The organism is Wolbachia endosymbiont (group A) of Gastracanthus pulcherrimus, from assembly GCF_964028265.1.
GTDB lineage: Bacteria > Pseudomonadota > Alphaproteobacteria > Rickettsiales > Anaplasmataceae > Wolbachia > Wolbachia pipientis.
Genome location: NZ_OZ034763.1, coordinates 57672 through 115342 on the forward strand (window position 1 = coordinate 57672; position 57671 = coordinate 115342).

The 57671-nt window shown below is 35.7% G+C and carries 61 protein-coding genes (2 of these 61 cut by a window edge); 36 read left to right on the forward strand and 25 right to left on the reverse strand.

Annotated features, from left to right (window positions below; translation table 11 throughout):
* From ABWU47_RS00265 to ABWU47_RS00285, 5 genes are all read left to right on the forward strand, one after another.
* On the forward strand, nt 1-754 hold the 3' portion of the coding sequence (locus ABWU47_RS00265; RefSeq protein ID WP_353285658.1) for a helix-turn-helix domain-containing protein. The gene continues 185 nt to the left of window position 1, outside the view; the window shows 754 of its 939 coding nt (coding positions 186-939); its start codon lies beyond the left edge, outside the window; it ends in the stop codon at nt 752-754.
* Between the two features lie 170 nt (nt 755-924).
* Nucleotides 925-1590, forward strand: a complete 666-nt coding sequence (locus tag ABWU47_RS00270) for a RadC family protein (protein WP_353285659.1) — start codon at nt 925-927, stop codon at nt 1588-1590.
* A gap of 169 nt (nt 1591-1759) precedes the next feature.
* Nucleotides 1760-2938 (forward strand): hypothetical protein, encoded by a 1179-nt coding sequence (locus tag ABWU47_RS00275; protein WP_353285660.1) that lies wholly within the window; start codon nt 1760-1762, stop codon nt 2936-2938.
* Between the two features lie 86 nt (nt 2939-3024).
* Complete coding sequence (locus ABWU47_RS00280) at nt 3025-3933, forward strand: helix-turn-helix domain-containing protein (RefSeq protein ID WP_353285661.1); 909 nt, start codon at nt 3025-3027, stop codon at nt 3931-3933.
* An 89-nt stretch (nt 3934-4022) separates the two neighbouring features.
* Nucleotides 4023-4958 (forward strand): helix-turn-helix transcriptional regulator, encoded by a 936-nt coding sequence (locus ABWU47_RS00285; RefSeq protein WP_353285662.1) that lies wholly within the window; start codon nt 4023-4025, stop codon nt 4956-4958.
* A gap of 95 nt (nt 4959-5053) precedes the next feature.
* Here the strand turns inward: ABWU47_RS00285 and ABWU47_RS00290 are convergent, their stop codons facing one another.
* The 21 genes from ABWU47_RS00290 to ABWU47_RS00390 form a co-directional block, all read right to left on the reverse strand.
* On the reverse strand, nt 5054-5968 hold the full coding sequence (locus ABWU47_RS00290) for a patatin-like phospholipase family protein (RefSeq protein ID WP_019236454.1): 915 nt from the start codon (nt 5966-5968) through the stop codon (nt 5054-5056).
* 8 nt (nt 5969-5976) lie between these two features.
* Complete coding sequence (locus ABWU47_RS00295) at nt 5977-6198, reverse strand: hypothetical protein (RefSeq protein ID WP_015589022.1); 222 nt, start codon at nt 6196-6198, stop codon at nt 5977-5979.
* 67 nt (nt 6199-6265) lie between these two features.
* Nucleotides 6266-6799: an ankyrin repeat domain-containing protein gene (locus ABWU47_RS00300; protein ID WP_353285663.1), complete on the reverse strand. Its 534-nt coding sequence runs from the start codon at nt 6797-6799 to the stop codon at nt 6266-6268.
* Nucleotides 6800-6851: 52 nt separating this feature from the next.
* A complete protein-coding gene (locus tag ABWU47_RS00305; protein ID WP_341823039.1) occupies nt 6852-7796 on the reverse strand; it encodes a phage tail protein in 945 nt (314 codons plus the stop codon).
* On the reverse strand, nt 7797-8006 hold the full coding sequence (locus tag ABWU47_RS00310) for a tail protein X (protein ID WP_010081876.1): 210 nt from the start codon (nt 8004-8006) through the stop codon (nt 7797-7799).
* A complete protein-coding gene (locus tag ABWU47_RS00315; RefSeq protein ID WP_275021086.1) occupies nt 8003-8350 on the reverse strand; it encodes a phage tail protein in 348 nt (115 codons plus the stop codon). Before ABWU47_RS00315 ends, ABWU47_RS00310 begins: the two co-directional genes overlap by 4 nt.
* A complete protein-coding gene (locus tag ABWU47_RS00320; RefSeq protein WP_353285664.1) occupies nt 8350-10623 on the reverse strand; it encodes a phage tail tape measure protein in 2274 nt (757 codons plus the stop codon). The genes ABWU47_RS00315 and ABWU47_RS00320 overlap by 1 nt, the downstream gene beginning before the upstream one ends.
* Nucleotides 10624-10732: 109 nt before the next feature.
* Complete coding sequence (locus ABWU47_RS00325) at nt 10733-10990, reverse strand: phage tail assembly protein (protein ID WP_353285665.1); 258 nt, start codon at nt 10988-10990, stop codon at nt 10733-10735.
* Nucleotides 10991-11077: 87 nt separating this feature from the next.
* Nucleotides 11078-11584 (reverse strand): phage major tail tube protein, encoded by a 507-nt coding sequence (locus ABWU47_RS00330; protein WP_353285666.1) that lies wholly within the window; start codon nt 11582-11584, stop codon nt 11078-11080.
* Nucleotides 11585-11604: 20 nt separating this feature from the next.
* Nucleotides 11605-12789, reverse strand: coding sequence for a phage tail sheath subtilisin-like domain-containing protein (locus ABWU47_RS00335; protein WP_353285667.1), 1185 nt, complete (start codon nt 12787-12789; stop codon nt 11605-11607).
* Between the two features lie 264 nt (nt 12790-13053).
* The gene (locus ABWU47_RS00340; RefSeq protein ID WP_353285668.1) at nt 13054-14463 is read right to left on the reverse strand and encodes a hypothetical protein; all 1410 of its coding nucleotides are present in this window, start codon (nt 14461-14463) and stop codon (nt 13054-13056) included.
* On the reverse strand, nt 14460-14645 hold the full coding sequence (locus ABWU47_RS00345) for a hypothetical protein (protein ID WP_353285669.1): 186 nt from the start codon (nt 14643-14645) through the stop codon (nt 14460-14462). The genes ABWU47_RS00340 and ABWU47_RS00345 overlap by 4 nt, the downstream gene beginning before the upstream one ends.
* A gap of 4 nt (nt 14646-14649) precedes the next feature.
* Complete coding sequence (locus tag ABWU47_RS00350; RefSeq protein ID WP_353285670.1) at nt 14650-15834, reverse strand: hypothetical protein; 1185 nt, start codon at nt 15832-15834, stop codon at nt 14650-14652.
* Between the two features lie 14 nt (nt 15835-15848).
* Complete coding sequence (locus tag ABWU47_RS00355) at nt 15849-17780, reverse strand: DUF4815 domain-containing protein (protein ID WP_353285671.1); 1932 nt, start codon at nt 17778-17780, stop codon at nt 15849-15851.
* A 6-nt stretch (nt 17781-17786) separates the two neighbouring features.
* A complete protein-coding gene (locus ABWU47_RS00360; RefSeq protein WP_353285672.1) occupies nt 17787-18473 on the reverse strand; it encodes a hypothetical protein in 687 nt (228 codons plus the stop codon).
* 90 nt (nt 18474-18563) lie between these two features.
* Entirely contained in the window at nt 18564-20612 is a 2049-nt protein-coding gene (locus ABWU47_RS00365; RefSeq protein ID WP_353285673.1) for an AAA family ATPase, read from the reverse strand.
* A gap of 24 nt (nt 20613-20636) precedes the next feature.
* The gene (locus ABWU47_RS00370) at nt 20637-21875 is read right to left on the reverse strand and encodes an AAA family ATPase (RefSeq protein WP_353285674.1); all 1239 of its coding nucleotides are present in this window, start codon (nt 21873-21875) and stop codon (nt 20637-20639) included.
* Nucleotides 21872-22372, reverse strand: coding sequence for a hypothetical protein (locus tag ABWU47_RS00375; RefSeq protein WP_265023922.1), 501 nt, complete (start codon nt 22370-22372; stop codon nt 21872-21874). Before ABWU47_RS00375 ends, ABWU47_RS00370 begins: the two co-directional genes overlap by 4 nt.
* Before the next feature lie 37 nt (nt 22373-22409).
* Nucleotides 22410-23204: an AAA family ATPase gene (locus ABWU47_RS00380; RefSeq protein WP_353285675.1), complete on the reverse strand. Its 795-nt coding sequence runs from the start codon at nt 23202-23204 to the stop codon at nt 22410-22412.
* Between the two features lie 11 nt (nt 23205-23215).
* Nucleotides 23216-24037 (reverse strand): ATP-binding protein, encoded by an 822-nt coding sequence (locus tag ABWU47_RS00385; RefSeq protein ID WP_264735620.1) that lies wholly within the window; start codon nt 24035-24037, stop codon nt 23216-23218.
* 93 nt (nt 24038-24130) lie between these two features.
* Nucleotides 24131-24625, reverse strand: a complete 495-nt coding sequence (locus tag ABWU47_RS00390) for a sigma-70 family RNA polymerase sigma factor (protein WP_019236463.1) — start codon at nt 24623-24625, stop codon at nt 24131-24133.
* Nucleotides 24626-25246: 621 nt separating this feature from the next.
* Here ABWU47_RS00390 and ABWU47_RS00395 point away from each other — a divergent pair.
* From ABWU47_RS00395 to ABWU47_RS00520, 26 genes are all read left to right on the forward strand, one after another.
* A complete protein-coding gene (locus ABWU47_RS00395) occupies nt 25247-25666 on the forward strand; it encodes a Holliday junction resolvase (RefSeq protein ID WP_353285676.1) in 420 nt (139 codons plus the stop codon).
* A 113-nt stretch (nt 25667-25779) separates the two neighbouring features.
* The gene (locus ABWU47_RS00400) at nt 25780-27000 is read left to right on the forward strand and encodes a DNA modification methylase (protein ID WP_353285677.1); all 1221 of its coding nucleotides are present in this window, start codon (nt 25780-25782) and stop codon (nt 26998-27000) included.
* Between the two features lie 131 nt (nt 27001-27131).
* Nucleotides 27132-29066 carry a hypothetical protein gene (locus tag ABWU47_RS00405; protein ID WP_353285678.1) on the forward strand — a complete coding sequence of 645 codons (1935 nt, stop codon included), beginning with the start codon at nt 27132-27134 and terminating at the stop codon, nt 29064-29066.
* Between the two features lie 175 nt (nt 29067-29241).
* Nucleotides 29242-29721, forward strand: a complete 480-nt coding sequence (locus tag ABWU47_RS00410) for a hypothetical protein (RefSeq protein WP_353285679.1) — start codon at nt 29242-29244, stop codon at nt 29719-29721.
* A gap of 2 nt (nt 29722-29723) precedes the next feature.
* Entirely contained in the window at nt 29724-31199 is a 1476-nt protein-coding gene (locus tag ABWU47_RS00415) for an ankyrin repeat domain-containing protein (RefSeq protein ID WP_353285680.1), read from the forward strand.
* Entirely contained in the window at nt 31196-33025 is a 1830-nt protein-coding gene (locus ABWU47_RS00420) for a phage terminase large subunit family protein (RefSeq protein ID WP_353285681.1), read from the forward strand. Before ABWU47_RS00415 ends, ABWU47_RS00420 begins: the two co-directional genes overlap by 4 nt.
* Before the next feature lie 3 nt (nt 33026-33028).
* Nucleotides 33029-33253 carry a gpW family head-tail joining protein gene (locus ABWU47_RS00425; protein ID WP_353285682.1) on the forward strand — a complete coding sequence of 75 codons (225 nt, stop codon included), beginning with the start codon at nt 33029-33031 and terminating at the stop codon, nt 33251-33253.
* Nucleotides 33250-33954 carry a glycoside hydrolase family 25 protein gene (locus ABWU47_RS00430; protein ID WP_353285683.1) on the forward strand — a complete coding sequence of 235 codons (705 nt, stop codon included), beginning with the start codon at nt 33250-33252 and terminating at the stop codon, nt 33952-33954. The genes ABWU47_RS00425 and ABWU47_RS00430 overlap by 4 nt, the downstream gene beginning before the upstream one ends.
* Entirely contained in the window at nt 33951-35357 is a 1407-nt protein-coding gene (locus ABWU47_RS00435) for a phage portal protein (protein ID WP_353285684.1), read from the forward strand. Before ABWU47_RS00430 ends, ABWU47_RS00435 begins: the two co-directional genes overlap by 4 nt.
* Nucleotides 35357-36400, forward strand: coding sequence for a S49 family peptidase (locus ABWU47_RS00440; protein WP_353285771.1), 1044 nt, complete (start codon nt 35357-35359; stop codon nt 36398-36400). The genes ABWU47_RS00435 and ABWU47_RS00440 overlap by 1 nt, the downstream gene beginning before the upstream one ends.
* Nucleotides 36401-36474: 74 nt before the next feature.
* On the forward strand, nt 36475-36843 hold the full coding sequence (locus ABWU47_RS00445) for a head decoration protein (protein ID WP_353285685.1): 369 nt from the start codon (nt 36475-36477) through the stop codon (nt 36841-36843).
* Between the two features lie 25 nt (nt 36844-36868).
* Nucleotides 36869-37873 (forward strand): major capsid protein, encoded by a 1005-nt coding sequence (locus tag ABWU47_RS00450; RefSeq protein ID WP_353285686.1) that lies wholly within the window; start codon nt 36869-36871, stop codon nt 37871-37873.
* Between the two features lie 74 nt (nt 37874-37947).
* A complete protein-coding gene (locus ABWU47_RS00455) occupies nt 37948-38253 on the forward strand; it encodes a hypothetical protein (RefSeq protein WP_353285687.1) in 306 nt (101 codons plus the stop codon).
* Nucleotides 38254-38751, forward strand: a complete 498-nt coding sequence (locus ABWU47_RS00460; RefSeq protein WP_353285688.1) for a phage tail protein — start codon at nt 38254-38256, stop codon at nt 38749-38751.
* A complete protein-coding gene (locus tag ABWU47_RS00465; RefSeq protein WP_077188259.1) occupies nt 38748-39224 on the forward strand; it encodes a hypothetical protein in 477 nt (158 codons plus the stop codon). The genes ABWU47_RS00460 and ABWU47_RS00465 overlap by 4 nt, the downstream gene beginning before the upstream one ends.
* The gene (locus tag ABWU47_RS00470) at nt 39211-39675 is read left to right on the forward strand and encodes a phage baseplate assembly protein V (RefSeq protein ID WP_353285689.1); all 465 of its coding nucleotides are present in this window, start codon (nt 39211-39213) and stop codon (nt 39673-39675) included. Before ABWU47_RS00465 ends, ABWU47_RS00470 begins: the two co-directional genes overlap by 14 nt.
* On the forward strand, nt 39676-39930 hold the full coding sequence (locus tag ABWU47_RS00475) for a PAAR domain-containing protein (protein ID WP_253303343.1): 255 nt from the start codon (nt 39676-39678) through the stop codon (nt 39928-39930).
* 2 nt (nt 39931-39932) lie between these two features.
* A complete protein-coding gene (locus ABWU47_RS00480) occupies nt 39933-40268 on the forward strand; it encodes a GPW/gp25 family protein (protein ID WP_353285690.1) in 336 nt (111 codons plus the stop codon).
* A gap of 2 nt (nt 40269-40270) precedes the next feature.
* The gene (locus tag ABWU47_RS00485) at nt 40271-41065 is read left to right on the forward strand and encodes a baseplate J/gp47 family protein (protein ID WP_353285691.1); all 795 of its coding nucleotides are present in this window, start codon (nt 40271-40273) and stop codon (nt 41063-41065) included.
* Nucleotides 41065-42225, forward strand: a complete 1161-nt coding sequence (locus ABWU47_RS00490; protein WP_353285692.1) for a phage tail protein — start codon at nt 41065-41067, stop codon at nt 42223-42225. The genes ABWU47_RS00485 and ABWU47_RS00490 overlap by 1 nt, the downstream gene beginning before the upstream one ends.
* A gap of 167 nt (nt 42226-42392) precedes the next feature.
* On the forward strand, nt 42393-43118 hold the full coding sequence (locus tag ABWU47_RS00495; RefSeq protein ID WP_353285693.1) for an ankyrin repeat domain-containing protein: 726 nt from the start codon (nt 42393-42395) through the stop codon (nt 43116-43118).
* Nucleotides 43119-43156: 38 nt separating this feature from the next.
* Nucleotides 43157-43672, forward strand: a complete 516-nt coding sequence (locus tag ABWU47_RS00500) for an ankyrin repeat domain-containing protein (protein ID WP_353285694.1) — start codon at nt 43157-43159, stop codon at nt 43670-43672.
* Nucleotides 43673-43787: 115 nt separating this feature from the next.
* Complete coding sequence (locus ABWU47_RS00505; RefSeq protein WP_236514494.1) at nt 43788-44039, forward strand: hypothetical protein; 252 nt, start codon at nt 43788-43790, stop codon at nt 44037-44039.
* On the forward strand, nt 43948-45564 hold the full coding sequence (locus ABWU47_RS00510; protein WP_410530067.1) for a recombinase family protein: 1617 nt from the start codon (nt 43948-43950) through the stop codon (nt 45562-45564). Before ABWU47_RS00505 ends, ABWU47_RS00510 begins: the two co-directional genes overlap by 92 nt.
* Nucleotides 45565-45778: 214 nt before the next feature.
* Nucleotides 45779-47458, forward strand: a complete 1680-nt coding sequence (locus ABWU47_RS00515) for a recombinase family protein (protein ID WP_353285772.1) — start codon at nt 45779-45781, stop codon at nt 47456-47458.
* The gene (locus ABWU47_RS00520) at nt 47433-48263 is read left to right on the forward strand and encodes a hypothetical protein (RefSeq protein WP_353285696.1); all 831 of its coding nucleotides are present in this window, start codon (nt 47433-47435) and stop codon (nt 48261-48263) included. Before ABWU47_RS00515 ends, ABWU47_RS00520 begins: the two co-directional genes overlap by 26 nt.
* Before the next feature lie 58 nt (nt 48264-48321).
* Here the strand turns inward: ABWU47_RS00520 and ABWU47_RS00525 are convergent, their stop codons facing one another.
* A complete protein-coding gene (locus ABWU47_RS00525; protein ID WP_077190114.1) occupies nt 48322-49290 on the reverse strand; it encodes an IS110 family transposase in 969 nt (322 codons plus the stop codon).
* A 466-nt stretch (nt 49291-49756) separates the two neighbouring features.
* On the opposite strand from ABWU47_RS00525, the gene ABWU47_RS00530 reads away from it, so the two are divergent.
* The 4 genes from ABWU47_RS00530 to ABWU47_RS00545 all read left to right on the forward strand — a co-directional run bounded on the left by ABWU47_RS00530 (nt 49757) and on the right by ABWU47_RS00545 (nt 53721).
* On the forward strand, nt 49757-49951 hold the full coding sequence (locus ABWU47_RS00530; RefSeq protein WP_186809136.1) for a hypothetical protein: 195 nt from the start codon (nt 49757-49759) through the stop codon (nt 49949-49951).
* Nucleotides 49952-49992: 41 nt separating this feature from the next.
* Nucleotides 49993-51219: a hypothetical protein gene (locus tag ABWU47_RS00535; protein ID WP_353285697.1), complete on the forward strand. Its 1227-nt coding sequence runs from the start codon at nt 49993-49995 to the stop codon at nt 51217-51219.
* Nucleotides 51182-52102: a hypothetical protein gene (locus ABWU47_RS00540; RefSeq protein WP_353285698.1), complete on the forward strand. Its 921-nt coding sequence runs from the start codon at nt 51182-51184 to the stop codon at nt 52100-52102. Before ABWU47_RS00535 ends, ABWU47_RS00540 begins: the two co-directional genes overlap by 38 nt.
* A 236-nt stretch (nt 52103-52338) precedes the next feature.
* Nucleotides 52339-53721, forward strand: coding sequence for an IS66-like element ISWen3 family transposase (locus ABWU47_RS00545; RefSeq protein WP_353285577.1), 1383 nt, complete (start codon nt 52339-52341; stop codon nt 53719-53721).
* A 386-nt stretch (nt 53722-54107) separates the two neighbouring features.
* On the opposite strand, the gene ABWU47_RS00550 is transcribed toward ABWU47_RS00545, so the two are convergent.
* Complete coding sequence (locus tag ABWU47_RS00550; RefSeq protein WP_077188345.1) at nt 54108-55085, reverse strand: LD-carboxypeptidase; 978 nt, start codon at nt 55083-55085, stop codon at nt 54108-54110.
* The gene (gene lipB, locus ABWU47_RS00555; RefSeq protein ID WP_077188344.1) at nt 55085-55702 is read right to left on the reverse strand and encodes a lipoyl(octanoyl) transferase LipB; all 618 of its coding nucleotides are present in this window, start codon (nt 55700-55702) and stop codon (nt 55085-55087) included. The genes ABWU47_RS00550 and lipB overlap by 1 nt, the downstream gene beginning before the upstream one ends.
* Nucleotides 55703-56196: 494 nt before the next feature.
* Here lipB and ABWU47_RS00560 point away from each other — a divergent pair, with 494 nt between their 5' ends.
* Nucleotides 56197-57390 (forward strand): phage portal protein, encoded by a 1194-nt coding sequence (locus ABWU47_RS00560; RefSeq protein ID WP_077188343.1) that lies wholly within the window; start codon nt 56197-56199, stop codon nt 57388-57390.
* 54 nt (nt 57391-57444) lie between these two features.
* On the opposite strand, the gene ABWU47_RS00565 is transcribed toward ABWU47_RS00560, so the two are convergent.
* Nucleotides 57445-57671, reverse strand: the 3' end of a protein-coding gene (locus tag ABWU47_RS00565; protein ID WP_077188342.1) for an AsmA-like C-terminal region-containing protein. Its footprint extends 2317 nt past the window's final position; the window shows 227 of its 2544 coding nt (coding positions 2318-2544); the start codon falls outside the window, past its right edge; the stop codon is at nt 57445-57447.

The window sequence follows — 57671 nt, forward strand, 5'->3', positions numbered from 1 at the left end:
ATTAGCAGAAGCATTATCAACAACTGCTAGAGATCTAGCTTGCGGACAAGAAGTATCAAATGAGGAAAGGTATGAGGAAGAAGAGATATTAAATCTAGTAAGAAGACATAAAGAGATTAAGGATCAAGAATTACGCGAAACGTTTTATTTATTAACTAAATTCATCCGTATTAGTGAGGAAGAGAGTGGAAAGGCAGTAAAAGTAGAGGTGGCAAAGGGTTTAGTTAAGGAAGGAGTTTCTGCTCATGTTATCTCTCAAACGACCAGTTTATCTATTGATGAATATGATAATGATGAGAAAAAAATTTCTATTCCGTATAAAGTAGGTCAAAGAATAAAAGAATGGAGGTTGAGAAGAGGATACACTCAAGAAGATTTAGCAAGTAAAGTGGGCATAATAAATCAAAGAATATATGAATATGAACAAGGACGAGCTGGTGTTTCACTTGAAATGTTAGATGAAATAGCAAAGGTACTATCAATTAGTATTACAGACCTACTTCCAGAAACAACAGAAAATGAGAATAGTGAAGTGGAACTATCAAGGTTAATAGAAGAATACAAAAAGATTAAAAGCCAAGAATTACGTCATGTACTAATAAAATCTCTGTTTGAAAGCATACAAGTTTGCAAAGAGAAAGTGAAGAGAGTAGAAAAGATGAAAATTGCAAAGAATTTAGTTAAGGAAGGAATTTCTATCAATATTATTTTAAAAACAGTAGGTATCTCTTTAGACGAAATTCAACAAATTTAAAATAAAAAAATCAGTATCTATTAACATTTTTACTTTTTGATGAAAAAATAAGTAAAAAAGATTTAAAAATTGATTTGACTTCACTCAAAAGCTATGGCTTTATGCCAATGCTGATAAAAAACAGCAGTAAATAATTAAAAATATTTTGTTATTAGTGAAGGGTAATTTTTATGAACAATAAGAAAGATCGTAGAGAAGAAATAGAATTCAGAGCATTAGAAAGCAACGGTAAAGCTCTACTTGATCGTGAAGTAATAGAAACGTTTCTAAGTGCAGTGCATGACAGGGAAGAAGCTCGAGTTATTGCTAGAAAGCTAATAGATAGTTTTGGAATAGGAGGAATTTTAGGCCAGGAAATAGATGACTTGAAAACTATAGAAGGGATAACCGACTCTACAGTAGCAGTAATTTTATGCCTAAAGGAAGCTTCAAAGAGGGTACCAAGAGAAGAGTTAAAGAAAGGACCTGTAATGGATAACTTGGAAACCATCGTAAAATATTTAAGGGTGAGTATTGGTTATTCAGAGGAGGAAAAGATGAAAATAATATATTTTGATCAAAAGTGCCGTTTAAAGGGGGAAGAAGTGTTCACTGGTACAGTGGATAAGGTACCTTTTTACATAAGAGAAGTAACAAGAAAGGCATTAATAAGAAAAGCGACGTCAATAATAATATCGCATAACCACCCAGAAGGAAGGTTAAAGCCATCTGATGAGGATGAAGCTGTAACTAAAGACTTGGCTAAAGCTTGTCAGACTATAGGGATTAGGTTGCTGGATCACATTATCATCACAAGTGTTGGGTATTTTAGCTTTAAAGAGCAAGGACTGTTATAAAGCAGATGTTTGAAGATTTTCATGAGTTGTTTAACTACTTGAATGAAAAAGTATTTGCAAGTGCATTAATCATCTCTTATAATTAATGAGAAAGTATACATTAAATTAATAATAAAGTAATAAAGTCGGTTGTAGACTTAGTAAAGTATATTTAATAGCGGAGGCTAATATGGTTAATAAAATAATTGTACCTTTTGATGATCAAGAAGGAGGTGTTTACGAATTAAATGTTGATCTTGATAGATTATCAAAGGGTGAAATATCAAATGCGATTATAGGAATTGGTCGTACTAACACCTTTGTAAGCAAAATTAATAAGGCTAAAAAACCTGGAGAAGTGCCCTCCTCTAATAGAGACGTTCAAATCAACTATGGAAAAGGGCTTGATTATATATATGGTACAAAACCTTTAAACGATCAAGCAGAATATTTAAATCCATTTACTTCAGCTTTGAAAAAAATAAAGCCAAGTGCAAGCGAAAGTGAAAAGTTAAGCTGGTTTAAGAGTTCTGTAGTAGAGGCAAAAAGCGTAAATGAATTGCATAAAGCCATAGACCAAGTATTAGCATCTGGAGGAAGGCTAAATGCATGTAATGATGGGGAATGGAGCTTTGCTGAGTATGTAATATTGGGTACACATTTTCATAAATTTGATAAGGCTGATCGTAAAAAGATAATGCGTAAATTAATGCTAAGCGGTGCAGAGTTTCATGATACTTTATTGGAGAATAAATTGATAGGTGAAATCTATAATGAGCTACAACCAGAAGTTCAGCCACAGATAGATAAGCAACTAGAAGAACTAGAGAAAGCTGGCGAAAGTGCTGTTCAGGAAGGAGAATTAATAGATATCGAGATAGATAATAAAATGCTTTTTATGGAATTCTCTGAAGATAGCAAGGTAGAGGTAGCAAAAATACTGAGAGAGTTAGGGAGTAATATTTTAAAAATGGGTAATAATGCAGTTGAGATCAGAAGGGAGGAAGGAGGTGTAAGAAATTACGTTGATGTGTCAGATGGTAGCTCTGTTGTGTTAGAAATTCCTACAAGCGCTGGTAAACTAAATATTATATTGTACCATGATGTAAAAAAATATGATCAAGTACAAGTCAGAGTAGAAAACAAGGAAATGTGGGCTGAGCTACAACAAAGAGGGGAAGAAATTGGAAAAAATTGTCTTTTTGCTGGAGTAAAACTTAAAGAAGCAGTAGAAAAGGGAAGTTTTATGAGATGTGGCATATGGAATAGCAAGCAGCTTATGAAGGAGGTTGATAGCCCAAGTGAAAAATTGTCTTCATGGGTAGATAAAGTACGTGAAAATAGTAAAGAAACTTTTAGGGGGCTTTAATTCATTTATTTTAAGGTTCCAGAGTCTACCATTATATCTGGAGCCTTTGAGCTATAGTAGAAAATATTATATGTATGGTTCTTTGTATGGAAAAAAGTCTAGACTGTGAGGTAGGGCAAAAAGTAAAAAATTGGAGGTTAGAGCGAGGTTATACTCAGAAGGATTTAGCTAAGAAAATTGGTGTAAAGTACTGGGTAATACTGCAATATGAGAAAGGGAACCGTAAAATTCCAATTAAGAAGTTATATGCCATAGCAGAAGCATTATCAGTGAATGTTAAAGGTCTAGTTTGTGGAGAGACACTACCAAATGAAAAAAGATATTTTGAAGATGAAGAAATATTAAATTTAGTAAAGGGGTATAAGGATGAAGAATTAAGCGAGGTATTTTATTTATTAACCAAATTTATTCGTTTGAATGAGGAAAGAAGCAGAAAAGCGGTAAAAATAGAAGTAGCAAGGGGTTTGATGAAAGTAGGAGCTTCTGCTCATGTTATCTCTCGAACAACTAACCTATCTATTGGTGAGTATGAGGAGAACAAAATTCCTGTTCCATACAAAGTAGGGCAAAGGATAAAAGAGTGGAGATTGATACGAGGATATACACAAAAAGATTTGGCGAATAAAGTTGGCATAACAAATCAAGGAATATACGAGTATGAACAAGGGAGAGCTGCTGTCTCACTTGAAATGTTAGATGAAATAGCAAAGGTATTATCAATCAGTATCATAGATCTACTTCCCGAATCAGATGAGGATAGTGAAGCGGAAGAAAAGCTATCAAACTTGATAGAAGAATACAAAAAGATTGAGAGTCGAGAATTACGCGATATGCTAATCAAGTCTTTATTTAAAGGTATACATGTTTGTAGAGAAAAGGTCAGAGAGGAAAAGAAGATTGAAGTTGCAAGGAATTTAGTGAAAGAAGGAATTTCTGTTGATATTATCTTGCAAACGACAGGCTTATCAAATTATATGATTGAGAAATTTTTGTGATTTCATAAAAACTTAGCCAATAGTGGATTTTTTTGTGATAGAATATATGTTTGCTTCTGTAGGAAAAACAGCTTTTAGAGGATTTATCTATGATAATTCAGAGCATATTGAGCTACGAGCTAGGGAAAAAAATAGAAGGTTGTAGGATAGTACAAGGGTATACTCAGGCAAAATTAGCAAGCAAAATTGGTTTAACACATAAGGAAATACATAACTTTGAACTAGGGTGCAAGGCTATTACAATCAAAGAATCGTATATAATAGCAGGAGCATTGTCAGTCAATGTTATAGATCTACTTCCAGGACCAACAGTACTAAGAGAAAACAGTTGGTATGAAGATGAGGATAAAGAAATAGTCTATCTAACAAAAATACATAGAGAAATTAAGGATCAGGAATTACGCAAGAAGCTGTATCCATTAGTAAGGTTTGTATATATTAGCGAGAAAATTAGCCAAGAAGAAGCGAAAATAGAAGTAGCAAAGAATCTAGTGAAAGAAGGAGTTTCAGTTGATATTATTTCCCAAGTGACTCGCTTATCTACTTATGAATATGATGATATAGAGAAAGAAATTTGTACTGATTCTATACTCTACAAAGTGGGGAAAAGGATAAAAGAGCAGAGATTAATACGGGAATACACTCAGGAGGACTTGGCAAATAAAATCGGTTCAACACCTAAAGAAATACACGACTATGAACGAGGATATACAGACATTCCAATTGAAATATTATATAAGATAGCAAAGACATTATCAGTTAACATTAAAGCTCTTGGACTAACAGAATATGAAAATGAGCCAGTTTTGAGATTTGTAGGTAAATGCGAAAAAATTGAGGATCAAGAATTACTGGATACGGTAGCTAGATCTTTATCTGAAGGAATGCAAACTGGTAAAGAAAAGGTTAAAAAAGCAGAGAAAATCAAAATTGCAAAAGATCTAGTTAAGGAAGGTGTTGCTATTGATATTATTGTGCGAGCAAGTGGCCTAACTGCTGATGAGTTGGGTGAGTGTGAAAATTAAATGTGTTTAAGATATAAGTAAAATTAGTTAATGATTTAACCAGCAGAATTTGCTAACCAACTTTTTTGGCTCAGTTGAATTTTGCTTGGTATAAATTAAGATATGAAATCGCAAAGTTTATCTATTAATTTCTGGTTGTCCTCTATCATTGCATTTGCCTCTTGCTGAAGAGATTTGATATTTTTGAGTGTAATATTGTCCATCTCAGTCGATGCTACTTTCAATTGCGATTGTATTCTTATATATTTATCGTCTATTACTTGTTCTAGTTGATAATCAACGCAATCCAATCCAGAAGCAAACATCACATTCAGTAGTGGCTTGATCCACCCTATTTTGCCAAATTTCCTTGAGTTAGCATACTTTATACTTCTATCTGTTCCACCAGTGCCTATTGATAGCAGTATAATCTCATCATTTGGAAATAACCTCTTACCACTTGCATATGCACAAGCCGCTGGATTATTTGCAAACACTCCACCATCTATCAATACTCTCTCTGTTTGGCTAATTTTCAGACGTTTTGGTGTGAAGTACGTTGGAGCAGCTGTTGTAGCTCTGAGTGCATCTTTCAACTTAATGTTTTTTTCTTTCCAACTTTTGAAGAAAAATTCACAACTATTGTGAATGTCATAACTGGTGAGTAGTAGATTACTCGCAACATCGGCCATAGTACTTTCACCAAAGTATTTGTTGAGAATAAATTCCATATTTCTATATGAGTACTGAGAACCACTCAGCCAAGAAGCAATTGATTTTCTCCAAAATGATGATTGAAAGATATATGCTCCATACTCTTGGTAAAGTTCAACCAAATCATTGGCAGAGTATTGAAGTTTATTGCTTTTACAAAGTCCAGCAACAATAATCCCACCGGTTGAGGTTCCTGCCATTAAATCAAAAATCTGGGAAATTGGCTTTTTTGTCCTAGATTCAATTTCTGCTAGAATAATGGCAGGTATTATCCCTCTAATGCCACCTCCATCTACAGATAAAATGTACTTTGTCACTGTAAAATTTATTTGTGTTTGTGAATAGCTTCAAGTTCGTTGACTTCTTCAGTGAGGTTTTTCACTCTCTCTTCAAGTCGATAGACTATTTCGATTAGTCCTTGGTTTTTTTCTATAAATTTATCATGGATGTGTACACGTAAGTCAAGTTTTGCCAACCACCATATGAATCCTACAGTCTGTAGAACTATTGTTATTATTACCGCTATTGGGATTTTTTGCTTTTTCATGTGAAAATATTAACTTGTTATGGATAGTTTTGGAAATTTATATGCAGATTATAGAAAACTTACAGCTTTAGTGATTACTTTTTGTTGATTCGTATTGATCCTCTGCTTTAGCAAGTAGCTTTATGATTTCATCATAAGGCTTGTCCTTATTATGCCGTGATCTTAATACAGCAATTTTCCTTGGTGTTTTTCCATCTGTATCTCTAATGGTAGGATCTGAACCTTTGTCTAATAAAAATCTAATTATCTCCAATTTGCCTTCATATGTAGCTGCATGTAAAGGTGTCCATCTTTCATATTTCGTAGCATTTATATCAACTCCTTTTTCTACTAGGAATTTTACAACCTCTGCACATCCCTCTTCTGCAGCATAATGTAGTGCTGTTAATTTAGGGATCTGCACATTAATATCTAATAGATTTTCTACTAAGAATTTTACAGTCTCTAAGTTACAATTTTGAGAAGCAATGCGTAACATCGTTTTATAATTATCTGCAGCTCTTGCCTTCATGTAGGAATAGGTAGCAATAATACATACTATTACTGTTATAAGCCACCAAAAATGCAGCTTGTTTTTTGTATCTTGACCCAATTTATCCATATTCAACATCTTTTTAATATTAAATAGATCATTTACTCATTTTTTATTAACATTACTTACTCAAAGATGCTGACAACATAGTAAGGTAACCTGAGCTATTTAAAGTATGCTCCGCTCTGTTAACTATCCATTCACCATCTACCGCTTGATTAAAAGCTATAAGATTAAGTTTAGCTTCTGCAAATAACTCTGGATTACCAGGTATAGTGATATCCAATACTGCATTATTTCGCTTTAGTTGTTTTAACTTAGCATTTGCTGCACTTAGTGCTGATTCTGCATTTGAGTACATTTCTAACATAATATAACTTGGCTCGCCGCTACCAACTGTTTCTTTAATAGTTTCACCCTTTTCATAGCTATGCCATTTTGCCACTACTGAATTATACTTATCACGTACGGTAAAATGCACTTTCCAGTTAATTGTATCTTGAGGTCTAATAGTCGTTGTTCCTAAAGCTTTTCCTGTGGCTGATTTTGCCATATTCTTTGAAATAAACAATATATACCCACCAGCTAATTTTGCCATTGCTTCACGCTCTGTTGCGATCTTTGTTAACAGACTTATATCACTTTCATCTGCCTGATTAATATGGGGTATCAATACATTCTTAAATTCCTCAGCGACTTTGTATCCATATCCATGTTTTTGGGCTATTTCTTTTACTAAGTTTTCTATGGTAATTTGGCGCCATTCTTTTGATACTTTTGCCTTCAAAGATATTCTTAAATTTGTTGCATGAGCTTTGATTAGTAGAGTCTTAGGTGGACCCTGTATAGTCACTTCGTTGACTGTATATATACCCATTGGAAAGATTCCAATTTCCTTATAACCTAGTGCTATGTTCAATTCATTCGGAATATCTATGCCTTCATCCCTGTAATCAACACACACTTCAACTACATCATCTATTATTCCTGATTCATCTGTAAGGTGCAATGATATGACTCTATCTTTAATTGATTCACATTTATCTATTATAAAATCTGGCTGCATTTATTCCCAGACCTTTAATTTTGACTTTTGTACTATTTTCTTAATAGTAGGAAGCTTTATCTTTAATCCTGCGGGCAAAAAGCTTCCATATTCTGCCAAACCCAAGTTCTCTGCTAGTACTAATTCCACTACTCCATCAGTAAATCCGTAATGTTTCCAGCAAATCAGATCTAACATCTCATTTTCTTTACTCACATAGTATATAGTCATCTATAGCTTTTTAAACTCAAACTAAATTCAATTTTTCTCGGTAGTCCATTAGGTAAAAAATACATCTGCTTTTCTTCTAACCTAGTAATTACGAATTGTCCTAAAATATTACCTAAACTATCTACTAAAATATGTGGTTTTTCAGTTTCTTTCACACTCTTTAATTGATTTAGCACGTTGAGATTATGCAGATAAATCATTCCTTCTAAATCTATATTTTCTACACCTTGACCGATATTTTGTAATAGTGGCATATTTTCAATACACTCAATCGTGCTCCAACGATTTTCTCTGCTATACTTTAAACTTGTGGAAGCAAACTTATACGGACCAAGAGATAGCATCAATAAAATGTCTCTACCGTATCAAATAAAACATCACGTGACTTTTCTCTTATCCTTTTTATTACTTCATCTGCAAGACTACGAACATCTTGGTTAGGTTCTGCTTTAATGCTGATAGTGTAATTATTAGTGATGTTCTGAGTTTTATTTTGTTCTTTATTTTCAAACTTACTCCTTGCAAAATCTGCAAATATCTTATCGCTCTCTGTCTCCTCAATAAGGCTTTTGACTCTGAAGCTATTTTTATTTCTCTTTGAAAATTCTTTAATTATACTGTTACCTAGCACAGGATTTCCACTGTTGAGAATATTACTCTTTATGGGAGTATGGACTGCTTTTATTTCAGTTTTTCTTTTTTCAAATTCTTTCAGTGGGCTATTTTCCAATACTTTTCCAAATACACTTTCCCCTATCCATGAAAAAGCTTTTCCTATAGGTTCAATGAGTGATTTCCACAAGCTAGAGAAAAAGTCTTTCACCTTTTGCCAGTTAGCTATAACAAGAGCTGCACCAGTAACAAGTCCAGCAACTAAAAGTCCTATAGGGTTAGCGAGTGTTATTGCTCTTAGTCCTGTTACTACTGCAGGAAAAACTATAGCTGATAAAAATGAAAATACTCCAAGTAGGTTTGCTTTCAGACTAAAAATCGTACTTCCTAGCAATGTAAATCCGTATCCTAGTCCTACTGCTACAATTTTTAAACTTATCAAGGATGCTACAGTACCCATGATTGCCGTGGTTAAAGTTGGATATTTTTCTGCAAACTCTGCTATATATCTAGTTTTTTCTTGTAAAAATTCAGCTATAGATTTTAAAGTAGGCAACATCACTGAGCCCAGGTTCATACCAACTTCAGCTATTGCATTTCGAAGAAGTCGTAATTTATTAGCTGTAGTGTCTGCACGATTTTTGAATTCTTCTTGTAGAGAGCTCTTGTACTTTTCTGTATTAGCCAATAACTTTATTGCATCCTCATACTTATTAAAACTTCCAGCTAATAATGCAATATCATCTTGATATTCCTGACCGAAAAGTTTCATAAGGATTGTAGAACGTTCCTGGTTATCCATTTTCTTTAGAGTTTGAAAAAAATAGAGTAATGCTTCTTCGCCGTTTTCGCTTATTCTTTGTACTATTTCTTCTGCAGTTATTCCCATTTGCTCTAATGCTGCTTTAAAATCCCCTCCTTGTTCTTCAGCAGTCTGAAGTTTACTAAGTAGAGCATTTATAGCAGTTGCAGCTTTTGCTGGTTGTTTACCTAAACTAACGAAGGCATTTACTAAACTACTTGTTTCCTTGATGTCAAGACCAAATTGTTTTGCAGTACCACCAACTATTGCTAGAGCTTCAACCATATCTTTTGCTTTGGCAGCAGTGTTATCTGATAAGTGATTGATTACATTACCAACGTATTCCATTTTACTAACATCAATTCCATAAACGTTAGAGAGTTTAGCTATAGAATCACCTGCTTGCTCTGCAGACATATCAAATGCTGTAGACATTTTTGCCACTGTTTCTGTAAACATAAAAAGATCTTCTTTCTTGATACCAAGTTGACCACCACTTGCAGCTATTTGTGCCAGTTCTGCGGCTGATAATGGTATAGTACGTGACATCTCTTTTAACTTCTTTGCAAATTTAGTTGCTTCATCCGTTCCTTTTTTAAAATCTACCACTTTTGTAACATCAGCCATAGCACTTTCAAAATCAATAGCAACTTTAACTGGCGCTGCAAGCGTTAGTCCAAGCCCAATAGTCTCTATAATTTGTGACTTAAAATGTGCTTTGCTTGCTAAAAAACTTTGGTGACTACGTATTGCAGATCCAAGCTTACCATACTTACCTTTTAATACTTCAATAGAAGAGCCAAGTTTATGTTGGTCACTTACTAAGTACTTAATATTTCTTCCACTTTTTCTTACTTCTTCATTAAATGAATGCAAAGCATCTCTCTTTTTCAAATATGCTTCTTTTGCTTTTATTGCATAGGTTTTGGCCTTGTCAAATTCTGCTTTTAAAGTTTTGCTCGGTTTCTCTATTGCCTTCATTTGTTTAGCTAAAGATTTTACTTGATCTTCAAAGCCTTTCCATGACCTCTTGCTAGTCAAAACATCATGACCTAACTGCTTAAACTTTGATACTGATTTTAAAGATGAGTCAAGCTTTCTTATATTCTCACCAAGATGAGTAAGTTGACTGCTACTTCCTTTTATTACAGTACTGAAACTGCCATCTAGGACTGCTCCAATTTTTATAGATAACGTTGACATTGTACCTTCCTCGCTGCTTTATGCCATAAGATAAATTCATTAATCTCCATATCAAGTATTTGTTCAACCCCGCCTCCTACAACAGAGCTGAACATTAATACTTCTAATCTCAAGTTTTTTGGATAATCGGTGAAAAAAAATCCTTTAATACCTCTTGAATTTTCACATAATCAGCAATATCTAACTCTTCAATTGCTTCTTTTGCAACTGATGTCAAATTGGCAGTCAAAGTTACTTCTTTACTAAGGTCACTACCATTTAAGCGTTCAATTGCAAGATAGTCTCTAACTTTTGGACGTCTAACAGTAAGTTCTGAGACAGAAATTCCATCAACTGTTATTGGATTATTAAGTGTTACAGTTTTCATAAAATTCTCCTAAAAAATAAAATATTTTTACACTTTTAAAGTTATTTTAATATGCTTCTCCTTAAAAAATAAAATTTCAAAATCTTTTTATAGACCTAAAACTGTTTGCAGCAAGGCCATTTGATCAACACCGTTTATCTTTCTAATCATATTTTCGGCATCGATTTCTATCAGCTCATTGCCACCTATCGTAAGTTTATAGTAATGGGCAGCTACAGTACACTTCAGCGTTGCTTTTTCAGCAGGTTTCCAGCTACCAAAATCAAATTCTTTGAATATGCCCCTTAAATTGATTATTACTCCTTCAATATCATTACTTCCACTACCTTGCATTCCACCACGGAGCGTCAAAGCTACTGAATTTCCATTTATCAACCCAAATAGCCGAAAGAGTTCTGTGTCGTATTCAGAAAAAGTGAAATCTGCTTCAAGCTTTTCCATGCCCATATCAATATTTATTGGAATATCCATACCACCAGCTCTGTATTCTTCTGTTTTTATGGTAAGCTTCGGCAAGGTTATTTCATCTATTTTTCCTGCATAACCACGACCATCAACAAATACGTTAAAATTTCTCAGTATTTTCGGTAACATTTTTCCTCTTTCTCCCCTTTTTATAATATTGTACCACTCACAAGATGTGACCTGAAAGTAATCTGTTCTGCTGGATATGGTGGAGTGAACTCAAAATCAAAAGACACTTTTCCACTTGTAATATTTGTTGGTGTATTGAGCTCTGGTGTTGCATAACATTTTCCACTGATAACCGCTCCTTGCGTTTTTAAATTGGCCAAATAAGAATTCACCCCCTCAATCACATCATCTATGTAAGTTTTGGTAATATTGCGATCAACTGCCCATAAATGAGCCCTAAGTAGGCTGTCATTAATAAGGTCTGCAGTACGCCTCACTGACAAAAAAGCCCATTTTGAGTCATTTGAACATGTTCTATTTCCCCAAAGCCTGTAGCCATTTTGATGAATTATCGTTGTTACTTCATTTTCATTTAAGTGGTTTGCTCTACAATTTGCATAACCTAAGCTAAAATCAATAGGCCTGCTTGTTCCAACAATACCGTTTATTTCTTTATTTGAAGGTGAATGCCAGAAGCCTTGCTCGCTATCTACTTTCGCTATTAAACCTGCTACAAATGGGCTAGACGGTAAAATTTCTTCTTCTCCTTCAATAAGTACCTTCACCCAAGGATCAACCACGTAAACTCTTGAGCTGCTTACACTTTTTCTCCATTTTATTGCTTCTTCATCATTAGTATTTGGTCCATCTGCAACAATAATTGCTCTTAATTTTTCTGCTATGGAAATTAAAGCACTCACTACTGAATTTACTCCATCTATTTCAGGTAACTGATGAGTAAACTGAGGTGCAATTAATATTCTTGGAGCAACATGAACTATACTTTCACTACTGAGGAATGCTTGAATCCCTTGATACTCTCCAGTCTCTTTATCAACACCGCCAATTATATTTTTCAGCGTCTCTTCTTCTTTTAACTTTAGATCAATATTTTTACTTTCCTCAACTCTAATTACTATAACTGTTGCACCAATTTGGGAAAATATTCCATTTACTGCAGAAGGTAAACTGCCACTCTTTCCGAGCTTTGCTGCTTCCTTTAAGCTTCCTGCAATTAACACTGGTTTATTCAGTGGAAATTTTTGCTCATCTGCTTCAGGAGCAGTACCGATTACTCCTATTACTGATGATTTAGCTGTGCGTACTGTTCTTGACCCTGAGGTTACCTCAATAACATTTACGCCATGTAAAAATTCTTCTGTCATATAGTTATCTGCTAAAACTTGCTCTTTAAAATTGTCAAGAAAACTCTTTTAATTTTCTTCTTCTGATTACTACTTTTTAAGATTTAGTATATTTATTAAAATAAAGACAGAAACTAGAAAGTATAGAAAATTTCGCATTTTGCAATAGCTCTTCTTAAATATTCTTTTTACTGCGTTGAACAATTTTTCCCCCTGTTAAACTATTACCAATAAAAATTCTCTCTGGCTTGTTTTCAAGTATTTTGGTTTCAACTTATATATTTTTTAATGCCAAAGTTTATATGTTGCATCTAATCCTGGACATTGCCACGCTCTTAATGTCCTTTCTACATCTATCTCAAGCCCTTTGGTTAAAAAATTGCTGCGAAAATTATATATTCCCCACTGAATAAATTGACCATAGATTGTGCTATACGTGTGCTCACTTGCAAAGAACTCAGGTGTCTCACCAACTCTTTCATTTCCTGAGTGAAGATTGGATGACGTATAAAGTAACACTGTAACAGTTTTTCCTGCTGGAATGATTATGTTACCTGATGCAATAAATTCAGGACTGCTAATTTCATGCTGGTAAATACGTGTCCAAGTAATTCTCGAAATCTCTGACTTCCTTGCGTTAGTTTTATCAGGTGTACCTATAAATAATCCTGCTCCTCCATAATTAACTTCATCTTTATACCACATTGCAGATCCAACAAAGTTTAGAGTTTTACTTATATCTACATTGCTTGTGTTTTTTACGAATATTACTCCCAATGCAGCATAAGGGTATTTCAGCATATTGAATTGCTCCGAAAATCCATCATACATGAATCTTGGGTATGATTCTCCATAGATAAATGTACCTTTACTTCCTTCTAAAAAACTGAGTTGTCTTGGCCGATAAAAACTAACATAGCTTGTATCGTACGTGTGAGTACCTGCTAGTAGTTGCAGCATATAGTCTGTTTTACTACTCCACTGACCAAGCTCAGTTGTAAAAGTTCCGTGGCCAAAGTAATTATTTTTTCTACTTAGTACACCAAATAAAAAAGGTAATGCTCCAGGTTCAATCATATGACGATTTCTTACTTCTTTCATGATTGATGAGCCGCTTGGTACATCATTAACAGTACGGAAGTTATTCACTAAACCTTTCAGACCATCTTTATGATCATTGCCAACACTGTTTATTGCTGCAATATTGGCATTCTTTCTCGTATCAAGTAGTGATATATGTGAATCCGATGATGCTTTTAAAGTATCCAAGGTATTAGTTTTTAGCGTATTGATCTCATTTACAGACTTTGTCTTTGCTACAGTTATCGCCGATATTGAATTTTCCTTATTGGTATTTATGTCATTCAAATGTGATCTTGCAGCGTTTAGAAGTTCTTTTAGCTTACCATCAGTCATCTGTACAATTTCAGAAACTGAACTTTTGCCGATTATTGATTCCAGTGCCTTAGCAAGATATGCTAGTTGATCTGGTGTACTATTTGCTGCTAAATCTTTAAGCCTTCTCTGTAGTGCATCAATTATCTCTTTCACTTCAGTCATTTGCACAATGTCAGAAATAGCTTTTTTATCTGCTATCAATTCCAGAGATTTTGCAAGATATGCCAGTTGATCAGGTGTGCTATTTGCTGCTAAATCCTTTATTCTTTGGTGTAATGCTTCTATTGCTTCCTTCATTTCCAAAAATTCAAAAAAGTTTCAAATCTAAATCGTTCAAAATTACTCTTAAGTTCATTTTCTCTCTCACTTATATCTTCATCTATTTTTTCTATAGCTCTGCGAATACGTACTACATCTTCCACTGCAATATTCTCTGGGTGTGGCAAAGGATATCCGCGCCTCGTTTCATCATTTGGCATTTTCTTACGTTATAACAACCCGCAAGTTTTTTACCTTTGGCCGATAAATAACCGTTCCACTTAAAACCAATTTTACCCTTGTTTCATTGCCATTAAAGTTTGTCAGTACATGAGTTCTCTCTACCCAATTTTCCCCTATTGGTTTTCCTGATGTTAAATTTACTAATTGCCAATCCATGTTTTTTTGCACATACGCTTTAACATCTGCAGTGCCTGGTATTAGCGCATCATATGTTATGGTGATCTTGGTGTTAGCTCCTGCTGTAATGCTTCTTGTAACATAATCTCCAGACTCTAAAAGATTACCCATAACTAGCTGTAATCCAGGATATAGCACTGGACTTTTTTCTCGCCCTCCTTTTAGGCTTGCTTTTACCGTTAATTCCCCATTTATTCTTTCACGCAGTGCAAGCGGCAAATTATCAGACAAAAAGTTTTCTTTTCCCTCTTCATCTGTTAAGATAAATTCTACATTGGTATCAAATGCTACTTTTTCAACATTTGTTAAAACTATTAAATCTGATACGTTGTTTGCAGTGACTTTACCAAGATCAATAACATGAGAATTTTCGCTAAATTTTGCAGCTAGTAATCGAAACGTAAGGTCAAATTTTTGATGTGGAGTCCAGGTGCTTGCATTGCTTGATGAAAGTAATACTCCTACTTGATATGGCTGGCTTGTTACCCAACGGCTATTTACTGCATCATACTTGCCAAGCTCTGCTATTTTTACTGCAGTATCTGCATCATCGGTAAGTAAAACTATTGCATATTCTCTGCCAGCTTCACACCAGACAGGAGACCAAGTAATACGTGTTGCTGTGCCATCTATCTTTATATCTTTTGGCTCAATATAGCTTTCAGCAATGACAGTCTGCGAGGGCATTCCCACTGCTGTTTCTCTAATCTGCACAACAACACGTTTTTTGCCTTTATTTACAAACCATAGCTCCACGCCTCCTATGTGCCTACTTTCATTTAGAGTAAATGTTTGCGCTAAAGGATCAACTCTTCTTGCTGCGATCACTCTTCTTCTTTCTTCTATGGTAATTGTTTTTTTACCAGTATAAGTTGTCTCTCCATAGCTTCCTTTATTCCCATAAAATTGCACCAATTTAGTACCTGCTGGAATGTTTGCTGGGATTTTTATTTTTCCCTTTAATTTTCCCTGGTTGTTAGCTGTTAACATTTATTTTTCCAATTTTAAGTTATAGGTTGAATGTTTATTCCGTCAAATTTTATTTCTTTAAGCTGCTCACTTGGCTCAAAACCTTCGATCTCAAAATTCTGTACTGCTTCTCTCATAAATTCAGTTTCATATGAAGTACTTGATAGCAGCTCTGTTGTTTCTTTAACATTAAATACTCTGGTTACTGGACTTTTCCAATTCGTGGTAACCTCCGTCCAGTGATCTATATTTTTATTTAGAGTAATTTGTGCCGGGACTGGATCAAAAGCTTGATATGGATTGATCTTTTCTCCTTTAGTCTGTAAAAGCTGTTCCAGTACCGGTTCAAGTTTATAAGGCAAAAGATATCTTTCCCCACCTTTTTCAATATCTGCAACTTCTACATCTATTGGCAGAACTAGCTCTCTATTTACTATTGCTGCAGACTGCGAAATTCCTTGATCACGCATATCATCGTCGAAGAACGAATCAACAAATACTCCTTTTTTGCTGGTAGGTTCTCTTGAATTTGCATCACTGCGTAGACGTTCCTGTGCAACCAGCGCATAAAGATCATTTATTCCTTTTTTCATTGCTTCAAGCTCATTCATCGGTACAGCATGAATAGCATTATTCACTATTTTTACCCCTTCGCCTTTTTTCCACGTCTGATGAATGTAGCAGAGTAAAAGTTGTCCAGAAGGTGCTTGAGGCATCGATGGTCTCCAAGAGTGGGAAATTCCTTTTATTCTTCTTACCACCCCTTTGCTATTGATAGTAATTAAATCAAAGCGTGGCATTTTCCAGGTGTAATCAATCAAAACTAAGCTGTTATCAACTGCTCCTTTTACTTTGCATCCCTCTTCACTTATATCTTCAGGACTTACATGAGTACGACAGCGATAGGTTATCAGGTAACTACTTCCAGGAGCTGGCTCTTTACCTGGTAATGACCAATCAACGTTTCCTGCATTTAACTTATAGTCTGTACTATTTTCATAAATAACATTGCCTTGTTTAACTTGAATAATCTCAAGTACTGCAGAGTCAGGTATCGGATCAATAGCTCCAGAGTATGAACCATGAGTAACAGTAATGGTTTTCTGAACAGTTATATCTACTTTTTTAATTTCACTTATTGGAAAATCATTAACCTTCAGTTCCATTACCCTTTGGCTATTTGGCTGAAAAGTATGTGGTTCTGATTCAACTGATTTTATATCCGGATCTTGATCAAAAGAAACACGAATACTGTGAGGAAGTTCAATCTCATAGCCATCAACATGAGCTTTGCCCTCATTAATCACAAATGTTTTCGCCCCTTTTTCGTCTTTTTCTTCTCTCTGCAAAAACATTACTTCTAGGCCATTTACGACGTAGGAACCATTTGCCTCTTTGTCATAACGAGCAAGAGCAGTAGTTACTATATTTGCTTGTGGTGGCGGTGAATGTTCTATTAACACTCCATTTTCAATGTTATAGATTGGATAAAACTCCCCTTCAGAAAAACGTGGAAAAAAACCTTCAGATTGATAACCCCAAATGGTGGAAACTTTAAGCCTTGCTGCCCCTACTTCTTGATAATTACGTGTACCAACTGCAGGATCACGAAGATTTTCATCCTCAAGCTCTGTAATTGTAGATTCTAGATAATAAACACCGATACGAACTATAGTATTAAGAGGAATAACAAACTCTTCTTTTTCGACTTTTCTAACTGCACCACGCAGATAGATTTTTCCTGATTCAAGCGTAACTTTACCAGTTTCTCTATCTATAATACAATTGCTTCCTGTTATAACATCACCATCACGAAATATTGCATCACCTATGCCTTTAAGCTTAGAGAGAGCATACTCCTGAGTCTCGTTTAATTCTGCAGACTGTAGACCTCTTCCAGCAAGAAATAAGCTTTTCTCATATTCTTTGTCAGGATTAAAGCGGTTATAATAACTATTTAAGGTCATTTTGTTTCAAAAAGTTACAACAAATGAAAAAGTTTCCCGAGTTGCAGATGTTCTGATAAGTGGTACGGTATGTTCTAAAACTAACAAAATTCCAGGATTTTCCACGTCTTTTGGCTCGAAATATCTCTGTCCTTCAGATAATCCTTCTTTTATTTTAGTACCAACCATAACCCCTAATTCCCGTATAACTTGATTTGCTGCGTCCGTGAAATCGAAAGTAAATTTAAGGTACAAGTTATTAGTTGGTACATTTAAGGGCCTAAACCTTCCAGAAGGAGTTATAAGTTCGCCGTTTTCATCACCTGTGCAGAATAGCACTTCGTCTACAGTACGTCTGCCAAGTTCATTAAGCAGTTTTTCAGACGTAATGGACTCTGGTGGTTTATTTTGAGTATACTCTACAGTAACTGCACTATTTGCCGTGATAGAGCTATTTTCAAGCAGTTTAAGAATACTAGTATTACTATCAACCATATAATCTATACCTGGTTTATAAATTGTTGAATTCTGAAAAACCTTCACATCTTTGACTGGGGGGTGATCTAAGTATATTTTGCCATCAGGGGTGAAAAAATTCTCTACTTTATGACTACTTTCCCAACTTGAATCACCTGTTCCCCAAGCAATATGGATAGATTGCTTTTTTATGCTGGCTGCTATTGCTGCTCTTCCTGACTGTGTGAGTATTGACATTTTTAATTAAGCCCCCTATATTATATATGTACGGTGAGTTCAAAATTCGTCCGCAAAAATCAAAATATTTTTTTATATCAGAAAAATTTTTTAGGAGAATAGCTCAGCTCCACAGCTAAACTTTCCAACACCGCGAGCAAATGGTCCGCTAGGAATGTCAAGCCATTTATCTTCTTTTGAACCAGTAGCCATTCCCTTAACCAGCTTCCGTGCTTGTAACAGCTCTTGAACTATACGCTCCATTCTATCTCTTCCTATACTGTGAAACTCCTCAGGTAGTCTATGCCGCTGTTTATACACTCCTGTACTTCCTGTATGGGTAAATGGATGTCCAGAAATTGCTGCTCGTGTAATTGCAGTTATAAGATGCTGCTTTGAATCTTTTTCGTTCATATTTTTTATTTTTAATCTTTCAGTTATGTCCTCTAACAATCCTGTTTCTTCATTTCTTAAATAAGTGCGTAAAGTGCGATCAGCCAAACCGTTTGCTTTAACAATTGCTCCATAAAATAATGCGTTCTGTCTTACAGATTCTCCTATTGATTTAAAAATTGTCGGTTTAGCTGCATCTTCCACAGACCAAAAAGCGTATGAACACCTAACACCATTAACAAGAGCAGATGTACCTCTAATGGCATCTCGTGCTTGCTCAACAGTCGATATAGGTTTTTCACTTTTTGGCTTTCTCATATGATGGGCAGTAATTATTGATGCTCCAGTGCTACCTGCTAAATCAGATAATAAAGACATCAAATAATCGCCTACGGCTGGGTCAGTATTTAAATCAGCATGCACAAATGATGCAAGTGGATCAAATACGATTAATTTTAAGTCTTTTATTTTATTAAGTTGTTTTGTTATAGATTCAAATTCAGGAGAAGTCTCTATAACTTTACCTGAAACACTCTTTATGATTGTAAGTGATCCACTAACATTTGGTAATGGTACAATAAAGAGCCTATCCTTATATTTTAATCTTTCGCATTGTGAGTCTAGACGCTCTAAACGACGATGTATTTCACTCATATCATCTTCTGCAGAGAATATTACCACAGATCCATGCTCAGTAACTAAAGGACCAAAACCACATGGCTGATCTTTTCTACTCGCAACTTTCAGTGCTAAATCAAGCAGAAGCATACCTTTACCAGTATCTCCCATCGCAGCTAGAATAGATGTTACTCCTAAAGGAAATAACCCTTCAACAAGAAACTTTTGCTCTGGTACTGGACCTATAAAACGTTCTACGCTCCATTCTTGAATATTAAGCAATTGCTTAACGATGATTTTTTTCGAGTTATTTTCAATGAATTTAGGAATATTCATCTTTTCTTCTATACCATCAGCTGAATCCCATCCCTTTGGTTTATTCTCGGGTATTTCAAGAAGAGTAAGTGATAAAACACCAAGAAAAGTAAGCTTTCTCACCACTTTCTCAGCATATTGTTTACCTGGTTCATCATTATCTGGCCAAATAATAACATGCTTACCCTTAAGTGGTGACCAGTCTGTTTTTTCTATTGGTGCATTTGCTCCTAACATCGCAGTTGTGGCAGTCATACCTTGCTCTATCAGAGCATCTGCACACTTTTCACCTTCAACTAAAATCACCTTATCAGATTTCATGATACCTGGAATATTATATAAAGGCCTGGTCTCTGGTAGAGTAAAACTAGACCTTTTTACATCAAAAGGAAGATATCTTTTTCCTGAATCAGTGTTATAACGATAAACTGTAACAATCACTTGATCACTTTCATCATAATAGTTCCATGATGCCGTTGGTTGCCCCAGAGTGTTATTTTTTTCCGAATAACCAATCCACTTAGCAATATCTTCTATCGTATCAGTAAATTGATTTTTTCCAGTAACAGCAGCCCAAAGATCAAAAATATCTCCTCCTTCTCCGGTAGAAAAATCATGCCATAATCCGGCTTTACTACCAGTTAACTCCACTATCATACTTTTTCCTTGATTGCCTTTTAGATCACCTACATAGAACTTATCACCACGAAAAGTTCCTCTTGGCAGTAAATAAGAAAGACATGACCTTATATTTGATAGGAGTTGAGTTCTTAACTGTTCTTTCTTCCCTAATAATTTATAATGTCCATTTCTTTGTGAACAATAAATATCCATACCTACCTGAAGAATTTGTGTTTTTTATGTTCTAGCTATAACGTTAGCAGATTTCCAACATCCATTAACCTTGTTGATGAATTTTGTTGGTATAGATCTACCGTTTCTAAGTTCATATACTACTTGCAAGATATTTGTACGTTTATTGGGTTGAAATATTACTATTCCAGATGTATAAAAACTTCTTAAAGCGTTAGCACCAACGAGAGCTTGAAATGGATTCTTTTCCAATATAGAGGTAGATACTTTTTTGGTGTGATTTGTGATGATTATTCCAGCCATAGGATTAATCTTGGAACGTAGTTTTTCTATTGCATGCTGCAGACCATAGTTAACGTAATTATAAGGGGAATCAATCACAACTAAATCAAACTTTTCAGCTATCATATCTTTTATTTTCTCTATACCTTCTTCATTTAAGGTCAAATTCATCTTGTTCGTAACAACTAAGTTTTCTGTTGCTAAATGAGGAAGTTTGTTGAGTTGTTGTATACGTTCTCTAATATAATCATATTCCATTTCATTTTGTAGATAGAATATTTTTAGCGGTCTTGTAGGTTCCATGCCAAGAAATGATCTTCCTGCTGCCAGATGTACTAATAGAGAAAGAAGAAAATGACTTTTGCCAATCTTTGGAGTACCACCTATGACCAAAAGACCACCTGGTGTCAAAATTCTTGGGCCTATTATATCTTGTGGCATTGGTGATTTGTCATTTAAGTAATGATTTACAGAAAATGCTTTTCCTTCGTTTTGTTTTTCTTGTAATATGGAACTTCTTTCATCTTTACCGTTCAACCATGTTTCAGCAGAATCTATATTACCTTTAACTAAAGTCCAAAGGTCTATTATATTTCCTTTCTTTTCTTCGATCAGGTTGTACCAATTTCCTGCATTTTCTCCTTCCATTTCAACTATTATCTTATTTCCATTTCTACTTCCAATATAGAATTTATCTTGGTAAGATTTGCCTTCAGGTAACAAATAAGATAAACAATCTTTGATGTTATTAATTAATAATGATTTTATTTTCAAAGCATTTTTAGATGAAAAATCCATAAAATTCTCCTTGTCTATTCCAAATTTGTTCAACATATTTTTTAGACGTTTAAAGTCAAGATTAGCCAGCTCACAAACAGTTTCAAAAGATCGTGAGCGAATCCATTGACAAGCCTCTTTTTTAAGTTTAGGGTTTTTTCCTGCTGCATCCTGAATAGCTCTAGTAATAACAGCAGCCCACAACTTTCCTTCGTCATACTTCAAAATGGCAACCAATCATCTTGAAAACTTTTTTGTAATTCTGGAGTAATAACTGTAGTAATCCTATTTCTATCTCCGTATGTATTATTAGTTTCAACGCCTACTTTTGCTGTAAACTCTAAATCGTTGAAATCAGCTATAGAGTTTATTCTTCTAGCGGTAACTGCTTTCTCTGAAGTGTCATTTGCATGAATATTTCTGGATGATTCCAAAATACTACGCAGCATAGAACGTCCAGATTCTCCCCAGATGTCTTCTTCACCTTCTGCTTTGCCATTTTTGATACCTATAATCTGAAAAATCTTGCGTTTTGCATATGGGCCTTCAGTGACGGTAAATTCTGCATTTAAATAGATACTGCCAGTAGTGTAGTTTTTAGTGAACCAATTTTCATAACCTCCAGGCTTTATCGCCATTTTTACCTTGACTATTGTACCTTTCGGTATTAAACTGCTTTGCAGTTTTGCGTTATTAAAATCAGTTAAAAAATCTTGTAGCATACGCTCTCCTATAAGTTGACTTTAAAGTGAAAATTAGCTATTCCATTAGCTGCCAATGACCATTTATCTTATCGACAAGTTTGTTTGGCACGCGTTCACCATTGCGAAGCTCAAATACTATCTGGCGTGCACTGCTTTCTTCATCATGAGCAAACATCACCATACCAGTACTGTAAAATCCACGTAAAGATCCAGCACCACTTAGGCCTTGAAATGGATCTTCTTCGAGCATCTTTTTCGATAATTTTTTTGTATGATGAGTGAGTACAATACAAGCATCTGGATTGACAGCACTGCGTAGCTTCTCAAGAGTCTTTTGCAGAAAGAACAGCATAGCACTATTATCATTTTCATTCCCATATTCACTGCTAAAGATGTTACGTAATGGATCTATGGCCAAAACATCAGGTTTAAAGCGTTCATTCATAATTTCCTTGATTTCACTTATTTCATCATGATTAAATGATAAGTGCACTTTTGGCGTAATGATTAAGTTGTTAGCAGCTACATTCAAAAGTTCATTATCAAGTTGAAGTTGTTGCAAACGTTCTTTCATATATTCATATTCAATTTCAGTTTGCATGTAGAAGATTTTCAAAGGTCTATTTGAAACCATACCAAGAAAAGAAACGCCTGCAGCCATATGAACGAGCCATGAAATCAAAAAGTCACTTTTGCCGATTTTAGGTGGGCCACCCAGTACCAATAAGCCTCTTTTTGTTAAAATTCTTGGTGAGATTATATCCTCTGGTATTGGCGATCGATCGTCCAAGTATTCTTTCACACTGAAAAAAGGAATTTTTTGACCAATAGTTAAAAAGTTTTGTAGCATATAATAACCTCCTATATGTTGGGCGTGACAGGTTGAATTGCAAAAGCTTTAGTTTTAATTTTTGTAAGAAGTTTTCCTAGATGCGGTTCTTCAACCATATTAAGGCAACCACTTCGATCTTTAGCAGGATATCCCCAAGAATTAATCGTCTGACAGACAAATGAACGAACCTCTGTACCATCATCTTTCTTGATTCCAACCATGCTAATTACTTCATCAACAATGCCAGGAATTTCACTTGCGGTTTTAGCACCTTCACATTGAGGTAGCCAAGTCGAGCGATTGAAATCATCAAGGTATTGCCCAAGAGTTCCAACTATAATGATGTCTTTATTTGGAATATGTTGAAACTGATTGAGCCAAGCCATCATCTCTTGAGCAAGTAACCCGTAAGCAGCTCTCATATCTTGTTTTCCTGATCTTTCAGAAAAAGCTTCAGGTTGCATTTTTGCCCACAATAGACATAAACGCGAGGCTACTGTAATACTATCGATAAAAATACATCGATACTTGAGAAACTCTGAAGCAAGCTCTTTGTATTTACTGGATACATGCTCATAGTGTTTTTGGCTATATGCTGAGTCAGATTTTAACGCAGGATTAGGACCACCTATGAGACATGCAATATCTCTTGCCTCATTCCAAGTACGAATACTTACAGAATCCCCTTGCCAATCTTGAACAGCAAGTAAACCTGCCTCAAAATCAAGACAAAGTGTTGGTTCATTTATGGTCTTTAAGAGACTAGTTTTACCTATACCATAAGGACCAAAGATGACCATTTTTATACCTGTTTGAACTTTTAGCCGTTCATTGCTGTTCATTATTTTCATTTTTCTCCCAGTACCTAAATATATATGTACGATGACCTAGGCAATTCGTCCGCAATTTGCAAAAAAAAATTTTGAGCAAATATAATCGAGAGCTTATAACTTCTCTAAAACTGAGAATTTATCGCGTATTCGTTCTAGTGTGCGATAGATAGTTGTCTTTGGTATTTTGGTTATTACAGAAACTTCAGTAATAGTAAATACCTTAAGTAATTGACATAAATTACTATCTTTTTCAGACAAAGTTGAAATTATATTATTTATATCAGTGCGAATTATCGCTTCGATTTCCGAGTTCCTATGATCTGGAATATCGTCGTTTATATCATCAAAAGTTATATTACGTTTTAGACATAACTGATTGCGTAACATATTGCGAGCACAATAATTAGCTAATCTAGCAACGAAAGTACTAAAACTACTTCTTTTCTCATCGTGCTGGTTAAGATATTGCCAAACCTGACAAAAAAGCTCTTGTTCTATATCTTCGAGACTTTCGTTAATAAAACAGCTTTTGGATTTAAGGCGCGAAGCTTGAAATCTCACATGTTTAACAATTGTAGAATCGATTCCTTGATAAGAATTCTTCATAAAAACTCCAAAAGTTTCATGAATAGAGATTTTTACCAAGACTTTGTATGACTAATTTATTATAAAAAAGTAGTAATAATTTTTTTATCTAAAAGAATAAAATCTTTAAAAATTAAAATAAGATTTAAACGTTTTGATACACTACTGAAGCTACTTTTTCATAGGTAAAAAACTACCAATTTCGTACCTAATTTCTGAATTGCTAATTAGTATTTCAGAAAGCAGTAATCGTTAAGTTATTGATAATATTGTCTTTTTTATGTTCTATTCCTAAAAGCCGTTTCTAAAGTTAAGTGGCTAAAATCGGCCAGTGAAGAGGATTTACGGATTACTGAAGTCTTATATATATTATATATATATTTAAATACAGGTAAAATATAATATATGATAATATAATAATATAAATATTGGTGTAATATAAGTTATGTAAAATAGTTATTAAGATAAGTAAAAACTCAAATGGCAGGATATGAAATTTTTTTTAATTTTTTTTCAAAATTGCGGACGAATTTGCGAGTCATCGTACATATATATTATACAGGGCATTGAACTTTAATTACACAAAGGAGTTTTTGTACGTCAATCTTAACACTAGATCTCGGCAAACAAACCGGCTGGGCAATGCTGACAGATGGAATAATTGAAAGTGGGAGCAAAAGCTTTCATGGTAGTCGTTTCAGTGGAGGCGGAATGTGCTTCTTAAATTTTCGTAATTGGCTCAATTCTTTGAAAGACATCTCTGCAGTGTATTTTGAGGAAGTAAGAAGACATTTAGGAACAGATGCTGCGCATTGCTACGGTGGTTTTCTTGCAGTGTTGTCTGCTTGGTGTGAAGAACATCATGTGCCATACAAAGGTGTTAATGTTAAAACTATAAAACGCTTTATAGCAGGCAAAGGTAATGCAAGTAAGAGTGAAGTTATTGAAGCGATACATGAAAAAGGTTTTTTACCTAGAGATGATAATGAGGGGGATGCTTTGGCATTAATGTTCTATGTTATGGATTTTAGTAAAGATATTAATGAGATGAAAAATCCATAAAAAGTGGGTCCTTTCGGCCAGGCTGGCGGGTTTGGTGGGTCAGACCTCAGGCCTTTTCTAGTGTTAGACATATTTTGAATATTAACTTTTTAATTATCAAGAATTTAAATTATATGAATTTAGCAATCCACTATTATCCTACTCAAAATCTCATCGAATATGAGCATAATCCACGTAAAAATGACGATGTAGTAAACAGAATGTGTGCTTCAATCAGGGAATTCGGCTTTCGTATTCCAATAGTTGCAAAAAGCGATGGAACTGTGGTTGATGGTCATTTAAGACTTAAAGCAGCAAGAAAACTTGGTATGGAAAGTATTCCAGTAGTCCTCAGTGATAATTTAAATGAACCACAAACTAAAGCTTTTCGGTTACTGGCAAATCAATCAGCTAACTGGGCAAAGTGGGATGATGATCTTTTAAAGGTGGAAATTCAAGAATTAGAAGATTTACAGTTTGATCTTAAAATGACTGGATTTGAGCTAGAAAAAGTTCAAAACTTTCTTGATGATTTAGATGGTGAAGAAGAAGATCTTTCTGACTTAGCTGTTGATGACAAAAAAGTAGAAATAACAAAACCAGGTGATCTATGGATTTTAGGTGATCATCGAATCTATTGCGGTGATAGCTCTGTAGTTGAGTCATTTAAGGTAGTATTAGACGATAAAATGGCAGATATTACTGTTTGTGATCCTCCATATAACGTTGACTATGGTAGCAGTCAAGAAAGAGAAGACAAAAAGATATTAAACGATAATCAAGGTGAAAAGTACGAGCTTTTTCTCTACGATATCTGTTCCCATATTTTAGCATATACGAAAGGTGCAATTTACATCTGCATATCATCATCAGAGTTTTCAACGTTGCAAAAAGTATTTGAAGAAGCAGGAGGAAAATGGTCAACATTTATCATTTGGGCAAAGAATCACTTTACGCTAGGAAGATCAGATTATCAAAGACAATACGAAGCAATACTCTATGGATGGAAAAGCGGCAATAAACGTGAGTGGCATGGTGGTAGAAATCAAAGTGATCTGTGGTTTTATGACAAACCAGTGCATAACTCATTACATCCAACAATGAAGCCAGTAGAGCTAATGGAAAAAGCAATAGTAAACAGCAGCAGACCTGGAGATATCGTACTTGATCCATTTAGTGGTTCTGGCAGCACACTGATTGCATGTGAGAGAACAGGAAGAATTTGCAGGACAATAGAGCTAGATTCAAAATTTGTGGATGTAACCATAAAACGTTGGCAAGTATACACGGGAAGAGATGCCATTTTAGCTGGTACTGGTAAAACTTTTTCAGAGATTCAAGAAGAAAAACAGTAAGAAAAAAGTGGAAGGGATAATGCAAACAGAAATTTAGTAAGCATGAGTAGTTGTAATATTAATTTACTGGTATATACCGTATTTTAATTAGTTCAATGTAGTACATGTAAATCAATTTTAAATTAAATAAGATGTACTCAACGAATCAATCAAACACGTTACCTAAAATCGTAACGTTGCAAACAAATAATGAAGTATCGTTTTCTGAAGAAGTAGAAAATAATGTTTCAAATTCTACACTATCTGTTAAGGAGAGAATTGAATTGTTTGAAAAAGGTACGAAGCAAACACCTATTATTAAGGAGAAACATATGAAGCAAACTTGTGGTAGTCACGATCTGAAGCAGTGCAACACTGAATACAAAGCAGCTTTTTCAAATGTGATTAGTAATGGTAGTGATGGCAGTATTACACTAGGAATGGATGAGGCAGGTGCTGATCAATTTGATGCACTTTCAGTGTTGGATAAGGGTGAAGATACAGAGGATAAATTTAATACAGTTTATATAGAATATAACCGTCCGTATTCTCTTGATCAGTTTGAGGCGGCATCCAACACATCTTCCAACTCCACAATATACAATACAAAAGAAATGCAAAAAGAGGAAGAGGATAGAGAATTAGGAGATAAACCAAAGCTGTTACCTAGAAATGGAATGTTGGAGAAGGACAATATTAGAAATGTAGCTCCACCTTCACCTAGAACAGCAGAAAATCATCGATTGAGTATTATTCAGAATATTGTACCACCAAAGCTACCACATTCTTCTTTCCAATTAAATGGAGAAAAATGTGATGAGCAAGATGCTATAGGAGAACCTATGTATGCAACTATAAACAAAAGTAAAAGATTCTCGAAAAGAAGTTTAGATGGTGAAATAAATGATCAAAGTCCAGAGATAGAAAAGTCAAATTCTGAAGAAACATCAATTAAGAAAGGATCAGAAGATATAATTGATGAACCTGTAGATCTGAATACAAAATTTTTAAAAAAGAGTTTGGAAGGAAGCGATAGTGGAATAGACAATAGAAGTGCAGAGATGACAAGATCAAATTCTCAAGTAACAGAAATGAGTGAGTCTTGTGGTGTTCAAGGATGCGAGGATATATCATTAAATCATGACAGTACAGTTACACTTTCAACTAGCTCATCAGAAAAAAGTGATAATGAAGAAACCCCGTTAATTAAAAAAGAAAAGAAAACAAATAGAATTTTGCCAAGAGTAAAGTATGCAGTGCAGCAGAAGGAATTTATAATTTTCGGTATAGCTGCTGTTGCACTTAGCGTTTCTGCAGCTTTGGTATATTTACAGGATAAAGCAAAATTTGTCACGTTTTTTGCAAACAGCCCTCTCTACATTACTATGCCGATGATAGCGATTACTTCATTGCTTGCAATTAGCACAATATTTTGTGGAATAAAGCAATTTAGAGATACTGAAGAGTGTCAAATAGGGGGAAAGAATGCGAATGAAACTTTGAATCAGGTGCTAAAGTATCAACCAAAAGATAAAGTAATAAAATCAGTCAAACTGGAATACAGCAATGGTACTCATTCACATTTTACACTTAACGCTTGGAAGGGTAAGAACAACTTCATTAATATTGACGACAAAGTCATTAGTAGAAGAAATAAAGTAGAATCAGTAATCAAAGATAGGCCATTATTTACAGCATTATTAAGCAGTTTGGTTGCTGCAAACATAGTATGGCCTTTATTACTGTATGTGGAAGGTGGTATTAGTAGTGTACAGAAGTTTTACCAGAATGCTTTGATTAATAACGTAGGGCTATCAGTACTTGTAGGCTCGAGTATACTTGCACTATCAATGATATGCCTTGGAGTACATTACTACAGAAAAACAAATTGCACAAATCTTGTATATTGTGAGGAAAGAATTGAACCAGAAAAAGTTAATGGAAAGTTCATTGAGGAAATAAAGGAAGCAAGGACAAAAGTGCTTGAAGAAAACCACAGTAAAGATGCTAAATGCAGCAGTTTAACGCTAGAACAAGTAGTGGTTGAATCTCATAACTACAAAGATGTAATTTATAGTATTAGTTAAAAATAGCCAAATTTCACTATGTAAAAAGAAAGCAGCTATAAACCGGAGTACTTCGCTTTGTGTTAGTAAAATATCTCTAAAATATTGGCAAGTATAAACAGGTAGGGAATTGCTGATACTGGCAAAACCTTTTCAGAGACTCAAGAAGAAAACTCGTAAAAAATAGGCAAAAAAAGTGGAAAAGATCACGCAAACAGAATGGGCAAGAGAGATAGGAGTATCAAAGCAATATGTCTGTTATTTAGTAAAAAAAGGAATAGTTAAGTTGGAGGATGGTTTGATCAATAGAGAACAAGCAAATGAAGCGGTGGCAGCAATAAGGGATCCAAGTCAGCCACTGAGGAGGAAAAATCCAGAAAACGAAAATACAAGTAACCTTTCCACGATGTTGCTAAAAACTAGAATAAAAAATGAAATGGAGCGGGGAAGATTATTGGAGGCAAAAGCAAAAGCTGAGATTGGTGAACTTGTAGCAGTAGAGGAAGTAAAGCGCGATGCATTTAATGTAGCAAGAGTTGTTCGTAATAATTTACTTAATATTCCAAATAGGGTTTCAGCACTACTTGCATCACTGAGTGACACTGAAAAGATTCATAAGACGCTAACTGAAGAGATTACAAACTCACTTGAAGAATTATCTAACGCTAAATTTTAATAATGTCTGCTAACTTAAGTTTAGAATTAATAAAGTGTCTCATTAATCAACCAGGAGTGGATGTAAATGTTAGAGGATTAAATGGAAAGACACCGCTGCATTATGCAGTAGAAATTAACGAGCTTAGTATGGTTGCTCTTTTACTGAACAGGAAAAATATTAATCCACTAATCACTGATGATGATGGTAAAAGTGCGCTGAATTGTGCAAGAGAAGAAATATTACAAGCACTAATTAATAACAAATACGGACTAGAGAAAGATAGCTTACTTCACTTAGCTGCGATGTTGAATGAAGCAAACGCTGTAAGGTTTTTACTCGACAAAGGGGTTAATGTTAATGAGCAGAATGCTTTACTACATACACCGTTACACTTAGCATCAGGAGCTGGGCATGAAGAAATAGTAGAAATTTTAATTAAAGAAGGAAATGCAGACAAAGATGTTCTTGACGCGAGAAATCATGCAGCAATTCATTATGCAGTAAACAACAAGAAGCTAGAAGTAGTAAAATTACTTTCAAATCTTGGTGCAAATGTTAACATAGCTGGTAGCGGCAGAAATGCAATGAAATTATCTTCTTTGCACGTAGCTATAAGTAGTAGTAATTACGACGAAAGAGACTTATGTTTAGATATTGTAAGATGGTTAATAAATGTTCCTAATGCTGGAGTTAATTTACAAGACTATGAAAATAAAACACCACTACATTACGCTGAAAGACTAAAAACAGTAGAAGTATTACTAACCCGAGAGGATATAGATCCTTTGATTAAAGATGATAATGGCAAGACACCATTTTGTTATGCGAAAGAAGAGAACAAATCTGAAATAGTAAAAGCTTTAATAAGTAATAGGTATGGAGTAGAGAGGAACAATTTACTTCACTTAGCAGCAAAAAAGGGATATGGGGAGATTCTAGGGGCGATTTTAAAAGAAGGAGTTGAAGTAGATGTTTTAAACGATCAAGGAGAATCAGCAGTATATCTTGCTGCAATAAATAGGCATTTTAATATAGTAAAATTACTGCTAAAGAAAAGAGCAGATGCTACAGATGTTTTTGAGTACGCAATAACAACAAATAACGTAAAACTGGTAAAGTTACTAAACAAGGAAAAGGATATAGTTTTATTTGGAAAAAATGACAACTTTCCAACATTTCATTTATTGAGCAATAAATATTTTGAAGAAAGAAAAATAGCAGATAAAAAAATAAAGAAATATATCAATATCGTCTGTATTTCTATAACAGTATGCGGAATAGTGATAGTGGGAATTTACCCTAACATTATAGCTGCAGTAATGGTGGGAATAGTTGCGCTCATAGCTGCAATAATAATGAGTAATTTAATTCAGAAGTATATAGAAGAAGCGCTTGAAAAGAAAATGTTTGTTGAACTCGAAAGTGAGAAAACAAGTAGTCCTAATTTAAGTGATGTGGAAATATCATCTAATGATGGTGAAGAGCTAGCAATATGATATACGCCACATCTTTTTCTGAAGGTTTAAAACCAGATCCAGAGCTTAAAGTATCAGAGTGGGCGAATGAGTATCGAGTTTTAGCAGCAACTGCAGCATCAGAGCCAGGTAAATGGAGAACGGAAAGAACTCCTTATTTAAAAGAAATAATGGATTCACTTTCTCCGTCCTCACCAGCAGAAAAAGTAGTATTCATGAAAGGAGCGCAGATTGGTGGAACAGAAGCTGGTAACAATTGGATAGGCTATATCATCGATCAAACACCAGGTCCAATGCTAGTAGTACAGCCAACAGTTGAAATGGGAAAGCGTTGGTCAAAAGGAAGATTTGCGCCGTTAATAGAGAGTACGCCATGTTTAAAAAGTAAAGTAAAAGACCCAAGGTCAAGAGATTCAGGGAATACTGTGCAAAGTAAGGAATTTCCAGGTGGAATAGTAGTAATAACTGGAGCAAATAGCAGTGTAGGCCTCCGATCTATGCCAGTAAAATACCTCTTTCTTGATGAAATAGATGCGTATCCAGGAGATTCAGGAGGAGAAGGAGATCCAGTACTGCTCAGTATTGCTCGAACTAATACATTTGCACGGCGAAAGATTTTTTTAGTATCGACACCAACGATTCATGGAATAAGCAGAATTGAGAAAGAATTTGAAGCGACAGATAAGAGATATTTTTTTGTACCATGTCCGCATTGTAATTATTACCAAACATTAAAATGGTCACAAATAAAATGGGAAAATAACGACTCAAGAACAGCACATTATGTCTGCACTGAATGTAGCGGCAAAATAGAAAATCATCAGAAGACAGAGATGCTAGACCGTGGAGAATGGAGGGCTACAGGGGCAAAAGAAGGGGAGAAAAAAGGATTTCATCTTTCAAGTCTTTATAGTCCAGTTGGATGGTATAGTTGGCAACAAGCAGTAGAAGATTTTTTGCATGCAAAAGAAAGTGAACAATTACTGAAAGTTTGGATAAATACCACTTTAGGAGAAACTTGGGTAGATAAAGGAGAAGTACCAGACTGGAAGCAATTATTTAACAGGAGAGAATTTTTTCAGATTGGCACAGTACCAAAAGGCGAAGTAGTTCTCACAGCAGGTGTTGATGTTCAAAAAGATCGTTTAGAAGTAGAAGTTGTAGCCTGGGGAAAAAGCCGTGAAAGTTGGTCAATAGACTACCGAGTATTTGAAGGAGATACAGGAGGTGGGGAAGTATGGAGAAAACTCTCTGAGCTCCTCAATCATCATTTTATCGGTGAAAATGGGCTTGAATACATGATAAGCATGATGGCAGTTGATGCTGGGTATGCGACACAAGAAGTATACAATTGGGTAAGAGGTCATCAAGGGTCTGGAAGAGTAATGGCAGTGAAAGGTGTAAACAAAGCGCTAGTACCACTTAGCAGCCCAAGTAGAGTAGATATAACAGTTGGTGGTCAAAAGCTGAAAAGAGGAATAAAGCTGTGGCCAGTAGGAGTATCGATATTAAAGTCAGAGCTTTTTCAGCTACTTAATGTTTTAAAAAACGGGGAAAAAGAGAAAGTGCCGGCAGGATATTGTCATTTTCCCGAGTATGCACCTGAATATTTTAAGCAGCTAACGGCAGAGCAATTAGTCAGCAAGGTAGTGAAAGGTTATACCAAACAAGAGTGGCAAAAGGTAAGAGAAAGAAATGAAGTACTGGATTGCCGTATTTATGCGAGAGCAGCATCGATAGCACTGGGGATTGATAGATGGCCAGAGAGTAAATGGAATAGTTTAAGTGAAAAACCAGAAAGTAAAAAATCAAAGAAAATAGTGAAAAGTAAATGGATCAGCAAGTAGTCAATGTATAACGAAGATTATTTAATTCAAGTCGAAGAAGCGATAAAGAAACTACAAAATGGAGAGAGAGTAGTATCAATTGCATATGGTGACCATGTTGTCCGTTATGCAGAAGTAGATATAAATGATTTACTAAGCTTAAGACAACGTATTAAGGCTGAATTGAAAATTGCAGGTATGAAGCCTAAACGAAAGATTATTTTTGCAACAAATAAAGGAGTTATATGAGGGAAAATTTTCTGAGAAAAGTTGTAAAAGAGGAATATTCTGAATTTTTAGAGCAATTAAAAACTTTCATAAAACTATGGGAGAATAGAGAGAGTTCAGTAAATGGAATAATAGATTTGTCACATTGGCAAGAAAATGTGGATTTTGAGTTAGCTAAAGAGAATGGTATAGTTGGAGTAATTCACAAGGCAACACAAGGGCTAAAATATGTTGATTCAAAGTATGCGAAGAGAAGAAAGAAAGCTGAAGAAGAAGGATTACTCTGGGGAGCATATCATTTTGGCACAGAAGGAAACGGTAAGAATCAAGCTGATCATTTTCTAAAAACGGTAGGCGAAAGCAAAAATACCATACTTGCGCTGGATATTGAAGAAAACAAAAGTGGCAAAAATATTACAGTTAAGCAAGCTGAGGAATTTGTAAAGAGAGTTGAAGAAGTAACAGGAAGATTACCCCTAATTTATGGCAGTAGCTATTTTCTTAAGGATTTTGCCACGCCAACTTTGACAAAATGTCCATTATGGATAGCAAGCTGGAGAAAAGAGCTCACATTACCAAAAGGCTGGAATGATTGGATTTTATGGCAATATACTGACGGTAAAACAGGTCCAGAGCCACATGAAGTAGAAGGAATCGGAAAATGTGACAGAAATAAATTTAACGGAACTTTGAAAGAATTAAGAGAATTTTGGTTAGTATGATGCTGAAAAATTTCAAACAACTATTTAGCAAGCTAAAAATCAAAAGTTCAGCCTGGGATGCATCTGGCTCAGGAAGAAGATTTTTTCACTTTCAACCAGAGTTAGGAAGTATAAACAATTTGCTGTCTCAAAACCTTGAAACTTTACGTAGCCGCTCTCGTGACATGGTAAGAAAAAATCCTTACGCTGCAAATATAATTGATACGATAGTAAGTAACTCTATTGGAACAGGAATAAAACCGCAATCAAAAGCAAGAGATGGGGAATTTCGAAAGAAGGTGCAAGAATTATGGCTAAGATGGACAGATGAAGCAGACAGTAGCGGAGTAAGTGATTTTTATGGATTACAAGCTCTAGTATGTAGGAGCATGATAGAAGGTGGAGAGTGTTTTGTACGCCTCCGACATCGTAAACTCGAAGATGGATTTTCTGTACCATTGCAACTTCAAGTATTGGAATCAGAGCATTTGGACAATAAGAGCAATCAAACACTAGCCAATGGTAATGTAATAAGAAATGGGATTGAGTTTAACAGGCTTGGACAAAGAGAGGCATATTACTTATTTAGAGAACATCCAGGAGAAGGCTCGTTTGGAGAATCAGTAAGAGTGCCAGCAAATGATGTTTTACATATCTATAGACCATTAAGACCTGGGCAAATTAGAGGAGAGCCATGGCTTTCGAGTATACTTCTGAAACTTTATGAGCTTGATCAATATGATGATGCAGAATTAGTGAGAAAAAAGACAGCAGCAATGTTTGCAGGGTTTATCACGAGACTTGATCCAGAAGCAAATATCATGGGAGAAGGTGAAAGTAATGAGCAAGGGGTGGCGCTATCTGGCCTAGAACCTGGAACAATGCAGCTACTTGATCCAGGAGAAGATATAAAATTTTCAGAGCCATCAGATGTAGGAGGAAGTTATGAAGCATTCATGAGACAGCAGCTAAGAGCTATTGCAATAGGCACAGGGATAACATATGAGCAGCTAACGGGAGATTTAACAGGTGTTAATTATTCATCCATTCGAGCAGGGCTGATAGAGTTTCGCCGTCGATGCGCTATGCTGCAACATAACATTATGGTATTCCAATTTTGCAGACCAGTATGGAGTAGATGGCTAGAGTTAGCAGTACTTTCTGGAGAACTGAGTATAGATGAAAAAGTAGTAAAAGCAGCGAAAGAAGAAGTGAAATGGATACCACAGGGATTTGATTGGGTGGATCCGCTTAAAGACCAGCAAGCACAGCAAATGGCAGTAAGGAATGGCTTCAAAAGTCGATCAGAGGTAGTATCAGAAATGGGTTACGATGTAGAAGAAATTGACCAAGAAATAGCAGAAGATCAAAAGCGTGCAAATAGTCTCAACTTAATGTTTGACTCTGATTGTAAATGGTTATGATGCTCTTAGGAAAACCATTAATGCTTGAACCAAGGAGTTTTGAGCTACTATCGCTTCACAGTGAAAAACAACCTATCTTTAAAAACGTAAAACACTATGTAAAGAACAATATAGAAAAGACAGCAATAATACCAATACATGGCATTTTAACTAAAAAACCAGGCGCGTTTGATGGTTTTCTGGGAATGACATCATATGAAAAAATTCATGAAGAGATGGAGAGTGCTTTAGGAGATAAAAGCATAGAGACGATTCTACTTGATATAGATAGCCCAGGAGGAGAGGTAAATGGAGTATTTGACTTAGCTGATTTTATCTATAGTGCAAGGGGAAAAAAGAGGATAATAGCGATAGCAAATGATGATGCATACTCTGCTGCATATGCTATAGCTTCAAGCGCTGAGAAGGTATTTGTGAGCAGAACTTCTGGTGTTGGCAGTATTGGAGTAATAGCAAGTCATATAGATCAAAGTAGATTTGATGAAAAGCAAGGTATTAAGTACACCACAATCTTTGCTGGTAGTCGAAAGAATGATTTAAACCCACATGAGCCAATGACGTCTGAAAGTCTGGAAAGCTTACAAAAAGAAGTAGACCGACTATATGAAATGTTTTTGCAGCTAACAGCAAGGAACAGAGGTCTTTCAATTGAAAAGATTCGATCAACAGAGGCAGGGCTATATTTTGGGGAGAAAGCAGTAGAAATAGGCCTTGCAGACGGAATGGCAATTCTTTCATCTATTAATAAAAACAGGAGTATTACTATGAATGAACAAACTACAAATGACCTAGAAACTGATAATTTAACCAAGTATCGTACTGAAGTTCTTGAATTAATACGTTTATGTAATTTATCGAAGATGCCAGAAAAGATAGGAGAATTTATTGAGCAAAGCGTAAGTGTTGAGCAAGCCAGGGAAGTTTTAATGGAATTGCTAGCAGAGCGAACGAAGAAGACAGAAATACTGAGTGCAATACCACAGAATTCAGGAGAAGAGTTGATGATGCAGGTAGCGAAAAGTCGTGCGCAATCAAACATTTAAAGTATTTGTATAACCGCCGTGTATAACAACCACAAATATGGCGGTAAAAAAATAAAAAAAGGAGAGAAAAAGACATGATAAGTATAACTGAAGGAAATAATTTAGGCGATCTTCTGAAATATGAAGTGTCCAACCTATATTCAAGAGATCAAATAACAGTAGCCAAGGGACAAAATCTTAAACTTGGTACAGTAGTGGCTCTCGATAAAGATAGCATGGTTAAGATAATAAATCCAACTGCCACAGATGGTACACAAACAGCGATAGGTGTAATAGCAAGCGATGTAAACGCAAAGGAAAATAGTAAAGGAGTAATTATTGCTCGTGGTGCAATGCTAGCAGATCATGCAACCGTGTGGCCAACAGGTATCACTGAAGAGCAAAAAGCTGCAGCAATAAAGCAACTTGAAGCACGAGGGATCATTGTCCGCAAGGGAGTGTAACTTAAATTAATAAGGGGGAAAAAGAATGCAAAATCCATTTACAAATACAGCATTTAGCATGACGGCACTAACAAATGCGATGAATATATTGCCGGTAAATTACGGTCGCGTTGAAAATTTAAATTTATTTCCAAGTAGGTCAGTAAGATTTAGACATATTACCATAGAAGAGCAAAATGGAGTATTAAGTTTACTACCAACGCAGTTACCTGGAGCACCAGCAACAGTGGGAAAACGTGGAAAGAGGAAAGTAAGAACATTTACGATTCCACATATTCCGCATGATGATGTAGTGCTGCCAGAGGAAGTACAAGGAATAAGAGCATTTGGATCAGAAAGTGAACTTAAAGCGCTGGCAGATGTAATAACCGATCATTTGCAATTGATGAGGAACAAACATGCAATAACATTGGAACATTTGCGAATGGGAGCGCTGAAAGGAATAATTTTAGATGCTGATGGGTCAGAATTATTAAATCTGTACAACGAATTTGAAATCACGCCAAAAGTAGTAAATTTTGCCCTGGGAACAGCGACAACTGATGTAAAACGTAAGTGTCTGGAAGTACTCCGGCATATAGAAGATAATCTAAGTGGTGAATATATGACTGGAATTCATGCACTGGTAAGCCCTGAGTTTTTTGATACACTCACTTCTCATACTAAAGTAAAAGAAGCATATGAAAGATGGCAAGAAGGTGCAGTGCTAAGGAATGATATGAGGTCAGGATTTACGTTCTGTGGCATAACGTTTGAGGAATATAGAGGACAAGCAACTGACCCTGAAGGAACTGTGAGAAGATTTATTGAGAAAGATACAGGGCACTGTTTTCCACTAGGAACAGCGAGCACATTTACAACATATTTTGCACCAGCAGACTTTAATGAGACAGTAAATACTCTTGGACAGCCACTCTATGCAAAACAAGAACCAAGGAGGTTTGATAGAGGAACTGATTTACATACGCAGTCGAATCCATTGCCAATGTGCCACAGACCAGGAACATTAGTAAAAGTCGTTGCAGAATAACAATACTGGTAGAGTAACTACAAGTTGGTGAGGCACAAGAGTAGTATATACCTTATTAGCATACTTATGAAAGAATGCAAGAGAATATTAAGAGATTACTAAAAGATTGTTTTGCCCATTTAGGAGAAGTAGCTTTGTATAAGTCGAAAAACAAGGCGTACATGGTACAAGTATTAAAGCAACAGCCAGATAAATTATACGAGATTGGTGAAGGACAATTTGTAGGAGAGATGATTTTTTTTGAGGTAAGCGTTTTTGATGTACTGAGGCCAATGGTAGGAGATATTTTTGTTATAGGTGACCGTAAATATAAAGTATATTCTCCACCGCTGCAAGATAATTCAGGAATGGTATGGAAAATTCGAGCGTCAGGAGTATAAATGCGTATTAACACCGGTAGTATTATACAAAGTATAGATGCTGAAAGGAAAAAAGTGGAAAAAGTGACGGTGAGTGCATTAAACAAAACAGCAATATGGCTAAAATCAAAAGCAGCTAAGGAAATTAGTGAGGAAAAGAGAATAAAATTAAGTTTGATAAGAAAGAGATTAAGAATTTTTAAGGCGAAAACTAGCAGATTAGACGTGTTAATTAGAGCAAATCTCTATGACATTAGAGCATCGACAATTGGCAAAATACAAAAAACAAGAAGAGGATCGAAAGTAGGAAAGCATGAGTTTATAGGAGGATTTGCAGCAGTTATGCCAAAAGGAAATAGCGGTATTTTTAAACGTGAAGGAAGAGCAGCATTGCCAATAAAGGAAGTAAAACTACCACTGGAACCAGAGGCTTCAAGGATAATAGGGAATCTTGTTAATTATGAAGTTGAAGAAGTCTTTACAAAGTTTTTTGAAAGTGAATTGAGCTATAAAGGATGAATTTGAAAGATTTACATGATAAAATTTGTACCACGCTGAAGAGAGAAATACCAGCAATTCAAACTTGTGAAATTTATCCATCGATAAGAAAAGAATTATTAGCGCCAGCGTTATTTGTAGAGCTTGTGAGTTTAGAATCGGGAAAAGATCCTGGAACAGAGGAATTAGCGCTGAAAGCAAGATTTGAAGCACGAATTGTGATTGATAGCACAATAGAAAATGCCCCTATTATTGTCAGAACATTAGCTGCTGAGGTTGCGAAAGTAGTAAATAAAAATACTTGGAACGTGAAAAATGTTTCACCAGGAGAATTTATATCAGGAGGAGGAGATGACTTTAGACCAGAGCTCGATGCATATTTAGTGTGGATGGTTGAATGGGTGCATACAATACACGTAGGGAGATCTATTTGGAAAGAAGGAAAATTTATGCCACACAAAATAGAAATCGGTGAAATAAATGTTAGAAAATAATTTTGCGATTTCGGAACTACAGAGGAAAATGGCCAACATTGTTCGTATAGGAGTTGTAAAAGAAATAGATTATGAAAAAGCAAAAGTAAGAGTTAAAATAGGAGAATTTTTAACAGATTATTTACCATGGATAACGAGCAAAGCAGGAAAAGATAGAGATTGGTCTCCACCAGATATCGGTGAACAGGTTATGATATTTTCTCCTTTTGGTGAACTATCATTAGGAGTGGTATTAGGAGGAATATATCAGGAAAAATACCCTGCACCAGAGAATAAAAAAGAAATAAATAGTGTGAAGTTTCAGGATGGAACAAGATTGTTATATGATAAAGAGAAGCATCATTTAGAGATTGAAGTAGTAGACAAAATAACACTGAAAGCTGGGGAATCGAGCATAGAGATGACGAAGAGCGAAATAAAACTGAAAGCAGATAGAATAAACCTTAATTAAATGAATAAATCGGTTGTACGAGTAGGAGATTATTGTGTAGAAGTAACACCGCATTTTTGCATTAGTGGGAGTAACAATGTTTTTGTAAATGGTAAGCCAATGTGCAGACAAGGAGACAGTTTTAGTGAAGGAAGAGCATTAACTGAAGGATCAAAAACAGTGTTTTCAAATGGTCTTGGTATAGGAAGAGTAGGAGATATAGTTTCATGTGGGTTTAAAGTAATAAAAGGCAGTGAAAACGTGTTTGCAGGCTAAAAATGAAAGGGATGGACTCCAAAACAGGAAAAGAATTAGAAGGAATAGAGCATCTGAAACAATCAATAATTGATATACTGACCACTCCTATTAACAGTAGAATAATGAGGAGAGATTATGGGTCAAGACTATTTGAATTAGTAGATAAGCCAATAAATAGAGATTTAACTTTGGAAATCTATTCAGCAGTAGCAGAAGCTCTACAAAGGTGGGAGGAAAGATTTAAGCTAGAAAAAGTAAAAATGACAGAGGTGAAAGAAGGAAAAGTAACGCTTGACCTAGAAGGATTATACTTACCAAGCGGGAAAAACATTCGCTTTGATGGGGTTGTAGTATAAAGATGCAGCAGACTAACATTATTGAGCCACTGAACTTCGAAGAAATTCTGTCTCGGATGAGGGAAGAGTTGGTGAAGCGTGACGCAAGTTTTACAGCATTAGTTGAAAGTGATCCAGCGATGAAGATTTTAGAAGTATCAGCATGGAGAGAACTTTTACTCAGACAAAGGATAAACGAAGCTGTAAAGGGTAATCTACTTAAATTTGCAGTAGGAGAAGATCTTGATAACTTAGCTGAATTTTATGGAGTAGAGAGGCAGAAAGAAGAAGAGGATGAAAATTTTAGAAAAAGAATAAAAGCAAAAATAAAAGGCTGGAGTACAGGAGGAAGTAAGGAATATTATCGTTATCATGCACTTTCTGCAGATAGAAGAGTAAAGGATGCATTGGTAGAATCACCTATACCAGGAAAAGTACAAATTTCAATCTTATCAACACAATTATCCACAACTGGCATAGCGTTAGAAGAGCTACTTGAAATTGTAAGAAAGCAAGTTACTAGAGATGATATAATGGTTTTAACCGATACAGTAACAGTAATTGATTGCAATATTACGGAAATAGATATTCATAGCAGAATGAGCATAAGTCCTGTGATATCAGAGGAAGAAATCAAGAAGCAATTTATTAAGAAGTTTGAAGCAAGTAGAAGGCTGGGATGGAGTGTGACAAGATCATGGATAATAGCGAATCTATTTGTAGATGGTGTAGAAAATGTGGAATTAATAGAGCCAAAAGAGGATGTTGTGGTGCTAGGTAACGAGTGTGCAAATTTGCGAAATTTAAAGATTGAGTAATGCTATTACCCCCAAACGCAACAAAGCAAGAGCAAGCACTGGTTGATGCAACAGATTATAAGGTTGATCCAAGCTGTATTAGAGGATTTAAATTTAGATTGGGAGAAGAAACATTGCCGTGGATAATAGAAGAATATGGCTTAGAAGAAATACTACGCTGGGTAAAAGATAGAAGAAAAGCCATAGTAGAAGGAGTAAAATTTCAAAGACTGAGAGGAACACCTGCATCACTTAAAATAGCGCTCAAATGGGCAAATATAGAAGATATTACAATTATTGAGGAGCCACCTGGTAAACATTTTTTCGAGTTGCAAATAGGAATAAGAGATGTTCCAAATGACTTTTTTGTAGATGCGGTTGTAGAGCTTGCGAAGCTGTCATTACCAGCAAGATCGCGGCTAATGAGGATTTTCAATGACCACTATAATATTAGCAGATTTATTTTAGATGAAAGTTTATTTGGAAGTTTGTTATCAGACTACTCTGGTATAAAAGTTGAAAAAAATGGGCCAGTATTATCGTTTGGAAGAGTAAATTTTTTTAGGTTTAGTGGTACATCAATTAAGGTTATAGAGAGTTATCTACGCAACCATTATGAACAAGTATTTAGTAATGATATATATCGGTTAGATGTAGCAGTACTTGGAGAAACAGAGACTCACACAAAGGATTACAAAGGCATCTATGAAAGGAGTCATCAGTGGTACAATTTAAAAGCACTATATTCACTGCCACAAAGTTTATTACCAGAAATCAAGTTTGCAAAAGCGCAGATAGTATTATCGGACAGTTGGAGTTTAGGAGAAATAAACGCATGTTTTCCGGTTACTAGTATAGAAGAGGAAGGGGATAAATTTTTATTGGGAAGTAGCAAATTATCTGAACAACTGTGGAATTTAAAATATAAACCAACTTTAGAAAGATTTTTTGCCGTTCACCACTATCAAGTAAAGAATTTTTCTACCCCCAAAATAATAAGATTTAGCGTAGCAGAACACTACATTCATTTTGAAAACGAATTGGATTCAAAGCAAAAAAATGCAACATACGAGCTGAAAAACTACATTTTAGTATTTTACGGAGGCGTTTCAACTTGGCACGAACATCGACATTTGCACAGAATTTGGAAAAATAGTCAAGTAATATCTATAATAAGTTAAGTATTTATATTTAGATCCTTATATATTATATTAATAATAGGTTAAAGTGTATGAAATAAAAAGAAAAGGACTTGCTTTCTTATGCTAAAAAGGACATGACTTGAATAGCAGCAGGTAAATATAAGAAATTTGTCTGGCGCTGGAAAAGCTAATTTTGTGAGGTAAGTATGAAGTTTAGCAAAGAAAAGAGAGAATCTTTTAGTAAGTTTTTTAAAGAAGTATCAAGTAACAGATTTAAAAATATTAATAAAAGAAATGAAGAAGGAGAGACGATATTACATCAAGCAGTGGAAATCTCTGATTACAAAACAGTGAGGTTATTAATAGAAAAAGGAGCAGAAATCAATGCAAGAGATAAAAAGGGTTATACACCACTACACTGTGCAGTATTCGCAAAAAGTTTAGAAAATGTAAAAGTACTGCTAAGGTTAGGAGCGGAAATAAATGCCACTCAATATATTAGCGGATGTACGCCACTGCACTCTGCGTGCAAGATAGGAGCAGGAGTTGAAATAATAAAAGAGCTAGTAAAAGCAGGGGCTGAAGTTAATCAACTGAATAAATATGGTGCAACACCAATGTATTACATATGGGAAAGTGAAAAATATCGTCTGTGTGATAGCGAAGAGAGTAAAAAGGCAAGTAAATTTTTGAGAGAAAAAGGTGGAATAACAAAAAGTAGAGAACTGACGTGCTATGGAATAGAGGGGCTAGTGGGAAAAATAGCAGACATGTTGAATGGGAGCTACTTACCGGAGTTAAAAATAATAGAGATAGGAGAAATAAGGAAGAAAGATAAGTCACTAATAGAGGAAGAGTGTAAAAATTTAGCAAGCAAGATAATGAGCCAAGTGAATGAAATGATAGATGAGGTGGTGAGAAAGAAGGCTTAAAAGAAGGGTTTAAATTTAAAGAAAAGGTGAGGTAAATTATGAGTAAAAAAGAAAAAGAGGCATTTAATAACTCAGTAAAAGAATTATTAGAGAACTCATATAAAAATATTTATGCAAGAGACGAGAATGGAAGAACAGTTCTACATTATGCAGTAAACGAAAAAACAGTGAGGTTATTAGTTGAAAAAGGAGTGAATGTGAATGCAGCAGATGTAGGAGGATACACAGCACTGCACCTAGCGGTAACGGAGAAACATCTAGAAACGTTGAGAGAATTAATAAAATCAGGAGGGAATGTAAATGCAGAAGAATATGGAAATAAATGCACACCGCTGCACCTTGCATGTATGGTAGGTGAAAAAGAAATAGTGGAGGAGCTAGTGAAAGCTGGAGGAGAAATAGAGCAAGCGGATAAATTTGGAATGACAGCGATGGATTATGCAAAAAATAGCAAAGAGATAACCAAGATATTGAAGAAAGAAACAGACAGAATTGAAAAGTTATTTAAAAAGCGAAGGCAGCAAAGGAAAGAAGTAGATGAAAGGCTGAAATAGAAGATAAAGGGAGTCTTTAATACCAAATTTGAAGGGCTGTAGAAAGCTAATAATTGGTCTTTTTCACAAGGGTAGATGGATTTATGGAAAAAGGGAGTAGCAAGGCTCCTGAATTATGAAAACATTTACAGGAGAAACTATGAGAAAAAGAACGTTAACTGTGACCTGTCGATATGAGCCTGATGAGTTAGCAGATAAACGCTTATCGGATGTATACGGGCAACTGATAGAGAGATTAATAAAGAGAAAAAAAGAAAATAGAGAGAAAGAAACAAATGAAAGTAGTGAGTTTATATGCGAGAGTATCATCAGAAAAGCAAGCACAGAAGGGAACAATAGAGAGTCAAATAGCGGAGTTGGAGCGTAGAATTAGTGAAGATGAGCACAAGTTACTAAATGAGTATAGATTCATAGACAATGGGTATAGTGGATCAGATTTAGAGCGTCCCGGTTTAGATAGGTTACGCGATAAAGTAGGAAAAGGAGAAATTGATAAAATTTATATTCATTCACCAGATAGGTTATCACGAAAAACTGTATATCAAATGATCTTGCTCGACGAATTTGAAAAAGCAGGAGTAGAGGTAATCTTTTTAAACTATAAAACGGATAAAAGTCCGGAGTCAAACTTACTATTGCAAATGCAGGGAGCAGTAGCGGAGTATGAACGAGCGAAGATGATGGAACGGTATCGGCGGGGAAAACTCCATGCGGCAAGAAGAGGCAGTGTCAGTGTAATAGGCAAAGCATCTTATGGTTATCGATACATAAAGAAAGGCACAACAGGTGAAGAAGGGAAACTTGAAATTAATGAAGAGGAAGCAAAAGTAGTGAGAGAATTGTTCATGTGGGTAGGGAAAGAAAGAATAAGAACTATAGAGGTAATATGTAGACTAAAAGAAAGGTCAATAAGGACACAAACAGGAAAAGAGAGGTGGAACACAAGCACCATCAGTCAGATATTAAAAAATCCTGTATACAAAGGGCAAGCAGTGTATGGCAGGACTAAGGCAGGCCAAGTAAAACCAGAAATAAGGCCACAACGGAATGCTGGTAGGCAGAAAAGTTGTTCTAGGTACTCCCAAGATAAAGAGAATTGGATTTATATTGCAGTACCAAGAATAGTTGATGAAGAATTGTTTAATGCAGTACAAGAGCAACTGGCTGAAAATAGAAAAAAAATGAAAAGACAGGAAAGGAAAGTAGCGTACCTGCTACAAGGTTTAACTGTGTGTCAACGCTGTAGATATGCTTATTGCGGTGCATCTACTATAAATAGGAGGGGAACCTACTATCATTCTTATTATTGTTGTACTGCTCCAAGTTATAAGGAAGCATGCGGCAACAGACCGGTGCAAGCAGATGCATTAGAAACAATTATATGGAAAAAAGTGAAAGGTATATTGAAGAAACCAGAAAGGTTGATAAATGAATATCAACGGCACCTGCTAGGAAGTAAAGAGTTGCTATTGGAGGAAGGTCTTGAGAGGGAAGAAAGCAAATTAAAACGAGGTATTTCTGGGCTGATTGATAGTTATGCAAGTGGGTATATAAATCAAGAGGAATTTGAGTTAAGAATCAAAGGAATGAAACAGCGTTTAAAAGAAAAGGAAGAGGAAAAGAAAAGGATAAAAGATAAGAAAGAGGTACAGGAAGAGTTGACTAATATAATAGGTAACATAAAGGAGTTTTATTCTGGGATAAAATTAGAGCTAGAACAATTGGATTGGTTAGATAAACGTAGTGTAATAAGGAAGTTAATTGAGAGAATAGAGATTAACGTTGATAATATAACTATAGTATTTCGAATAAAAGAATTTGTTACCCAAAATAAACAAAATCAAGATATACAAGCTATCAGAGAAAGAATTGCACGACCAAAAAGCGAGTAAGGGGCAGCAATTTATGATAGAAATAGGCGAGGTCAATAAAAAAGAATTGATATAGTAGATGGGGAAAACAAAAGTTGCATTTGTAGGAAAAATTGTAAGGCAAAATTAGAATAGTCAGTTTTTCACAGAAAAGCTACTAACTGTAAGAACAACAAACCGTAAAAAGCTGTTATGAGTTTAGTGTGAGAAGTTAAAGGAGGAAAGAAAGGTGCAAATGAAAGTAGTGAGCTTATATGCAAGAGTTTCATCGAAGAGGCAAGTACAAGAAGGAACAATAGAAAGTCAAGTAGCTGAGTTGGAGCGTAGAATTAATGAGGATAAGCAAGAGCTACTAAATGAGCATAAATTCATAGATAATGGGTATAGTGGATCAAAATTAGAGCGACCTGGTTTAGATGAATTACGAGATAAAGTAGCAGAAGGAAAAATTGATAAAGTGTATATTCACTCACCAGATAGGTTATCACGTAATTACGTACATCAGATGATATTGCTGGAAGAATTTCAAAAAGCAGGAGCGGAGGTGATCTTTTTAAACCATCAGGTTGGTAATAGTCCAGAATCTAATTTACTACTACAAATGCAAGGAGCAATAGCAGAGTATGAACGAGCAAAGATTATGGAGAGGAATCGCCGAGGAAGACTGCATGCAGCAAGAAAAGGCTGTATAAGTGTAATGGCTATAGCGCCTTATGGTTATCGATACATAAAGAGTGGCACAACAGGTGAAGAAAGGAGATTTGAAATTAATGAAGAAGAGGCGAGAATAGTAAAAAAACTGTTCATGTGGATAGGTGAAGAAAGAGTAAGCATTAATGAAACAATACGTAGGCTAAAAGAAAGGTCAGTAAGGACACAAAAAGGAAGAGAGATGTGGAACCGAAGCACCATCCAGCAGATATTAAAAAATCCTGCGTATAAAGGGCAAGCAGCATTTGGTAAAACAAAGTCAAATCCAGCAAAACCAAGAATAAGACCACAAAGGAATGCTAGCAGCCAGCAAAAGCATTCTCTTACTTATCCAAGCAAAGAGAATTGGATTTACATTCCAATACCAAAGATAGTAGATGAGGCATTATTTAATGCAGTGGAAGAACAACTGACTGAAAATAGAGAAAGAGCGAGGATACAGAAAAGAAAAGCAGCGTATCTGCTACAAGGTTTAATCGTGTGTCAACACTGTAGATATGCCTATTGCGGTGTGCGTGGTGGGAGTAAAAAAAAAGGAGGGATTAACTACTATTATCGCTGTAGCACCATATATGCTTTTAGCAGTAGTGTTAGGGGAATATGTAACAGTAAACCGGTCCATGCAGATGTATTAGAGATGGCTATATGGGAAAAAGTAAAAAGGATATTGAATGAGCCGGAAGGAATGATGAATGAATACCAACAAAGACTGGAGGGAAGGAGAGAGTCACCATTGGAGCAAGATCTTGAGAGGCAAGAAAGCAAATTAAAACGAGGCATTTCAAGGCTGATTGATAGTTATACTAACGAGTACATAAATCAAGAGGAATTTGAGTCAAGAATCACAGAAATGAAAGGGCACTTAAAAGAAGTGGAAGAGGAAAAAGAAAGGATGAAAGATCAGAAAGAGACACAGCAAGAGTTTGCAATGATCATAAGCAGCATAAAGAAGTTTTCTTCTGGAATCGAGTCAGAGATTGATCAATATGATTGGTTAGAAAAGCGTAGTGTAATAAGGAAATTAGTTAAGAGGATAGAGGTTAACGCTGATGATATAACTATAGTATTTCGAATAAAGGAATTTGTTGCTCAGAGTAGGCAAAATCAAAATGTGCAACATTGTCCTAGGGTTCCTGAAACTCAGGTTACAAATGGCTGTTGTCGGATGGATTGTTACAATGTTCGCAGAAATGTTTGGAGTTGAGTTGGCGGCTGCGGTAGAGGCATCTACAGAAAAAGAAGATAAAAAAGCAGAAAAAACATCATTAAAGGAAGAAGCAATTAAAGAAGTTCATAAAGACGTAGAAATCAAGGTAGATGAAAGAGAAAAGCCTAAAGTGCCAGTTTTCCTTTTTGAAATTTCACCAGGATTTGTAAGGCCAATTCCTCTGAGCAAACCAGAGCTTGATCTTTTGTCGAATTCTCTGAAAGATCGAGTGCCTTTTGTGCAAACACATGATAGAGGTAAGGAGGATATTGAGAATTTGCCAAAACAAGAAGTAAATAAAGAAGACAAAAAAGCGAAGCCGAAGAAAGGGGTGTGTCCACCTGATCCAAAGACTGCAACGAATACGACGGGGAAGGTACAAAATCGGAGAGTGCAAAGATGCGATAGTGATTGGCAAATAAGAAAAAACCTAGAGACCCACGGAAGCACTCCAAGCCGGCCTGCTCAAAGCTCTATTTCCAGCAAAGAAGCTTCGAATCAATCTGCTGAGAGTTCTATTCCTAGCGGAAGTGCTTCAGGACAATCTGCTCGGGAATCTGCTTCTAACAGAGAAGTCCCAGAGCAATCTAATCAAGCTAACAGAAGAGCTCCGAATCAATCTGTCAAAAGTTCTGTTGTTGATTATGGATACGGTTTTGCAGTTGGTGTTTTGAATGATGCTGAGAATGAAGGTTCTGTAAGTAATGCTCAGCCAGCAAGCGGATGTAGTAATGTAAAAGTTAATAATCATGTGGATTCAATGGGAAAGGCACCAGAAAGAGCACCATCAAGGGGATACTAGTGTAGCTTTAGATGACAAAAAGACTAGATCCCAGATACTGTCTCTGCTGTCAAACAAATTATCCAACAAAATTACAATTAAATGGTTGATTATTTTTAAGAATACCAAAAAAGACATGCATTAATTTTCGCATTAACGCAAGAACTATGACTTTTGGACATTTGCCTTTACTTGCTAGACGCTGACAAAACTTTTGAAAATGATTATTATGGTTTTTGACTACTATAGCTGGCATATAAAGAGCTTTTCGAATACGCTCAGATCCTATTTTGCATATGCAACTTCTCTTACTTACTGACGATCCCGATTGATAATGTCCTGGATTTAGACCAGCAAAAGCTGTAAATTGTTTAGCATTGTCAAAGTTATCAACTGATGGCATTTCTGCGACAACAGCAACAGCAGTAAGATATCCTATACCTTTTATAGTCTTAAGGTTTTCCACCATATTTTTTAGATGTGGATAGTTATTTATATGCTCATTAATTTCTTTTTCGAGAACAATAATTTGCTCCTCTATTGCCAAAATTACTTTAGATATAGCTTCTTTGCAACTGGAATGCATATTTTTGTTTTCCAAGCGATTTGTCTGTTGCACCTTATCATCTTTTAGCGATTGCATGCAACGGTAAAGCTCCCTCAAATGCCTCATTTCAGGTGTAATGGGCTTCCAAAGAGCAGGTTTGTTGGCGATACAAAATCTAGCTATCATAGCTGCATCTGATTTATCTGTCTTATTTCTGAGCAGCTCACTTTTGCCAAAAGCTTTGATTTGGGCTGGGTTTACTATACTGACATTATGTCCTAAATCGTGCATAAAAGTAGCCAAATCTTCTCCATACCAACTAGTTGCTTCAAGACATAAATGAGTAAGATTTGCTCCATGGCCATTGCACCAAACTACAAGTTTTGCAAAACCATCTTGATTATTTTGAAAGACTTTGTGTCGTTTTTTACTGTCCACTAACAAACAAACATCAAATTTCTTTTTTGAAATATCCACACCCAAAATAGCATTTACTTGCATAAAATTGCCTCCAAGACTATAAATAAACTGAGAGTTTAGACTAACCTTGTAATACGGGATATAATTCCAAAAGATACTGTTCAGTCTTTAACTCTATGGGAGGGAAGCAAAATCTGGGATTCGGCCTTAATGGCATTAGTGTCGCATCAGCTTCACCCTCCCTGTGAGGTATTTTAGCTCTAATGCCTCACATCATAAAGATACAAGTGTCTGGGCACTGGGATGACACCCTTCTTAGTTGGGATGCCATTCTATGTTAGAATGGCTACTAAGGCGACAAGAAAAAGGAATTTTACTCTTTTTGGTACCTCTTTCTTGTCATTCCAGCGCGTGACGCTGGAATCTAGAAAACTGAATTTTATGAAAAAGAGTGAATAAAATTTTTTGAAAAAAAATATAAAAAAGCGCTTGCACTTAATTTTATTTTTAGTATATTAGTTACATGATATTTTTACTGGAGGGCAATATGCCAAATGATAATGGTAAGGAAAGGTTCAAGGGAGAAAAAGAATGGGATGAGCGGAATAAGGAACTAGGTGGTGGACAATTGCTGAGAGTTAAAGGAGCAAGGCTTGATGATCATCGTGAAAAAGCCAAGGAGATAAAAGAAAGGAGGCGTCAGTCTGAGCAAAAAAATAATCCCGGTGGTCCTAGACGTTAAGTAAAGAGTAGCTGTTGTAGTTTAAAAATGGGGAGGTTGGTATGCCTAATACAAAAACAGTAAGAGCATTGGTTAGTGCTTTTAATGTACATAATTATGCTCGTAATACAGTTAAAACTAGTTTTACGCTGCAAAGCAGGTACGGGAAGGACTGTATCGTAGTCTCATTTGATAAAGGTATGGAGGATTATCAGTGTAGCGAATATCTTTACAATATAAAAAGGAAGATAGTAGGTGAGTTCTACGGTATTGAAGAAGGAGATACGGATGAAGTAGTGTTAAATACAGCCAAGTTAATTTTTGATGTTGAATCTTTTCCATTTAACGACTATAAAGGAGACTGGTCTGTAGGTAAACAAGGTAGGATTGAGTTTGTAGCACCTATAGATCAAGGTGTAATTTTTAATTTGAAGTCTCATTTGGCTTCTTCACTTGTAAAGGATGTTTTAGAAGATATGCCAACTTGTAGCATAGTTACTAACTCATTCAACAAGGAAAAATATTTGTGTCATTCTAAATTTCCTAATAAAAAATTACGCAAGGAATTTGAGCGTGAGTTTTTATCAAGGATGAGGGAAAGATATGAGAATGCTCCTAAGAACCCTCTGAGGGGTGGAGACAATAGTGTATATATCAGGGACGTTTTTGATGACGCTCGTTTTATTGATAGTGTAACACGGCGTGCCGCATGGCTTATAGGCCGTGATCTTCAAGCTGATAGCAAAAGTCGTAGTGATGTAAGGGCATTTAAAGATTTGATAATGGAAGTTCTTGATCCATCAACACGTGTGGTGACAAATGCCTTTTTGTGTGCCTCTCCTTTGAATAGAGAGGAAGCCTCAATTCTTATACCTGTTATACTAAGTGATAGAGGAACTAGGTTTTTAACAAAGGAAGAAGCACGTGATATAAATCATAAATTTAATAATCCTGTACTTGATGATATGAGTGATAAAACTCAAGCAACATTCAAAGTAAATGGAAGCAGTGGGGTATATGGCATAGACTTTTCTAATAAAGAAATTTCTCACTGTATGATAACTAAAATTATAGAAAGCTCTGTAATCAATGCAAAACATGAACTGTCCATTGACCATGAGCTTCCTCGAACGCTATTAGCTGAAGCATCACCGACACGGGAGTTTCCCAAGCGAAGTCGTGGTGAAGGGTTAGAGAAGCATCCCAGGCAAAGATCAAAAAAAGAGGAAGGAACAGAGCCTTTTCGGGGGGGTGCTGGGGGAAATAGATCCAAGTCAATCCACTTGTGATCAATCACAGCTATCTTTAGGTGCTTATGAAAGTATGCTAATGGAGATTCGGGGTCAGCAAGTGAGATGTAGGCCATCATCGATTCCTTCTCCTAGAGCATGGGATAATTCAATATTCTTAAATCCTGGGGTTTCTAATGAGGAACCTGAAAAACAGCAAGTTACTGATAAAAGTGATCGAAAAAGTAGTGATGAGTGTTCTGAAGCAAAGTCACAAGAGAGTGAATCTCCGGAGGAGAAACATGGAGGTGGTCCTTTGTGTAGTAATTCGTTTATAGGTAGTGTGTGGTCAAAACTAAAAGGCAATGTGCTACCTTCTCTTGGGCGAAATAACAGAGAACGTAGTTCGGTGTGTTCGATATCTTCGAGTGTAAGTGCTCCTGTAAATCCTGTAACTGAAAAACCACCTGTGTCTAAGTCATTTTCTTCATTCCCAGGTAGAATAAGAGCAGAAAGTAATCCACCCTCAGAAGTGACTTCTCCTACGCATGAAGGTGGATCAGAGTGGCAACAACGTCTTAATCCTGATCAGAGAGAGGAACTACACCCATTTCTTTCTCCTGAGGAACAAAAGAAGCTAGACTCCAACTCTTTCTCCCCTGGGAAGGAGCAGCATTTATATTTGACGCGTACTACTGAGGGGAAAAGGGAGCTAAGCAGATCTCTATGTGAGAGTGAAGAATCACAGTTACGGCGACTTGCAGAAGCACAATTATCGTCACCTGATAACTCTAGTTCTAAAAAAGTTGATAGAGATAGTGGTTTTTGTTATATGGGTTCTCCTGCTGCGCAACATAAGGGAAGTGTCCCTTCAAAGGAAAGTGTCCTTTCAGAGGTTAAAGAGTGTGAGGTAGAGCCTGTATCAGAGGCTTTGAGAAAATAAATTTGGGTTTTTAGATATCCACCCAAGTGTTTTATTAGGGTTGGAGCCAAAATCCCTGACCCTGAAAGCACTGGTGTTAATTTTTCTCATCCATTGCAGATATTGCACGGTACTAAATATTTAAAAAGTATTAATATAAAGATATCAATAAAATTATTGTATCCGTTAAGCGGAGTGGCAGAATAAGGTAGACAAGGTGATCTAAAAAGATAATCATAGAGCAAAAGTGAAATAATATGGTAAACCTTTTAGAACTTTGCAAAAATTTACAGCAAAAAATAGAAAGGTTAGAAGCAAAAATAGAAAGATTGGAAAAAGAGAATGAAAGTTTAAAAGCAGAAAATAAGGCTTTAAAGATAGAAAATGCTGAGTTAAGAGAAAGACTCGGTTTAAGCTCAAAAAATTCATCAATACCAAGTTCCAAAGAGTTGTATAAAATAAAAAAGAATAAGCCGAAAAGCGAAAGGAATATTGGCGGTCAGGTTGGTCATAAAGGAAGTTTTCGCGCCAACATGGATGCAGATAAAGTAGTAAAGATAGAGTTGCCTAATACTTGCGAATGCGGAGGAGAAATTGCAATATGTGAAAAACCATATATTCATCAGAAAGTTGATCTTCCAGAAATCAAGCCTTATGTAGTGGAATATCAGTTAGAACATGGCCGTTGTCGGAGATGCGGAAAGAGAAGAAGTAGCAAGTTACCGGAAGGTGTTACGCCAAATACATTTGGTCCAAGGGTTAAGTCAATAATTGCAGCGTTCAGCGGATTCTACAAAAATTCAAAACGCGAAATAGCGAGTGTCGTAAATGATATCTTCAATTTGAACATAAGCGTCGGTAGCATATCAAATAGTGAACATAGAGTTGCTTCAAAATGCAAAAAAATGTATGAGCAGATCGAACAAGAGATAAGTAGGAGTAAAGTTCTACATATTGATGAAACGAGCCATTATAACAAAGGTAAACTCGCTTGGTGTTGGATGTTTGCAAGCAATACGGCAAGTTTTGTAAAATTTACAGAGTCAAGAGGAATGAAAGTTTTACAAAATAGTAAATTCTGCAATCGCAATAGCTTGGTAATAACTGACAGGTATGCAGCATACAATTATTTTGCCGATAAAAACAGGCAAATCTGTTGGGCACATTTATCAAGAGATTTTGAAAGATTAGCACATAGTTGGAATATTGAAGTTAAAGTTCTGGGTTGTTACTTGAGAAACGTGGCCACTGAATTATTTGCACTAAAAAAAGCTTTACTAAAAAGTGAGATAGATGTTTTGAGGTTTGTCAGACGTGCCAGAAAATTAAGAAAACGTACAAAGTATTACTTGAAGGAGATATCTCGTTTACCTGAAGCAATTGGAGCCTCTCGAGTTGCAAAAAATGTTCTGAGATCTGAAAGAATGATGTGGAAATTTTTAGATGACCCAGAAAATATTCCGCTGACAAATAACCACGCTGAACGGCAAATTCGGCATTATGTCGTTTATCGCAAAAACTCATATTTTACACAATCAAAGCGGGGAAATACATTCCTTGAGCGGATAATTTCATTATACTTAATTTGGAAACAAAGGGGTCTCAATCCTTTCCAAAATCTCCTATCTATTGTTTCTTAAACCACTCTCCTGAACGGATACGTAAATTTCTTAAACACTTGCGGTGTAGGTTAGTTGCAAGTTAAAAGCAGCTAAATCGCTCTTAATCAAGCGTTTTAGAATAAAAAAAACGCCGATATTTTAGTACATAGTGAATAGCCAACCACCACGGGGCTTCTTTTGCCTTTTTTTTCGTTTGGTAAATTTCTTAACATTTATAGCTAAACAATAACCGTCATCCCGCTGCTTGTTAGCGGGATCTATGTTAAGGTATGACGGTTCGTGGCGGTATGACGGTTCATGGTGGTATGACGATAAGCTCGTCATCCCGCTGCTTGTTAGCGGGATCTCTTGTTAGCGGCTGAGATACCGCGGCGGTATGACGTAGAGCTTCGTTAGCTATAAGATTAGCTAACATTTTGCACATCCATAAAAAACAAACCTTCTTTTTCGTCTTGAACGCTAATAATAGCGTGAGTGTTAAAAGGTAAAGGATCATTTGTATGTCCATGGCCTACCCCTTTCATTGTAAATACAGGAAAGTTAACACTTTTTGCAAACCTTTCTTTTATAACTTCAACAAGGTTATCGTTATAGCAGTTAACGAAATCCCCAAAGATTACTGCATGTACTCCATCAAAGATGTGGGCTTGTTTTAGGTGATCCAAACTGCGCTCTATTGCGTATGGGTAAACTCTTATGTCCTCTAAAAATAGAATTTTACCTTTCGCATTTATTTGCCAAGCGGTTCCTATACTATTTTCAACTAGAGTCATATTACCACCGATGATTTTAGACTCTAATTTGCCATCTTTTAGTCTAATGCCATTATTTATCGTCTTTAGGTTATCAAATCTGATAGAATCCCGCTTGTTAAGAATTAACTCTTTCAATTTTTCAACAGAGCTTTCAGAAACGGAGTTATTTACTATCATTTCCAACATGGTGCCGTGAAGAGTTTGCCAATCATATTTAGCTTGTAGATGGATGTGCAAGGCAGTTATATCGCTATAGCCTATGAGGATCTTTTTGTTTTGAGCAATCCTTTCTTTTTTATCATTGGGTAACTTTTCTAGATAGGGAATTAACCGAGAAGCCCCTTCTCCTCCTCTGATACACCAAATTATTTTACTATCATTAGTTAGTGCACTAATCAAATCATTTGCTCTGAATTCATCAGAGTTGGAATAAAATGGATTATCATCACTATATATTTTCTCCGAAATATGGGGATTAAAATCCAAAGCTTCTACATATTCTTTTATAGTAGTCAGATCTGATTCTTTTCCCTTCGAAGAAGGAGCAATAATATCAACTTGGTCGATTGCATGAATACTTGTGTTAGCACATAAAGTGAGAATGAAATATAAAAGATAAACAATCATTAAAATATCTTATAAAACTCTTTTTTTAGTATATCATCCAATTCAGAGAGTGGAACTTTCACTCCTAGTTCTTCCATTGACGTGACGCCATAACCTTGCAACCCACAAGGAATAATACCCTTATAGTGAGAGAGGTCTGGAAAGACGTTAAGCGCTATGCCATGATAAGTTACCCATTTTCTTAAACGGATACCAAAAGCTGCAATTTTTTTTTCTACTCCGTTATGGTTTACCCAAATGCCTATTCTATCCTCTTTAAATTCTCCAAGTATATTAAATTGCTTTAAAACATTTATTATCCACTTACTTAGGTCTCTAATATATAGCTTTATGTCGCATTTATTTCTTTTTTTAAGGTTTAACATTAAATATATGATGCGCTGTCCTGGACCATGATATGTGTGTTTACCACCCCTTCCTGTTTTATATATAGGAAATAATTTTTCAACAACGTCGTCATCTGTTGCACTGATTCCTGCAGTATAAAGTGGAGGGTGCTGGAGTAGCCATACTAATTCGTCTGCTGAATTATTGTGAATTTGTTGAATTTTCTCTTCCATAGATTTTACAGCGCAGTTATAATCAATAAGCTGATTAGATATTAGCCATTCTGTCATGTTCAATTTCTTTTCTTTTTAGTATAGCAGTGCGTTCTTTTCCTGTCACCCAAGTGCTTTCCTTCCGTCATCCCAGTGCGTGACACTGGGATGGCTTTGTTGCATCGCTAGCTATGATGGATTAAAGATAAAAAAGATAGGGAATATCAGTAGCTTATTATTCTGGTATTTATAACAAGAACGGTCAGTGAATACCTAAATTTGAGTAAAAGAAATTTCACTACCACTCACTAATCTGGCTAAAATTCAAGAATTTCAATGCTTTAGCTATTTTCAATAGAATTAAATTTATTAATATAAATAACAAATTACTATTCTTAAATTTGATCAGATTGATTGCAAAAAAACAAGATTTTCAATAGGTTGCTTATAATCCTAACTATAGTTAGCCTTTCATAAGTAGCGATGCAACAAAGCCCACTGGGATCTATGTCTTAGTTTAACTACAGAATCTAAAACACTTTTAACTTTTAAACATCTTTCATGAGGCACATATGAATTTCAACATCTTTCAAAGAAAAAAAAGCGCAGTATTTACTAAATATTCTGCTTTGCAGCTAATGATGGAGCCAAGTTGGAGTAAGCGTGATTATGTAAGTTTTGCTGAGGAAGGTTACATAAAAAATGTTATTGCCTTTCGAGCAATCAATATGATTGCAAGTGCTGCATCTTCGGTACCTTTTACTCTCTGCCAGCTTACTGAACAGGGAAAATCGCAACTAAAAGCCCATCCATTACTGAAATTACTTTATTCTCCTAACCCAATGACATCAAAATCGGAATTTATTGAGGGGATTGTAACTTATCGGTTAGTTAACGGCAATTCTTATATATTGATGATTGAGTCACAGAATAGTAGAAAACCACCAACAGAGCTTTATCTTCTGCGCCCAGATAGGGTTGAAATTGTTCCAGGGAGAAATAACGTTCCTTATATCTATCGTTATACCATAAATAACAACAGTTATGACTTTAAAGTTGATAAACTAACCGGACGTTCAGCAGTGTTGCACCTAAAGACCTTTAACCCTTTGAATGATTGGTATGGGCTATCACCGATTGAGGCAGCTGCATATAGCATAGATCAGCATAATCAGGCGGGTGCTTGGAATCAAGCGATGTTGCAAAACGGAGCAAGACCAAGTGGTGCAATAGTTGTGAAATCAGCAAAGGACGGGAGTGGTGGAAGTTTAAGTCAAGAGCAGTACCAACGCTTAAAAGCGCAGATAAATGATCATTATTCAGGTTCTATAAACGCTGGAAGACCGATATTGCTTGAAGGAGGCTTGGAGTGGAAGGAGATGAGTCTTTCGCCGAGGGATATGGATTTTATTGAGTCCAAACACAGTTCAGCTCGTGATATTGCCCTGGCTTTTGGCGTTCCGCCGCAGTTGCTTGGCATACCAGGTGATAACACTTATAGCAATTTAGTCGAAGCACGCTTATCCCTCTGGGAGCAGACGGTTTTACCAACGCTAGAAAATATTATCTGTCACCTGAATTCTTGGCTGACACCAAGATTTGGTGAAGATCTGTGCTTGTCGTACGACAAAGATGCAATAGAAATTCTCATGGAAAAGAGACAAAAGTTGTGGAAATACGTAGAAAACGCAAGCTTCATGACGCTCAACGAAAAGAGAGAAGCATTTGGCTTGCCACCACTGCCAGGTGGTGATGAGTTAGGTTAAGTTTGTATCCGTTCAGATGAGTTTATTGTCCCCTAAACCGTACACCTAAGTAAATTAACTATTTTTCTTGCCAACCAGAGCGATGAAGATTTGGTCTACATCAAAACTCATCTTAGGACGCCAAATAGGGCCATCCAAGTGCATATCGATATAGATTGGATTACTATAGTTTGGTGGTATGAAAAAGAACCTGAATATAGAATTTAAAGTGAAGTTAGATAAGGTTAAGTTAGAAGAGATCGACCCTGATGCTTGATCAATCCCGAACTGTAAACTAGTTG

Excerpts from the sequence above, each read along its gene's own strand:
- ABWU47_RS00270 (WP_353285659.1), top strand. The coding sequence starts at position 925 with ATGAACAATAAGAAAGATCGTAGAGAAGAAATAGAATTCAGAGCATTA.
- ABWU47_RS00275 (WP_353285660.1), top strand. The coding sequence starts at position 1,760 with ATGGTTAATAAAATAATTGTACCTTTTGATGATCAAGAAGGAGGTGTT.
- ABWU47_RS00280 (WP_353285661.1), top strand. The coding sequence starts at position 3,025 with ATGGAAAAAAGTCTAGACTGTGAGGTAGGGCAAAAAGTAAAAAATTGG.
- ABWU47_RS00285 (WP_353285662.1), top strand. The coding sequence starts at position 4,023 with ATGATAATTCAGAGCATATTGAGCTACGAGCTAGGGAAAAAAATAGAA.
- ABWU47_RS00295 (WP_015589022.1), bottom strand. The coding sequence starts at position 6,198 with ATGAAAAAGCAAAAAATCCCAATAGCGGTAATAATAACAATAGTTCTA.
- ABWU47_RS00300 (WP_353285663.1), bottom strand. The coding sequence starts at position 6,799 with ATGGATAAATTGGGTCAAGATACAAAAAACAAGCTGCATTTTTGGTGG.
- ABWU47_RS00305 (WP_341823039.1), bottom strand. The coding sequence starts at position 7,796 with ATGCAGCCAGATTTTATAATAGATAAATGTGAATCAATTAAAGATAGA.
- ABWU47_RS00310 (WP_010081876.1), bottom strand. The coding sequence starts at position 8,006 with ATGACTATATACTATGTGAGTAAAGAAAATGAGATGTTAGATCTGATT.
- ABWU47_RS00315 (WP_275021086.1), bottom strand. The coding sequence starts at position 8,350 with ATGCTATCTCTTGGTCCGTATAAGTTTGCTTCCACAAGTTTAAAGTAT.
- ABWU47_RS00320 (WP_353285664.1), bottom strand. The coding sequence starts at position 10,623 with ATGTCAACGTTATCTATAAAAATTGGAGCAGTCCTAGATGGCAGTTTC.
- ABWU47_RS00325 (WP_353285665.1), bottom strand. The coding sequence starts at position 10,990 with ATGAAAACTGTAACACTTAATAATCCAATAACAGTTGATGGAATTTCT.
- ABWU47_RS00330 (WP_353285666.1), bottom strand. The coding sequence starts at position 11,584 with ATGTTACCGAAAATACTGAGAAATTTTAACGTATTTGTTGATGGTCGT.
- ABWU47_RS00335 (WP_353285667.1), bottom strand. The coding sequence starts at position 12,789 with ATGACAGAAGAATTTTTACATGGCGTAAATGTTATTGAGGTAACCTCA.
- ABWU47_RS00340 (WP_353285668.1), bottom strand. The coding sequence starts at position 14,463 with ATGAAGGAAGCAATAGAAGCATTACACCAAAGAATAAAGGATTTAGCA.
- ABWU47_RS00345 (WP_353285669.1), bottom strand. The coding sequence starts at position 14,645 with ATGCCAAATGATGAAACGAGGCGCGGATATCCTTTGCCACACCCAGAG.
- ABWU47_RS00350 (WP_353285670.1), bottom strand. The coding sequence starts at position 15,834 with ATGTTAACAGCTAACAACCAGGGAAAATTAAAGGGAAAAATAAAAATC.
- ABWU47_RS00355 (WP_353285671.1), bottom strand. The coding sequence starts at position 17,780 with ATGACCTTAAATAGTTATTATAACCGCTTTAATCCTGACAAAGAATAT.
- ABWU47_RS00360 (WP_353285672.1), bottom strand. The coding sequence starts at position 18,473 with ATGTCAATACTCACACAGTCAGGAAGAGCAGCAATAGCAGCCAGCATA.
- ABWU47_RS00365 (WP_353285673.1), bottom strand. The coding sequence starts at position 20,612 with ATGGATATTTATTGTTCACAAAGAAATGGACATTATAAATTATTAGGG.
- ABWU47_RS00375 (WP_265023922.1), bottom strand. The coding sequence starts at position 22,372 with ATGCTACAAGATTTTTTAACTGATTTTAATAACGCAAAACTGCAAAGC.
- ABWU47_RS00380 (WP_353285675.1), bottom strand. The coding sequence starts at position 23,204 with ATGCTACAAAACTTTTTAACTATTGGTCAAAAAATTCCTTTTTTCAGT.
- ABWU47_RS00385 (WP_264735620.1), bottom strand. The coding sequence starts at position 24,037 with ATGAAAATAATGAACAGCAATGAACGGCTAAAAGTTCAAACAGGTATA.
- ABWU47_RS00390 (WP_019236463.1), bottom strand. The coding sequence starts at position 24,625 with ATGAAGAATTCTTATCAAGGAATCGATTCTACAATTGTTAAACATGTG.
- ABWU47_RS00395 (WP_353285676.1), top strand. The coding sequence starts at position 25,247 with ATGCTGACAGATGGAATAATTGAAAGTGGGAGCAAAAGCTTTCATGGT.
- ABWU47_RS00400 (WP_353285677.1), top strand. The coding sequence starts at position 25,780 with ATGAATTTAGCAATCCACTATTATCCTACTCAAAATCTCATCGAATAT.
- ABWU47_RS00405 (WP_353285678.1), top strand. The coding sequence starts at position 27,132 with ATGTACTCAACGAATCAATCAAACACGTTACCTAAAATCGTAACGTTG.
- ABWU47_RS00415 (WP_353285680.1), top strand. The coding sequence starts at position 29,724 with ATGTCTGCTAACTTAAGTTTAGAATTAATAAAGTGTCTCATTAATCAA.
- ABWU47_RS00420 (WP_353285681.1), top strand. The coding sequence starts at position 31,196 with ATGATATACGCCACATCTTTTTCTGAAGGTTTAAAACCAGATCCAGAG.
- ABWU47_RS00425 (WP_353285682.1), top strand. The coding sequence starts at position 33,029 with ATGTATAACGAAGATTATTTAATTCAAGTCGAAGAAGCGATAAAGAAA.
- ABWU47_RS00430 (WP_353285683.1), top strand. The coding sequence starts at position 33,250 with ATGAGGGAAAATTTTCTGAGAAAAGTTGTAAAAGAGGAATATTCTGAA.
- ABWU47_RS00435 (WP_353285684.1), top strand. The coding sequence starts at position 33,951 with ATGATGCTGAAAAATTTCAAACAACTATTTAGCAAGCTAAAAATCAAA.
- ABWU47_RS00440 (WP_353285771.1), top strand. The coding sequence starts at position 35,357 with ATGCTCTTAGGAAAACCATTAATGCTTGAACCAAGGAGTTTTGAGCTA.
- ABWU47_RS00445 (WP_353285685.1), top strand. The coding sequence starts at position 36,475 with ATGATAAGTATAACTGAAGGAAATAATTTAGGCGATCTTCTGAAATAT.
- ABWU47_RS00450 (WP_353285686.1), top strand. The coding sequence starts at position 36,869 with ATGCAAAATCCATTTACAAATACAGCATTTAGCATGACGGCACTAACA.
- ABWU47_RS00455 (WP_353285687.1), top strand. The coding sequence starts at position 37,948 with ATGCAAGAGAATATTAAGAGATTACTAAAAGATTGTTTTGCCCATTTA.
- ABWU47_RS00460 (WP_353285688.1), top strand. The coding sequence starts at position 38,254 with ATGCGTATTAACACCGGTAGTATTATACAAAGTATAGATGCTGAAAGG.
- ABWU47_RS00465 (WP_077188259.1), top strand. The coding sequence starts at position 38,748 with ATGAATTTGAAAGATTTACATGATAAAATTTGTACCACGCTGAAGAGA.
- ABWU47_RS00470 (WP_353285689.1), top strand. The coding sequence starts at position 39,211 with ATGTTAGAAAATAATTTTGCGATTTCGGAACTACAGAGGAAAATGGCC.
- ABWU47_RS00475 (WP_253303343.1), top strand. The coding sequence starts at position 39,676 with ATGAATAAATCGGTTGTACGAGTAGGAGATTATTGTGTAGAAGTAACA.
- ABWU47_RS00480 (WP_353285690.1), top strand. The coding sequence starts at position 39,933 with ATGAAAGGGATGGACTCCAAAACAGGAAAAGAATTAGAAGGAATAGAG.
- ABWU47_RS00485 (WP_353285691.1), top strand. The coding sequence starts at position 40,271 with ATGCAGCAGACTAACATTATTGAGCCACTGAACTTCGAAGAAATTCTG.
- ABWU47_RS00490 (WP_353285692.1), top strand. The coding sequence starts at position 41,065 with ATGCTATTACCCCCAAACGCAACAAAGCAAGAGCAAGCACTGGTTGAT.
- ABWU47_RS00495 (WP_353285693.1), top strand. The coding sequence starts at position 42,393 with ATGAAGTTTAGCAAAGAAAAGAGAGAATCTTTTAGTAAGTTTTTTAAA.
- ABWU47_RS00500 (WP_353285694.1), top strand. The coding sequence starts at position 43,157 with ATGAGTAAAAAAGAAAAAGAGGCATTTAATAACTCAGTAAAAGAATTA.
- ABWU47_RS00505 (WP_236514494.1), top strand. The coding sequence starts at position 43,788 with ATGAAAACATTTACAGGAGAAACTATGAGAAAAAGAACGTTAACTGTG.
- ABWU47_RS00510 (WP_410530067.1), top strand. The coding sequence starts at position 43,948 with ATGAAAGTAGTGAGTTTATATGCGAGAGTATCATCAGAAAAGCAAGCA.
- ABWU47_RS00515 (WP_353285772.1), top strand. The coding sequence starts at position 45,779 with ATGAAAGTAGTGAGCTTATATGCAAGAGTTTCATCGAAGAGGCAAGTA.
- ABWU47_RS00520 (WP_353285696.1), top strand. The coding sequence starts at position 47,433 with ATGTTCGCAGAAATGTTTGGAGTTGAGTTGGCGGCTGCGGTAGAGGCA.
- ABWU47_RS00525 (WP_077190114.1), bottom strand. The coding sequence starts at position 49,290 with ATGCAAGTAAATGCTATTTTGGGTGTGGATATTTCAAAAAAGAAATTT.
- ABWU47_RS00530 (WP_186809136.1), top strand. The coding sequence starts at position 49,757 with ATGCCAAATGATAATGGTAAGGAAAGGTTCAAGGGAGAAAAAGAATGG.
- ABWU47_RS00535 (WP_353285697.1), top strand. The coding sequence starts at position 49,993 with ATGCCTAATACAAAAACAGTAAGAGCATTGGTTAGTGCTTTTAATGTA.
- ABWU47_RS00545 (WP_353285577.1), top strand. The coding sequence starts at position 52,339 with ATGGTAAACCTTTTAGAACTTTGCAAAAATTTACAGCAAAAAATAGAA.
- ABWU47_RS00550 (WP_077188345.1), bottom strand. The coding sequence starts at position 55,085 with ATGATTGTTTATCTTTTATATTTCATTCTCACTTTATGTGCTAACACA.
- lipB (WP_077188344.1), bottom strand. The coding sequence starts at position 55,702 with ATGACAGAATGGCTAATATCTAATCAGCTTATTGATTATAACTGCGCT.
- ABWU47_RS00560 (WP_077188343.1), top strand. The coding sequence starts at position 56,197 with ATGAATTTCAACATCTTTCAAAGAAAAAAAAGCGCAGTATTTACTAAA.